The sequence below is a fragment of the Neosynechococcus sphagnicola sy1 genome (assembly GCF_000775285.1).
Classification (GTDB): Bacteria; Cyanobacteriota; Cyanobacteriia; order Neosynechococcales; family Neosynechococcaceae; genus Neosynechococcus; species Neosynechococcus sphagnicola.
The window spans coordinates 1-57671 of sequence record NZ_JJML01000042.1 but is presented as its reverse complement, the minus strand read 5'-3'; the positions used below and the strand labels follow the sequence as shown (position 1 = coordinate 57671).

46 protein-coding genes and 4 pseudogenes are annotated in these 57671 nt (G+C 52.4%); 19 read left to right on the top strand and 31 right to left on the bottom strand.

Translation table 11 applies throughout. The features are described from left to right. Positions 1 to 74 precede the first annotated feature (74 nt). From DO97_RS15780 to DO97_RS15770, 3 genes are all read right to left on the bottom strand, one after another. Complete coding sequence (locus tag DO97_RS15780; RefSeq protein ID WP_156120617.1) at positions 75 to 1025, bottom strand: hypothetical protein; 951 nt, start codon at positions 1023 to 1025, stop codon at positions 75 to 77. A 234-nt stretch (positions 1026 to 1259) separates the two neighbouring features. Continuing rightward, positions 1260 to 1748: a GNAT family N-acetyltransferase gene (locus tag DO97_RS15775; RefSeq protein WP_036535273.1), complete on the bottom strand. Its 489-nt coding sequence runs from the start codon at positions 1746 to 1748 to the stop codon at positions 1260 to 1262. A 124-nt stretch (positions 1749 to 1872) separates the two neighbouring features. Continuing rightward, positions 1873 to 2634, bottom strand: coding sequence for an acetoacetate decarboxylase family protein (locus tag DO97_RS15770; protein ID WP_156120616.1), 762 nt, complete (start codon positions 2632 to 2634; stop codon positions 1873 to 1875). Positions 2635 to 2789: 155 nt separating this feature from the next. Here DO97_RS15770 and DO97_RS15765 point away from each other — a divergent pair, with 155 nt between their 5' ends. Both DO97_RS15765 and feoB read left to right on the top strand, forming a co-directional pair. Beyond that, positions 2790 to 3035, top strand: coding sequence for a FeoA family protein (locus DO97_RS15765; RefSeq protein WP_036535269.1), 246 nt, complete (start codon positions 2790 to 2792; stop codon positions 3033 to 3035). Then, complete coding sequence (gene feoB, locus DO97_RS15760; protein WP_036535218.1) at positions 3032 to 4825, top strand: ferrous iron transport protein B; 1794 nt, start codon at positions 3032 to 3034, stop codon at positions 4823 to 4825. The genes DO97_RS15765 and feoB overlap by 4 nt, the downstream gene beginning before the upstream one ends. Positions 4826 to 4833: 8 nt before the next feature. Here feoB and DO97_RS21350 read toward each other — a convergent pair whose 3' ends face one another. The 4 genes from DO97_RS21350 to DO97_RS15740 form a co-directional block, all read right to left on the bottom strand. Next, entirely contained in the window at positions 4834 to 5778 is a 945-nt protein-coding gene (locus DO97_RS21350; RefSeq protein WP_052128833.1) for a retropepsin-like aspartic protease family protein, read from the bottom strand. A 148-nt stretch (positions 5779 to 5926) separates the two neighbouring features. Continuing rightward, a complete protein-coding gene (locus DO97_RS15750) occupies positions 5927 to 6595 on the bottom strand; it encodes a hypothetical protein (RefSeq protein WP_036535216.1) in 669 nt (222 codons plus the stop codon). 164 nt (positions 6596 to 6759) lie between these two features. Beyond that, on the bottom strand, positions 6760 to 7644 hold the full coding sequence (locus tag DO97_RS15745; RefSeq protein WP_052128832.1) for an alpha/beta fold hydrolase: 885 nt from the start codon (positions 7642 to 7644) through the stop codon (positions 6760 to 6762). 18 nt (positions 7645 to 7662) lie between these two features. Further along, the gene (locus DO97_RS15740; protein WP_036535215.1) at positions 7663 to 8169 is read right to left on the bottom strand and encodes a bifunctional nuclease family protein; all 507 of its coding nucleotides are present in this window, start codon (positions 8167 to 8169) and stop codon (positions 7663 to 7665) included. Positions 8170 to 8437: 268 nt separating this feature from the next. Between DO97_RS15740 and DO97_RS15735 the strand changes: the two genes are divergently transcribed. Beyond that, complete coding sequence (locus DO97_RS15735; protein WP_036535261.1) at positions 8438 to 9115, top strand: riboflavin synthase; 678 nt, start codon at positions 8438 to 8440, stop codon at positions 9113 to 9115. A 68-nt stretch (positions 9116 to 9183) separates the two neighbouring features. Here the strand turns inward: DO97_RS15735 and DO97_RS15730 are convergent, their stop codons facing one another. The 3 genes from DO97_RS15730 to DO97_RS15720 all read right to left on the bottom strand — a co-directional run bounded on the left by DO97_RS15730 (position 9184) and on the right by DO97_RS15720 (position 12402). Continuing rightward, on the bottom strand, positions 9184 to 9921 hold the full coding sequence (locus DO97_RS15730; RefSeq protein WP_036535214.1) for a carbonic anhydrase: 738 nt from the start codon (positions 9919 to 9921) through the stop codon (positions 9184 to 9186). A 413-nt stretch (positions 9922 to 10334) separates the two neighbouring features. Continuing rightward, entirely contained in the window at positions 10335 to 11078 is a 744-nt protein-coding gene (locus DO97_RS15725) for a cytochrome c biogenesis protein CcdA (protein WP_036535259.1), read from the bottom strand. A 112-nt stretch (positions 11079 to 11190) separates the two neighbouring features. Continuing rightward, positions 11191 to 12402 (bottom strand): FtsW/RodA/SpoVE family cell cycle protein, encoded by a 1212-nt coding sequence (locus DO97_RS15720; protein WP_036535213.1) that lies wholly within the window; start codon positions 12400 to 12402, stop codon positions 11191 to 11193. A gap of 277 nt (positions 12403 to 12679) precedes the next feature. Here DO97_RS15720 and DO97_RS21345 point away from each other — a divergent pair, with 277 nt between their 5' ends. After that, on the top strand, positions 12680 to 14866 hold the full coding sequence (locus tag DO97_RS21345; protein ID WP_052128831.1) for a tetratricopeptide repeat protein: 2187 nt from the start codon (positions 12680 to 12682) through the stop codon (positions 14864 to 14866). Between the two features lie 57 nt (positions 14867 to 14923). Here the strand turns inward: DO97_RS21345 and ureC are convergent. The 4 genes and pseudogenes from ureC to DO97_RS15695 form a co-directional block, all read right to left on the bottom strand. After that, positions 14924 to 16634, bottom strand: a pseudogene (gene ureC / locus DO97_RS15710) (urease subunit alpha). A 160-nt stretch (positions 16635 to 16794) separates the two neighbouring features. Continuing rightward, positions 16795 to 17100, bottom strand: a complete 306-nt coding sequence (locus DO97_RS15705; RefSeq protein ID WP_036535212.1) for an urease subunit beta — start codon at positions 17098 to 17100, stop codon at positions 16795 to 16797. A gap of 67 nt (positions 17101 to 17167) precedes the next feature. Next, positions 17168 to 17470 carry an urease subunit gamma gene (ureA, locus tag DO97_RS15700; RefSeq protein WP_036535211.1) on the bottom strand — a complete coding sequence of 101 codons (303 nt, stop codon included), beginning with the start codon at positions 17468 to 17470 and terminating at the stop codon, positions 17168 to 17170. A 160-nt stretch (positions 17471 to 17630) separates the two neighbouring features. After that, on the bottom strand, positions 17631 to 18491 hold the full coding sequence (locus tag DO97_RS15695) for an urease accessory protein UreD (RefSeq protein ID WP_239651791.1): 861 nt from the start codon (positions 18489 to 18491) through the stop codon (positions 17631 to 17633). A 189-nt stretch (positions 18492 to 18680) separates the two neighbouring features. On the opposite strand from DO97_RS15695, the gene DO97_RS15690 reads away from it, so the two are divergent. Together DO97_RS15690 and DO97_RS15685 are read left to right on the top strand one after the other, a co-directional pair. Continuing rightward, positions 18681 to 19520, top strand: coding sequence for a DUF928 domain-containing protein (locus DO97_RS15690; protein WP_052128830.1), 840 nt, complete (start codon positions 18681 to 18683; stop codon positions 19518 to 19520). A 159-nt stretch (positions 19521 to 19679) separates the two neighbouring features. Continuing rightward, a complete protein-coding gene (locus tag DO97_RS15685) occupies positions 19680 to 21923 on the top strand; it encodes a CHASE2 domain-containing protein (protein WP_081980793.1) in 2244 nt (747 codons plus the stop codon). A gap of 113 nt (positions 21924 to 22036) precedes the next feature. Here DO97_RS15685 and DO97_RS15680 read toward each other — a convergent pair whose 3' ends face one another. The 4 genes from DO97_RS15680 to dxr form a co-directional block, all read right to left on the bottom strand. Then, positions 22037 to 22675 carry a hypothetical protein gene (locus DO97_RS15680; RefSeq protein WP_036535209.1) on the bottom strand — a complete coding sequence of 213 codons (639 nt, stop codon included), beginning with the start codon at positions 22673 to 22675 and terminating at the stop codon, positions 22037 to 22039. A gap of 233 nt (positions 22676 to 22908) precedes the next feature. Beyond that, positions 22909 to 23451 carry a Tic20 family protein gene (locus DO97_RS15675; RefSeq protein ID WP_036535207.1) on the bottom strand — a complete coding sequence of 181 codons (543 nt, stop codon included), beginning with the start codon at positions 23449 to 23451 and terminating at the stop codon, positions 22909 to 22911. 21 nt (positions 23452 to 23472) lie between these two features. After that, entirely contained in the window at positions 23473 to 23670 is a 198-nt protein-coding gene (locus DO97_RS15670) for a hypothetical protein (RefSeq protein WP_036535204.1), read from the bottom strand. A gap of 252 nt (positions 23671 to 23922) precedes the next feature. Next, positions 23923 to 25113: a 1-deoxy-D-xylulose-5-phosphate reductoisomerase gene (dxr, locus tag DO97_RS15665; RefSeq protein ID WP_036535202.1), complete on the bottom strand. Its 1191-nt coding sequence runs from the start codon at positions 25111 to 25113 to the stop codon at positions 23923 to 23925. Positions 25114 to 25288: 175 nt separating this feature from the next. Between dxr and DO97_RS25370 the strand changes: the two genes are divergently transcribed. The 5 genes and pseudogenes from DO97_RS25370 (at position 25289) to DO97_RS15650 (ending at position 32217) form a co-directional block, all read left to right on the top strand. Then, complete coding sequence (locus tag DO97_RS25370; protein ID WP_052128829.1) at positions 25289 to 27094, top strand: CBS domain-containing protein; 1806 nt, start codon at positions 25289 to 25291, stop codon at positions 27092 to 27094. Next, positions 26982 to 27755: pseudogene (locus DO97_RS31380) on the top strand (PAS domain-containing protein); the annotation flags it as partial. The gene DO97_RS25370 and the pseudogene DO97_RS31380, both read left to right, overlap by 113 nt. 12 nt (positions 27756 to 27767) lie before the next feature. After that, a pseudogene (locus tag DO97_RS31375) lies at positions 27768 to 29533 on the top strand (ATP-binding protein); the annotation flags it as partial. A 45-nt stretch (positions 29534 to 29578) separates the two neighbouring features. Next, the gene (locus tag DO97_RS31370; RefSeq protein ID WP_476703527.1) at positions 29579 to 29953 is read left to right on the top strand and encodes an Hpt domain-containing protein; all 375 of its coding nucleotides are present in this window, start codon (positions 29579 to 29581) and stop codon (positions 29951 to 29953) included. Then, positions 29950 to 32217: a hybrid sensor histidine kinase/response regulator gene (locus DO97_RS15650; protein WP_052128826.1), complete on the top strand. Its 2268-nt coding sequence runs from the start codon at positions 29950 to 29952 to the stop codon at positions 32215 to 32217. Before DO97_RS31370 ends, DO97_RS15650 begins: the two co-directional genes overlap by 4 nt. A gap of 152 nt (positions 32218 to 32369) precedes the next feature. Here DO97_RS15650 and DO97_RS15645 read toward each other — a convergent pair whose 3' ends face one another. Next, positions 32370 to 32687, bottom strand: a complete 318-nt coding sequence (locus tag DO97_RS15645; protein ID WP_036535200.1) for a sigma-70 family RNA polymerase sigma factor — start codon at positions 32685 to 32687, stop codon at positions 32370 to 32372. A gap of 229 nt (positions 32688 to 32916) precedes the next feature. Between DO97_RS15645 and alaS the strand changes: the two are divergent. Continuing rightward, a pseudogene (alaS, locus tag DO97_RS15640) lies at positions 32917 to 35551 on the top strand (alanine--tRNA ligase). Positions 35552 to 35620: 69 nt separating this feature from the next. Here the strand turns inward: alaS and DO97_RS15635 are convergent. The 5 genes from DO97_RS15635 to DO97_RS15620 form a co-directional block, all read right to left on the bottom strand. Beyond that, positions 35621 to 37945 (bottom strand): O-linked N-acetylglucosamine transferase, SPINDLY family protein, encoded by a 2325-nt coding sequence (locus DO97_RS15635; RefSeq protein ID WP_156120614.1) that lies wholly within the window; start codon positions 37943 to 37945, stop codon positions 35621 to 35623. Positions 37946 to 38048: 103 nt separating this feature from the next. Then, on the bottom strand, positions 38049 to 38420 hold the full coding sequence (locus DO97_RS23305) for a hypothetical protein (RefSeq protein ID WP_052128824.1): 372 nt from the start codon (positions 38418 to 38420) through the stop codon (positions 38049 to 38051). A 54-nt stretch (positions 38421 to 38474) separates the two neighbouring features. Next, the gene (locus tag DO97_RS15630; RefSeq protein WP_081980791.1) at positions 38475 to 41360 is read right to left on the bottom strand and encodes an O-linked N-acetylglucosamine transferase family protein; all 2886 of its coding nucleotides are present in this window, start codon (positions 41358 to 41360) and stop codon (positions 38475 to 38477) included. Beyond that, positions 41326 to 42207, bottom strand: coding sequence for an ABC transporter permease (locus DO97_RS15625; protein WP_036535197.1), 882 nt, complete (start codon positions 42205 to 42207; stop codon positions 41326 to 41328). Before DO97_RS15625 ends, DO97_RS15630 begins: the two co-directional genes overlap by 35 nt. Before the next feature lie 4 nt (positions 42208 to 42211). Then, positions 42212 to 42829 carry an alpha/beta hydrolase gene (locus DO97_RS15620; protein ID WP_036535195.1) on the bottom strand — a complete coding sequence of 206 codons (618 nt, stop codon included), beginning with the start codon at positions 42827 to 42829 and terminating at the stop codon, positions 42212 to 42214. A 144-nt stretch (positions 42830 to 42973) separates the two neighbouring features. Here DO97_RS15620 and DO97_RS15615 point away from each other — a divergent pair, with 144 nt between their 5' ends. After that, a complete protein-coding gene (locus DO97_RS15615) occupies positions 42974 to 44089 on the top strand; it encodes a cytochrome P450 (protein WP_204368671.1) in 1116 nt (371 codons plus the stop codon). Between the two features lie 547 nt (positions 44090 to 44636). Here DO97_RS15615 and DO97_RS15610 read toward each other — a convergent pair. Further along, positions 44637 to 45794, bottom strand: a complete 1158-nt coding sequence (locus DO97_RS15610; RefSeq protein WP_036535192.1) for a right-handed parallel beta-helix repeat-containing protein — start codon at positions 45792 to 45794, stop codon at positions 44637 to 44639. Positions 45795 to 45861: 67 nt separating this feature from the next. Here DO97_RS15610 and DO97_RS24045 point away from each other — a divergent pair, with 67 nt between their 5' ends. Continuing rightward, the gene (locus DO97_RS24045) at positions 45862 to 46023 is read left to right on the top strand and encodes a hypothetical protein (protein WP_204368670.1); all 162 of its coding nucleotides are present in this window, start codon (positions 45862 to 45864) and stop codon (positions 46021 to 46023) included. A 74-nt stretch (positions 46024 to 46097) separates the two neighbouring features. On the opposite strand, the gene DO97_RS15605 is transcribed toward DO97_RS24045, so the two are convergent. The 5 genes from DO97_RS15605 to ndhO form a co-directional block, all read right to left on the bottom strand. After that, positions 46098 to 47321 (bottom strand): glycosyltransferase family 4 protein, encoded by a 1224-nt coding sequence (locus DO97_RS15605; protein ID WP_036535189.1) that lies wholly within the window; start codon positions 47319 to 47321, stop codon positions 46098 to 46100. Positions 47322 to 47327: 6 nt separating this feature from the next. Beyond that, positions 47328 to 49016: a glycosyltransferase family 4 protein gene (locus DO97_RS15600; RefSeq protein WP_036535186.1), complete on the bottom strand. Its 1689-nt coding sequence runs from the start codon at positions 49014 to 49016 to the stop codon at positions 47328 to 47330. Between the two features lie 105 nt (positions 49017 to 49121). Then, complete coding sequence (locus DO97_RS15595; RefSeq protein WP_036535184.1) at positions 49122 to 50438, bottom strand: DNA methyltransferase; 1317 nt, start codon at positions 50436 to 50438, stop codon at positions 49122 to 49124. A gap of 118 nt (positions 50439 to 50556) precedes the next feature. After that, positions 50557 to 51540 carry a malate dehydrogenase gene (gene mdh, locus DO97_RS15590; RefSeq protein WP_036535181.1) on the bottom strand — a complete coding sequence of 328 codons (984 nt, stop codon included), beginning with the start codon at positions 51538 to 51540 and terminating at the stop codon, positions 50557 to 50559. A 12-nt stretch (positions 51541 to 51552) separates the two neighbouring features. Beyond that, a complete protein-coding gene (gene ndhO, locus DO97_RS15585) occupies positions 51553 to 51768 on the bottom strand; it encodes an NAD(P)H-quinone oxidoreductase subunit O (protein ID WP_036535180.1) in 216 nt (71 codons plus the stop codon). A gap of 375 nt (positions 51769 to 52143) precedes the next feature. On the opposite strand from ndhO, the gene DO97_RS15580 reads away from it, so the two are divergent. The 3 genes from DO97_RS15580 to DO97_RS15570 all read left to right on the top strand — a co-directional run bounded on the left by DO97_RS15580 (position 52144) and on the right by DO97_RS15570 (position 54540). Then, entirely contained in the window at positions 52144 to 52908 is a 765-nt protein-coding gene (locus tag DO97_RS15580) for a DUF1350 family protein (protein WP_036535177.1), read from the top strand. 129 nt (positions 52909 to 53037) lie between these two features. Continuing rightward, positions 53038 to 53679 (top strand): beta-carboxysome protein CcmP, encoded by a 642-nt coding sequence (locus DO97_RS15575; protein WP_036535174.1) that lies wholly within the window; start codon positions 53038 to 53040, stop codon positions 53677 to 53679. A 24-nt stretch (positions 53680 to 53703) separates the two neighbouring features. Continuing rightward, the gene (locus DO97_RS15570; RefSeq protein WP_036535171.1) at positions 53704 to 54540 is read left to right on the top strand and encodes a pentapeptide repeat-containing protein; all 837 of its coding nucleotides are present in this window, start codon (positions 53704 to 53706) and stop codon (positions 54538 to 54540) included. Between the two features lie 187 nt (positions 54541 to 54727). Here DO97_RS15570 and DO97_RS15565 read toward each other — a convergent pair whose 3' ends face one another. After that, positions 54728 to 55111 (bottom strand): YqhA family protein, encoded by a 384-nt coding sequence (locus tag DO97_RS15565; RefSeq protein WP_052128823.1) that lies wholly within the window; start codon positions 55109 to 55111, stop codon positions 54728 to 54730. Positions 55112 to 56051: 940 nt separating this feature from the next. Between DO97_RS15565 and DO97_RS15560 the strand changes: the two genes are divergently transcribed. Both DO97_RS15560 and DO97_RS15555 read left to right on the top strand, forming a co-directional pair. Further along, positions 56052 to 57251 (top strand): AEC family transporter, encoded by a 1200-nt coding sequence (locus tag DO97_RS15560; RefSeq protein ID WP_036535168.1) that lies wholly within the window; start codon positions 56052 to 56054, stop codon positions 57249 to 57251. Further along, on the top strand, positions 57251 to 57646 hold the full coding sequence (locus DO97_RS15555) for a hypothetical protein (RefSeq protein ID WP_036535165.1): 396 nt from the start codon (positions 57251 to 57253) through the stop codon (positions 57644 to 57646). Before DO97_RS15560 ends, DO97_RS15555 begins: the two co-directional genes overlap by 1 nt. Positions 57647 to 57671: the final 25 nt, after the last annotated feature.

Genomic DNA, 57671 nt, shown 5'->3' with positions numbered 1-57671 from the left:
ACAACGTGGTTTAAAGCGAGTTATTTTTTGAGGGTTTTTAACCCTCAAAATACTCTTTGCAAACTAATTTCATGTTAGAACAGCGACTCCTGGGGTGACGTTTGGGCTTCGAGATAGTGCAAAAATTCCAGGAGTTCTGCGTCGGTGAGTTGCTGGCGCGATCGCTTTTTGTAAGTCTGGAGCAGATAGCTGCGGCCTTGGGCATCAGTCCACCCTAAACGCTTCATTTCAATGCTAGTTTGAGCAATCACATCTGAAAGATCAATCGGGGCGGTCTGCACGGATGCCGTCTGAGGAACCGCCTGGTAGTTGTTTGCGATTGGCTCAACGGGACGGGTTTTTCGCGTTGGGCTGTTACTTTTACCGGATCGATTGCCAGTACTGTGAGGTGGCTGCGTTTCCGGGTAGTTGATTTCCGGATCAGCGGACATTGTCCATTCTTCAGCTCGACCCATTTCCGGGTGTGTCTGGATGAATTGCCCCGTATCCGGATCGGCCACTGGGCTGGGCTGTAGCTCAATGGGTTGTTCCAAGAGGCTGCCCTGCAGGGCAGGATACTCACGACTGGCGAAACTATTCGATGGTGGTGCCGACCGCTCTGAGCTTTGATGATTGGTCATCAGCCGCACCTGGACTTCACAAGCGGAGGTCAGGGGTGAGGTTTCCGGGGGGGTAACCCGATGGGACGGCAAGATGATCCCCAAGACTTCCAAGGCTCTGGCTCTGGCCTGATCCTCTGCCAGTTCTGGGGTATAGGCTGCCGCCATCCCCGTTGCCAGGGTAGATCCGCCCACCTGAACTAGGGCACGGACAATAAATTTCCCCTCGTGAATTTGCAGTAACTCGGCGATCAGTCCTGCGGTAGGGTAACGAGACTGAAACTGTTGGTAGATGACTTGATGGGGAGAGAGTGACTGTGCTGCCCCATCGGTTCGCTGTAGGGACATGGCCTCTGATGGAGTGCCTATCAGAGTGTGGGTGACTTCATGTCCATAGGGATGACTACTGAGAGTCGAAGCATGCATAGCGATGCCAACAGATTGAAAATGTGGCTCCAGATTAGCTGGCGGTTTGTCTATTCTATAGTCGGGTTTAGGTCGCTGAACCCAATTCTGAGGGGAAATTTGCATTGTCAAAATTGAGGGCGGGACTAGAAAAAGATCGGGGGTGGACAATGGGATGCATGCCGATGCCATGATCGGAGAGTGGCCTAGCTCCAGAGGAACGGCTACACCCATGATCATTGCTCAGAGAGCCTGTTAGCCAGCCCCCATTGTTGCCAGATGACCCAGGGAAGTACCCATGACGCGACATACCCGCCAATCCGGGAGAACATCAGAGCCCAGTCCTTGGTAGAAGGCGATCGCGGGTGCATTCCAGTCCAAGACGGTCCACTCTAAACGTCCACATCCCCGCTCAACGGCAATTTTTGCCACCTGGCTGATCAGGGCTTTGCCAATGCCTCGGCGGCGATAGTCGGGCTGGACAAATAAATCCTCTAAATACAGTCCCGGTCGGGTGAGAAAGGTCGAGTAGGTATGAAAAAAGAGGGCAAACCCAACTGCATCTCCATCCCACCGTGCCAGGATGGCTTCCCCATAGGGACGGGAGCCAAAAAGATGAGCTGCCAAGTCCTCGGTATTCCCAGTCACGGCATGGCTCAATTGTTCGTAGGCGGCAAGGGCTTGAATCAGTTGGAACAATGTTGGGACATCCGCTGGCATCGCGGGTTGAAGAACCAAGGTCATGAGCAGCCGCTGAAACAGAATCTCCAGTATGCCATTCATTGCCCCACTGCGCGGCAGCATTCCCAACCAGCTTTGAGAGGGAAATCATGACCTCTGAAAATCTAACCCTTAGGATGCTACGCCGTTATGGACGGCTTGATTGGCCGACAATCGTGGGTGCATTTGCCGTGAAAGCCAGATCATGCATTTGAATGGTCAACCAGGGATGCCCCAGATGCAGTGCTGTAAACGGACTCTCAGGAGGAATCATGAGGTTACATTGGACCCACCTAAGCTGGGCTTCAAAATTTCCTGTGAACAACAAAATATCCTGATCGAGACCACTAAAGACATCGCCGCTAATTTTGGACTTGCCCCAGAGGGAAAGGGGTAATCCGGCTGGGCCGTAATCAACTTGGCAGAGGGATCGACTCCCTTGCATGACGCTAACGGTGCGATCGCCCCATGAAAACTCCGCCATTTCCTTCGGTAGCCCCCAAATGTTGCGCCCTCCGGCTAAGGAATCGGAATCATCTACATAGATATGAGAAATCCAGGTGCCAATTTGATTGCCATACCTTACCAGTGCCGCTCCCACAATCAACTCATGATATTGCAGGGTTGAATTGGCCTCATAGACTGAGAGGTAAAGCGCCCCGAAGGTTTTACCCGGCAATACTGAGACAATCTCAAAATCCCCAGGCACCAGGGGTCTTGCCTTTTCTACGTCGATGAGGTGGAACGATACCAACGCATTGCCATAGAGATACCAAGGGGCAGGAGGATAGGTCATGAGTACCAAACTAAACGCAATAATTATTTTTCGGGGGCTACCCCAAGGTACACCTGCTGAGGTGGAAACATGACCCCGCAACCAGAGAGAATTTTCCCGGTGCTCAATACTCACACCAACCTTCAATCATTCCGTCAGCAAGTATAGCCTGCTCTTCAGACGCGAATTGCTCCATACACCCAGCAAGATCTTCCATTGGTTGTGTAATTAAAGTGCTATATTAATGAGAATATTTTTCATTTAATTACTTGCATCTGATGACTCTTCCTATGGCTCCTATCCACCTTGCCGATCTCAAGCCCGGTCAGACTGCGACCATCCTGGTACTGCATATTGACGCTAGTCTACAACACCGCTTTTGTGCTCTGGGATTGCGCTGTGGTCAAGAAATACACTTGCTACGGCAAGGGTGGATGAAGGGGCCGTTGCATGTGCGGGTTGGCATGACAGAGGTGATGCTACGTCGCTGTGATGCCCACCGGATATACGTCACTGCCGTTGGAGAAGCAGCATGAAACAGATTGCGGTTCTGGGAATGCCCAATACAGGTAAATCGACTTTTTTTAACCGCCTCACTGGCTCCCATGCCCACATTGGTAACTGGCCAGGGATTACAGTTGATCTAATGATGGCGGAGGTTAAATTAGGCGATGAGTTAGCTGAAGTCGTTGATTTACCAGGAATTTATGACTTGCGCGGCTTTTCTGCAGACGAGGCAGTTGTCAGGTGTTTTCTAGAGAAGACACCCCTAGATTTAGTCCTAATTATTCTCAACACTACCCAGATAGATCGGCAAATCATTCTACCCCTCCAAGTAAGGCAATTGGGCCTGCCCGCTGTGGTTCTGCTCAACATGACAGATGAGGCCAAGCGTTTTGGTGTGAAGGTGCAGTCCGATTTACTCGCGCAGCGATTGGGAATGCCTGTGTTGCCGATCAGTGCCAAGTATGGTGTCGGATATCAGGCGGCGATCGCCACCCTTACGGAATTGCTCCAGCAGCACCACCCCATGGTTCAGGTGGAAGGACTGGAAGAACGCTTGCTCAACGATCAGCAACTCGCGGTTGACCTAGGGGCTATTCTCGAGGGTGCCGTCCAAATGCCCTTAAGACTTTCGGATCAGTGGACTACACGTTTGGATCGGTTTCTGCTGCACCCGGTGCTAGGGCTGCCAATTTTCTTCGGGGCAATGTACCTGATCTTCCAGGTGATCTACGCCCTGGGTTCTCCGATGCAAGCGGTACTCGGTGATGGGCTGGACTGGTTCAAGGGCAATGCTTTGGAACCGTTGCTCTCCCCCTTTCCCTCCTTTCTTAAAGGATTTCTGATCGATGGACTGTATGAGGGTATTGGCACCGTTGCGGCTTTTCTCCCTGTTATCTTCCTCTTTTTTCTGTGTATGGCAATCATCGAAGACAGTGGCTATTTAGCTCGCTCGGCATTTTTGATGGATGCCCTAATGGAACGATTGGGGTTAGACGGGCGCTCATTTGTGATGGCGCTGATGGGATTTGGCTGCAACGTCCCTGCTATTTTAGGGACACGGGTGATGCGATCACCTGGGCTGCGGATGCTTTCGATGCTGGTGATTCCGTTTTCCCTTTGTTCAGCTCGGCTGAATGTGTTTATGTTTATGACTACGGCGATGTTTGCAGCCAATATCGCCCCTAGGGTCATATTTAGTCTGTACTTACTGAGTTTTGCGGCGGCTCTGCTCACGGCAGCTCTATTTAAAGGCAAATTCCCCAACCAAGAACCCTTGGCACTGGAACTACCGCCCTATCGTTTCCCAACAATCAAACAAATGCTGGTACGCGCCTGGTGCGAGGTGAAGCACTTCTGGATCTGGTCGCGGCGTTTCATTATAGTGGGGGTAGTGGCAATTTGGCTTTTGAACAACCTGCCGACCAACGTGCCCACAGCCAGTGCCCAAACCCTCTCAGGCATGATTGGAGAGACGATTCAGCCATTGTTTGCTCCCTTGGGAATCAACCCGCAGCTTACTGTAGCCTTGTTTTTTGGCTTTATTGCCAAGGAGATTGTTTTAGGAGGGCTTGCGGTCATCTACGGTAAATCAGAAGGGGGCGATTTGGCGGGAGCGATCGCCCAGCAAATTGATTGGGTACAAGCCTACAGTTTTATGCTGTTCACGTTGCTGTATGTGCCCTGCCTATCCACCATTGCTGTTCTCAAGAGTGAGTCAAAAAGCCTCAAATTTGCCCTGCTATCTGTAGGGTGGTCCCTTGGACTTGCTTGGTTCGCTAGTTTTGTTTTCTACCAAAGTGCACGGGTACTGGGGTTTTAAGCTCGTCCCTATTTTCGGGGACGGAACTCCACAACCTGCTCTCGAATACTGACATCGAAGTTGTTAAAGAAATCGTGTCCTAACAAGCCCAGGGTTAAATCGGGTAAACCAATCACCACCGAGACGTGACTCACCTTTGCCCCATCCACCTCAATCGAATTGACATACCCCATATCGAAGGTGTTAGAGCCATTGGCAGTTTCGGCCATCACCTGTCCGACAACCTCAACATTCAAAGCAGCAGCCATGGATTGAGTAATCAACGTTCCCCCGGCTCCTGTGTCTACCACCATTGGGAAGGGATGACTTTCATTAAAGGTCACCATGATCACAGGCACTCCTCCCACGCGGCTAATAATTGGTGCTTGATAGGTCACCTCAAGGCCATCGCTCAAAGAGACATTCTTATGAGGCGATGATTGAGTAAACAACGTTTGGACAGAGCGAAGATTAGCACCGATCAGCATCAGGATCAACGCCATCACTGCTGAAAAGAGAACCTGATAGGTTTTCTGGGGCTTGGTTTTGGGTGCAGTGACTTCAGGAGTAGCCACCGCTTCCAACGGCAGTGGCAGGGATACCTCCGGGGAGGATGCAATAGAGATATCTGCCTCAACAGGTTGAATTTGGGATACTTCAGAAACAGGCGGTGCTGGCGGAATCAGGTTGAAGCTTTGACGCCATGCGGGGGCTGCGGCATAGGTCTGTTTCCCCTGGAGTTCAACCGAGTTGATTGAGACCATGTTCAGCTGAGCCAAACGCTCCTGTAAAAATAGCACCAAGGCTTGCTGATCAGGGATCTGGTTGGCCTCTAGTAGCACTCTGAGACACGTCTCTTTGCGCGTCACCCTGGCAACTACTCCTTTGGCCTCCAGGGATTGGTTGATCAGAGCAGAAATCGCCGCTGGATCACCCTGCCGCGCTGATTCAAGGATTGGTTGAAAAGGTGTCATTGCCGTCAGGTGGGGAACATCGTAAGCAGGGCTATCAAATACTTACATCAGGGTAGCAGGGCGTTGGAGGCATCCAGAAGCTAGGAGACCGAAGTAGGGTGAATTTTAGCTTCTGAATTCTGCCTCCTCCATTGTGAATCTCAGATCACTACTGAGTAATGGGAATCAGTTCCACCGATTGAATCACTGCCTCGTAAACTACCTGAAGTTTGTTGTCTTGGAAGGATTGAAAGGGGCCAGTAAAGCCTAAGGTATAAACGGTTTCATTGCCGAATACCAGCAAATGCCAGCGATGAATGTCACCCGGTTCTTTAGGCTCTGGCGACCCTGGTTTATGATTTGCTTCTTTGTAGCGAAATGCCCAGACGGTTTGCTTGCCAAATTTCACCTTCAGGGGCACCACCGCCATGACGTTCCGATCTTCTTGCTTGGATCTGAGATTGGCATCGTAGATGACCTTAGAAGATACCCCTTTCATTGGGGTGGCATTGATGTAGATCAGAGCTGAGCCTCCATCCAGCAGGGGACCTAGCCAGTCCGTCGTTGCCCCTCGCTCGTGAAGGGTAAACTCCACCGGGATATTGAGCTTAAAGCCGTTGTAACTGTCTTTGTATTCGGTATATTTTCCAGAGAAGCCTGTAAAGTCTTGAGCGATCGCCCAAGGGTGGTTGAGCATCGGAAGCCGGATTGGGGGAAGCGCCGCTGTTGCAACCTCTGGCAGCAATTGGAAAGGGCTAGCAGGCACCCTGTCCGCAGTCATCCCGATGATTCCCCAGCTACTGAGTAAGGAGAGTCCCACTAGAATCGTTCGTTTCATAATCCTCCTAATTGATCGTGCATATCAGGCAGCCTAGACCCATTTTCAGACGGTTACACCCTGGTTCTGGGAGGTTGCCTAACATGCCATCGCCAAAAGCCTTGGGGCGATGGCTAGATCCCTCGCGATCGCCACAGCAGGAACTGCTCAATCCTTGCCCCTTATTATCCCTGGTGACTGGAATTGGAGCAATTGGCTGCCAGTTCCAGGGTCAAGTTGGCCAGTTGACCCGCATGGTTTTGTGGCAAGGCATGGTCAGCATTGGGCAGAATCACCAGGTGGGCTCCAGGGATCTCTTGGGCATAGGTTTGGGCGTGCCAACGGGGAATCGTGTCATCCCTCTCTCCGATCACGACCACCGTCGGCACCCTCAACCGATGAATTTCAGCCTCTACTGTATCAACCGCATCTTCAGGGCGCAGCCGATCCATCAGAAAGGAACGCGCCGCTGGTTGAGCCATCAATTCTCGCCGAAACCACCGCAGCTGTTTTAAGGTGGGTCGCTGCCCCAGTAGGGTTGCCAATGGGGTTGCCAGGGATAAGAGGCCATCCACCAGCGGCGATCGCCACAGCAGGGGCCGTAGATGATCGTAGCGACCACAAAAGCTATCATCGCGAATACCCGCAGCCGCTGCGAGGACTAACCCCTTCACCGCTTCGGGATAGGCTAGGGCGTAGGCCGCCGCCACCCACCCCCCGAAGGAGTGACCCAGAATATAACAGGGGGCTAAATCAAGCGCCACCACTACCGCACGCACAAAGGCCACTTCTGTGGCGATGTCATAGCGCATCTGCGGTTTTGCGGACTCACCAAAGCCCAGCAAATCCAGCGCTATACAGTGAAACTGGTGCTCTAGTTGCGCCATCAAAGGCTGCCAGCAGCCACCATCCCCTAAAAAACCATGGAGCAGCAGCAGGGGGACTCCTTGCCCCTGCTCCCGATAGGCGGCAGACCAAGCTTCATGCCCGCCAGCCCGCCGGGGACTGGAGAGCGCTAAGTGCTGTTTAGCCCGACTCGACAGTGCGATCGCGGCGTTCTGCGGCTCCATGGCAGTTAACCACTCCCCTCAAGATTCCCCATTGCCGGGGGGACTGCCCCGTTGGATAAAATCTTCGGGTCTGAGGTTGGAAATAAAATCCCGAAAGGCTCGCTGCTCCGCTTCATCGGCATCTCGATCCACCGGAATCGAGGCATCGGCAATGACTTCCTCCATCACCCAAATGGGGCTATTAGTTCGCAGGGCAATGGCGATCGCGTCACTGGGACGGGCATCTAACTCCTTCTTGGTCTCGCCCTGGCGGACGGTCAGCACTGCGTAGAAGGTGTTGTCTTGCAGGGAGTGAATAATCACCCGTTCCACTGTCATCCCCCAGTCTTTCAGCAGGTTGACCAACAAGTCGTGGGTGAGGGGACGGGGAGGGGTTTGATTCTCCAGGGCATTAATGATGGCTCTTGCCTGATCCTGGCCGATATAAATTGGCAAGGCTCGACGGTCTTGGGCATCCCGGAGCAGAACGATGGGGCTGCGGGTGGCTGCATCAAGGGCAATTCCAGCGACTTTCATTTCAATCATGGCCTTAGCCTCTAGAATTCTGGAGCGGAGCGAGTTTGAGGACTGAAACTTAAAAGATAGAGCAGAGACCGCCTTGGATGAATAACAATAAAATTAGAAGCGCTGAACCATTGCTGTCGAACCCCATGTCCAACCCTCAGGGGGTGAGAAAACGGAAGCAAGTTCCCCAGAAGCGTAGCGCGTCACTTCGCTGACTCTAAGTATGCCCTTTTCTGCTGTTGGAAGCTATCAGCTTCACAGTGAGAATTTCCCCACGAACCTTAACACCGTGTTTACAGGACTCATTCAAGCATTAGGCAGGCTCCAGCCCCTGGGAGCCGATCAACTCCAGATTACCTATGGGGACGGCACTGATGGTCGGATTTTTCAAGATCTGGCCCTCGGGGATAGTGTAGCGGTCGATGGAGTCTGTCTCACCGTTATAGCGATCCAATCCCAAGGGTTTGTGGCGGTTGCCTCCCCCGAGACGCTCCGCCGCTCCACCTTAGGTCAGCAATCCGCTGATCGGTGGGTCAACCTGGAGATCTCCCTCCGGGTGGGCAGTAAGCTGGGTGGACATTTTGTCACCGGTCACGTCGATGGCATGGGTTACTTACAAACCGTGACAGTAGCGGCTCAGGCTTGGGAAATGGGTTTTCACCTCCCCGATGGGGCGATCGCCCGCTACATTGTCTCGAAGGGTAGCATTGCCATCAATGGGGTCAGCCTCACGGTTGCAGACTGCAATCCCGAAGGCACCTGGTTTACTGTGGCGGTAATTCCCCATACCTATACCCACACCAACCTCCAGCAGCTCCAGCCCGGAAGCGCTGTCAATTTAGAAGCAGATATTTTAGGCAAATATGTCGAGAAATTCCTCTATGCCGGTGCTCCCTTGCTGAAACACTCTCCAGCGGCTACCACTGAAATTTCTGCCGAATTTCTAGCGGAGCATGGCTATCTTTAAGAACGGCTCCCCCTCTTCAGCCCGTCTCTAACCCTACAAGAGATCCAGAACGGGAGGAACTGCTTGATTCAGCTGAGTAAGGAAACCTTCCCCGTTTCAAGATCAAAATACGCGGGAACAATTAATAACTGTCCATTTTTCTTCAGGTTAGATAATACCCCGGAGATTCTTAGCCGTTCAACTTGATTGATGGCATTGGCTTTAATCGAGTTCTCTAAAAGATCTCCTGGTTGATCTTTAACCCGGTTAATCGCAGGTCGAATTGCCAGAATCAGACTCGAAATCAATCCAGGAACCTCACCTCCTTTGATGGCTGCTTTCACCGCTCCACAACCGGTATGGCCCATCACCACGATTACCTTAGCCCCCAAAATTAAGGTGGCAAACTCTAAACTGGCAATATCTTCTGTAGAAGAAATATTTCCAGCTGTTCTGACCACAAAAAGATTCCCTAAACCCTGGTCAAACAGGATTTCAGGGGCCACCCTGGAATCGGAACAGGCCAGGATTGCAGCAAAGGGGTTTTGTTCATGGACGACATTCCGCAGCTGTGAGGCTCCTTCAATGTGGATCGTGGCGGTGTCGGTCAGAAATCGTTGATGTCCCTCCATTAATCTTTGGAGGGCTTGTTCTGGAGTTAAATCATTGTTGGCAGGGGATGGATCGTTCGCGATCGCAGGTGGGGCAGCGACAGACTGCTCCTGGCGACTCACCCAGGCAGTTAATGCCCCCGTGCCTAGAATACCGGTGCCGACTTTCAATAGATCCCGTCGGGAAAAATCTCTAGATCGAGGTAAGTTACTCATAGTATTTATAAATCTGTATTCGTAAGTGCTGAATTTTAGTTCTATGCTTCAGGAGTACCAGTGGTTCAGCTGGAGGCTTGACTGATTGTCAGTCAGAAAAAGGAGTTAGGAAAAAACAGAGAGACATCCGTGGCTACGTCACAAGTAACTTGATGAATGTAAATGTATCAAATTTTACGTTCCTGCATAGTTAATCATTTGCCTGCTAGTGTCAATAGATTTCAAGAAACTTAACCGATCATCGCTGACTAACCATGAAACTGCCGTGCCGATCTCGATTCGCACATCGTTCCAAGACCCAATCGGGCAAGCAGACCATCCAACCCATCAGTGAACGCAAGTTTACCAAGACTCTGGGGATGTCTCCGGCACAAGAATGGTCAGGGGATGACAAGAAATCTCACTAAAGTGAACTAAATGCCCCCTGGGGGTAGGAGCCGTAACAAGAGCGAAAAGACGCCAAATCCAACCAAGAGGGCTCCACTTGTAGGGGTAATCCAAGCAGACCAGCGCCGTAATTCCAGCAATCGCTTGATGGCCACGGTAAAAGTGCCCGCCAAAATCAGGGGCGCTGAATAACCCCCTGTATAAGCTAAGAGCAACACCCCTCCCAGGAACGGGTCATGGGTAGTTGCCACCCAGCCTAGGAGAGAGGCTAATACTGGTGTGCTACACGGCGAAGCCACCAGACCAAAGGTGAGACCCATGAAGTAAGACCTTACCCCTCGTGGCAGATTAGGAGAAATAAACCCTAAGCCATCAAAAGCAGGAAACTGCAATGGTAAAGCTTCGAGTAAATTCAGCCCCATCAGAATCGCGATCGCGCTGACGACAATCGGTAAGCCAATTCCCACCTGACCGTAAACCTGGCCAATCAGGACAGCCAGTAGCCCCAATCCGGCTAGGGTGGTAGCTAATCCCAGGGAAAACCAGGTGGACTGAATGGCTGCTTGTACACGACTCTGTGCCTCATATCCGCCGATGTAGCCAATGGTAATCGGCAACATCGAGAGCATGCAGGGGGTAAGACTGGTCAATAATCCCGCCAGAAAAATCACCCCGATGCTGGTGCCGCTAAGATGGGTCAACTGTGTTGACACTAGCCCATTGGCAAACTGCTCCAGCTGATAGAGTTGGGTCTGCAAGTTTTCCAACATAGCGGCCATGATCTCACCACCAAACTTCTAGTGTAGTATCCTCCCCCAACTGCTCAAACCTCCCACCGTATTAACTTTTAGTTGATGGCCAAAAAGTTTTAACAGCAGACCCCTAGGGGCGTTGGATCGAAGGGGTACGGGGGGAGAAGCGCCGCGGGCGACTGGGAGGTCTAGGCTGATTTAGGGGCACGATCTCTGCATGACTGGTCTCCCGAGCTACGCGAATCAAAAGCCCAGCGACCAGTAAGCTGGCAATCATCGAACTACCGCCATAGCTAAGAAAAGGGAAGGGGAGCCCCGTGGTCGGTAAGGCTCCAGTAGCGACACCAATGTTTAAGAGGGACTGCCCCACCAGCAGCAGCATGGCACCGATCGCCACCAGCCGATACACGGGCTGCTCTGCTTTTTGGGCCACCCAGATCGATAGGGTGCCGTAGACAGCCAACAGGCTGAATAACAACAGACAGCCCATAAAGCCAAACTCTTCGGCAAACACCGCAAAAATGAAGTCGGTGTATTGAATCGGCAGGTAAAATAGCTTCTGCTGTGAGAGGCCAAAGCCCGTGCCCCAGGCTCCACCCGAACCAACTGCCAGCAAGCTTTGAATCAATTGATAGCCATCTTGGGCGGGGTCTGCCCAAGGATTTAAGAACGACATCACCCGTCGTCGTTGGTACTCCCGGAAGGTAATACTGAGGGTGCCCAACATTAGCCCTCCCATGCCTGTGGTCGCCAAATAGGAGTAGGGTAACCCCCCAGCTAGGGCAATCAACCAGAGGGTAATACCGCACAGGGCGGTGGTACTGAGGTTGGGTTGGAGCAAAATCCCCAAGAGAATCAGACCAAAAACCCCCAACCAGGCAAAACGGGTTGTCCAAGTCAGGCGATACCACTGACCAAACAGAGAAGCCGCTTGCAAGACCAGAAACGGCTTAATTAATTCCGAGGGTTGCAGGGGAAAGGGACCCAAGGAGATCCAACGGGTAGCCCCGTTGACGGTTTGACCAATTCCTGGCAGATAGGTGGCGAGAATTAGCCCCAACAGGAGCAAGATCGCGGCGGGGGTCAGCCGTAAGATGTAGCGCAGAGGAAAGTTGACCAGCAACTGAAACCCAACCAGACCAATCCCAATCCAGATCAGCTGACGTTTGACATAGTACAGACCGTCTCCATAGCCAACATCCGCGATCGCGTAGGAGGCTGAGAATAAAATCACGACCCCCACCAGCAACCATAGGAAGGTCAACCATCGTAGGAGTCGAGCTTCTAAAGCCCATTCCTGAATTGAAGAGTCAAAAAAGGGAATCAAGTAGCGCAGATTCACAGCAGCAACCGGGACATCGCTGAAACGACCAGATGGGGTTCACAATAAACCGGAATGGCTCCGGATCACTACCCTCAGAGACGTAAAATCCGGAATTAGTTCCGAAAAGTATGCCGATGACCCGCCAGCTAACTGAGGCATGGAGGGGAAGATCACCCAAGGCAGATCCGAAAATCTACCGCGCCTGACTGTAGCAGAGTTGTTCCGGCCAGCATTTACTGTCAGAATACTGACAGGACTTTGCCCCCTGCTTTCCTGGCATGGCATTGGTAGCTTCATGGGTGCAAAGCAAGATGGCATTATCGTTCCGTCAGGCAGTCGGGCGCTGGTTAAGTTGCGCACTGAGTTAGTTCAGCGTGGCTTGGATTTGGCACAGCAACTGGAACAGCTCTGGCTCTTAGACACCCCTGTCCCTGGGGAGGTAACCGATGCCAAGAACTCTGCTTGGCAATGTCTTCAGACCCTCAGCGGGCATCTCAAGCAGGTAAGTGCCGTTGCCATCAGTCCCGACGATCAGATGATTGCCAGTGGCAGCTTTGATCGCACCGTGAAGCTGTGGAACCGAGACAGTGGGGAACTGCTCCGCACCCTCAGTGGCCATTCCGATTATGTCACCTCCGTTGCCTTTAGTGCCGACGGACAGCTCCTGATCAGCGGTAGTTGGGATCGCACTGTGAAGCTGTGGCAGCCCACGACGGGAGATTTACTAGATACCCTGCCGATCTATACCAGTCGGATAATTGCCACCGCTCTCAGCCCTGATGCTAAGCGACTAGCCGTGGGTCTTGTGGGTGAGGAATTGGAACTCTGGAGTCTGGCAAGTTCTGAGCTGCTGTTTCCCCTTTCGGGACATAGTCAGGATGTCCAGGCCGTTGCCTTTAGCCCCGATGGTCAAACCATCGCCAGTGGAAGTGACGACGGCACCATCAAGCTCTGGTCAGCCAAAACAGGGAAGCTTCTGAGCACCCTAACGGGGACAGAGCAGGGGGTGCATAGCGTCATTTTTACCGACGATCCCCATCGTTTCATCAGTGCCGGGGCTGATCGGATGGTGCGGGTGTGGGATCTGCCCGCCAGGGAACCTCTTGCCATCCTGGCTGGGCATACTGATACCGTTGCAGCGGTCAGTTGCTCTCCCCAACGCCAACTCTTGGCCAGTGGCAGTTGGGACACAACGGTGAAAATCTGGGATTTGAGAGAACGGCAGATCTTAGAAACCCTCACAGGGCATACCGATGTCGTCGCTGCCGTAGCCTTGAGTCGAGATGGACAGACCTGCCTATCGGGGAGCTGGGATGCCACAATTCGGGTCTGGAAGTCTGTGGTACCTCTACCGCTGCCTCAACCTGTAATCCCAGTCTTGGAAACGTTGCCCCTGCAGGAGATCGTGCAGCCGATCTACGACCAGGGCATGGAAAAAATTTATCGCCAGGACTATCGGGGGGCGATCGCCGACTTTGATCGGGTATTGCAAATTGCTCCCAGCTATACAGAGGTCTATCGCAACCGAGGCTTTGCCCAGGCTCAGGTGGGGAATTGGCAGGCCGCACTGGAAGACTACACCCAGGCAATTTTTATCGATCCCGGATTTGCCGATGCCTACAGTTTTCGGAGTTTAATTCGCCACCGACTGCGAGACTACAAGGGGGCCGTGGAAGATTCAACCCACGCACTAATGCTTGACCCAACTCAGCCCGAAGCTTACTACAATCGGGGGTTGGCTCGGGCTCAGTTGCGAGACTACCAGGGTGCCCTCGAAGATTACAGCCGTGCCTTGCAGTTGAACCCCAAGTCCGTGATTACCTTCAACACCCGGGGGCTGACACGTCATTTTCTGGCGGATCTTCAAGGAGCGATCTCCGACTACAATCAGGCCCTGCAATTGAATCCCAACTATGCCGAGGCTTACTGCAATCGGGGGGTGTCGCGGTTTCACTTGGGGGATCACCGTGGAGCCTTTAGCGACTATAACCAGGCGCTGCGGCTCAACCCCAACCATGCCACTGTCTATTACCATCGCGGCAATATCCGCCAATCCCTGGGAGACTATCCGGGAGCCGGACAGGACTATAGTCAGGCCCTACGGCTGAATCCAAATTTGGTTCGCGCCTATGTGGGTCGAGGACAGGTACGGGAGCAGCTGCGGGATCGCAATGGGGCGATCGCAGATTTCACCCAAGCAATTCGCCTGCATCCTCAAGATGCAGTTGCTCACTACCATCGCGGGGCAGTGCGTTCCCACCATGGTGATCATCAGGGTGCCGCTGGGGACTACACCCAAGCCCTGCGAGTGAATCCCAACTATGCCGAAGCCTATGGAGCACGGGGAATGCTCCGAGCAGAGTTAGGCGATCGCCCCGGTGGCATTGCGGACTTAAAACGGGCGGCTAATCTCTATGTGCAACAGAAAAATCGAACCCAGTATGAACAGATCATCACCCTGCTGAAAACCCTGCAACCCTAATTCCTTCTCGCATTCCCGACTCTAACCCTGGCAAGTGCAACCCTTCTTGACAGCTCCCTAGAACAGAAAATAGCGTTGCGCCATCGGTAAGACGGTGGCGGGTTCACAGGTGAGCAGTTCGCCATCAGCTCTGACTTCATAGGTCTCAGCATCGACCTCCATCTGGGGTAGCGCCGTGTTCAGCTTCATCTCTCGTTTGCTAATCTGCCGCGTTCCCGAGACCGCTACGGCAAGTTTCTGCAATCCTAACTGCTCAGGAATCCCCCGCGACAGGGCAGCCTGGGAAACAAAGGTCAGGGATGTGGCGGCGATCGCCCCCCCCAAAGCTGCCAAACATCGGGCGCATGTGAACCGGTTGGGGGGTTGGAATACTGGCATTGGCATCCCCCATTTGGGACCAGGCAATCAGCCCTCCCTTGAGCACCACCTCGGGTTTAACGCCAAAGAAAGCCGGACGCCAGAGACAAAGATCGGCCAGTTTTCCCACTTCCACAGAGCCAACGTGTTGGGCAATCCCATGGGTGATTGCTGGATTAATCGTGTACTTGGCAATGTAACGCTTGGCGCGGAAATTATCATTGCGGCTACTATCTGGAGCCAAGGCTCCCCGCTGCACCTTCATTTTGTGACCCGTTTGCCAGGTACGAATAATCACCTCCCCCACCCGTCCCATGGCCTGGGAGTCGGAGGCAATCATACTAAAGGCTCCCAAGTCATGGAGAATATCTTCCGCTGCAATGGTTTCCCGACGAATCCGCGACTCTGCAAAGGCCACATCTTCAGCAATGGATGGATCAAGATGATGACACACCATCAGCATATCCAGGTGCTCGTCGAGGGTATTACGGGTGTAGGGACGGGTGGGATTGGTGGAGGAGGGCAACACATGGGACTGACCACAGACTTTAATGATGTCTGGAGCATGGACCCCCCCCGCCCCTTCCGTGTGATAGGCATGGATGGTGCGGCCCTTAAAGGCAGCAATGGTATCTTCGACAAACCCTGCTTCATTTAAGGTGTCCGTGTGAATCGCGACCTGGACATCATAGGCATCGGCAACCCCTAAGCAGGTGTCAATGGCGGCTGGAGTCGTACCCCAGTCTTCGTGGAGCTTCAGACCTATGGCCCCCGCCTCGATCTGTTCATTGAGACCCTGGGGTTGACCACTGTTGCCCTTGCCCAGAAATCCTAAGTTCACCGGAAAGGCTTCGGCAGCTTGTAGCATCCGGTAAAGGTTCCAAGGCCCTGGCGTACAGGTCGTCGCATTGGTGCCCGTGGCAGGGCCAGTGCCGCCGCCAATCAGGGTGGTAACCCCCGAGGCGATTGCAACCTCAATTTGTTGGGGGCAGATAAAGTGAATATGGCTATCGATGCCCCCTGCGGTGAGGATCATGCCTTCCCCGGCCAGGGCTTCGGTGCCGGGGCCAATGACAATATCAATCTTGTCTTGAATATAGGGATTGCCAGCCTTGCCAATCTTCACGATCCGCCCTGCTTTAATGCCGACATCGGCTTTGACAATGCCCCACCAATCCAGAATCAGGGCATTGGTGATCACCAAATCCACCGCCCCTTCTCCATTGGCAATGGGGGACTGTCCCATGCCATCCCGGATCACCTTGCCACCGCCAAATTTGACTTCATCCCCATAGGTGGTGAAATCCTGTTCCACTTCGATGATTAACTCTGTGTCGGCTAAGCGCAGGCGATCGCCCACCGTCGGGCCAAAGGTCTCTGCATAGGCGCGGCGATCCATTCTGTAACTCATGCTTGCTCCTGCAATATTGATTTTTATTAGTAGATAACTTGAGGACACCACCCATTGCGAAGGAAGAATGCGAAGGAGGAAGCCGCATCATTTGGATCAGGTTTTGGACTGCCACTATCGTCAAGGTACCGTGCGAATTCACCGACGCTATTCTTGCGGGTCATAAAAAACCGTTGATCTTGCCATTGAAGCCATAGACTTGGCGACTACCGACGAGACCCACTAATGTAACGTCTCGCTGATCTCCAGGTTCAAAGCGCACGGCGGTTCCTGCGGGAATGTCAAGTCGCATTCCTCGGGCAGCTTCACGGTCAAAGATCAGGGCGTTGTTGACCTCATAAAAGTGGAAGTGAGACCCCACCTGAATCGGGCGATCGCCCGTATTAGCCACCGAGAGTTGAACCGTTGGCCTACCTGCATTCAGTTCAATTTCTCCCGCTTCAACCATCAGTTCCCCTGGAATCATGGCAGCACCTCACCGCTAAAAAATCAACAATACCTGCGGAGCGAACCTCCTAGCCTTAGACCCACGGTTAACGAATGGGGGCATGAACCGTTACCAACTTCGTACCATCGGGGAAAGTTCCCTCGACTTGTACCTCGTGAATCATTTCTGGAATCCCGACCATGACATCTTCACGGGTTAAGAGCGTGGTGCCATAGGTCATCAGTTCGGCAACCGTTTGCCCTTCTCGGGCACCTTCTAAAATTGCCGCCGTAATATAGGCGATCGCCTCGGGATAGTTGAGCTTTAATCCTTTGGCTTTCCGGCGTTCAGCGAGGAGGGCAGCGGTAAATATCAGTAGCTTGTCTTTTTCCTGGGGTGTAAGTTGCATGCTTACTCCTGTGTAGATTCATCGCTCCTGGCTGCTTCTAGCCCAGACTTTGAGCGCATCGTCCATGAACATACACCACCTTGGCAGTATCAACAACCGTTTACCGACAGCATCCAGGCCGGAAATACCAAGGGAATCCACAGTTCAGAGCGGCCAAACTCTAGGGCGGCAGGCACGTCGTCCCCAAAGAGCGCATCGTAGCAGATCCCACACCGCCACAAACCATGTCTTGGCTTCCAAGGTTGAAGCTCCCCGATATCGACACAGCATCCCCGTTAGCAGACGAGTCACCCCGATTTCCCCTTGGGATGGGTCGTGATGCTGCCAGAGGTCGCGAGCTTGGGCAACCAACGCTGGGGACACCATTTGCCCAACCATCGCCATGCTGCCAACTACAGAACATCCCGCCAATCCATTCTCGACCCTCAACAGCGGTTACCCCCCCTGCAAGGCGCTGGGGGTCGATCCAAAGGGGTCGCCCCTGTTGCCAGACTTCGGTGCAATTCTGCCAGGTTCCCTGGGTAAACTGCTCACCGCTGGCAGTCCGCCCCAAACGGGTAATTTCCCAGCCAATCCAGGTGGCCTGGGGTGCAAGTTCAATGCGAGCCTGTTGACGAAAATCTGCCCCACTGAAGACAATCGTTTCCTGGGGGAGCCACTCCAGGCAAGCCCCTTCTGCAACCTGGATCTGAAGAACTTGCTGGGCAGCTAATCCATTGCTGCGATAAATCTTGTTGGCTGCTACAGTTGTGATCAAGGCATGGGCCTGGGGTTCTAGCTGGAGGGTCATGGACAGGCGATCGCCCCCTACCATCCCCCCCGCTGTATGTAAAAGCACACCATGGCAAACGTCAGTTCCTTCCGGATAAAAGGGACGCTGAATTTTCAGGGGAGCCTGGGTATAGGCATGGATCAGCTGCGTCTCATTGCCTTTACGGCCAAAGCGCAGATCGAGACTCCCCTGCCAACCGGTGCCAAGGTTTTCAGTACTGAGTTGTGGGGTGTCTTGGCGAGGTAGCAACGGCCAAAATTCGATAGATTTAGGCAGGTTAAGACTCGGTAAACTCCCGCGTCCCGTTAGTTATCATTCTCCCGTTTATTGCGTAATTTTAGTTATTTAACTTGTAAGTAATACTCGCCCCTAACACGAATTGTTGAGGCTAGTATGGCTTTGAAAGATTGCTGCTCTCCCGTCAAGAGGATACCAGAGATGAAGTGTCGAAGTTCTCAAGCTCCCTCCTATTTAAAGTCTTTCACCACAATCCTGGCACTGACCTGCTTTACCTCCTTGTCTGTTGTCGAGACCTACCCAGCTGAGGCTAATCCGGGGGCATCTCTTGGTGCAACCCACCTGTCTGTCACCCCGTCCTCAACGAACCTGGCCCTCAGAAGTCGTCGGGTGGTCTTTCGCCTCCCAGACCGAGGTGCTCCCGGAAGCCGAGAAGGTGGGGCGGCTCGTGGTGGCTGTTCTCCAGTTTCAGCTTCGGTTGATCCCTCACCGGGGAAGAAACTGACCGCCCTGATGCCGACCACAAACTTGGGATACACCACAGTGGGCTTCCCAACACTGTTTATTTATGTGCCCACCACCACCGCAACTACCGCTGAATTTATTTTGCAAGATCAGAACTACAAAGAAATTTACAAAACCATGATGCCCTTGAAAGGTACCAATGGCATTGTAAGTTTTACCTTGCCAGATACGGGTGTCCTGTCCCCCTTAGAAGTTGGCAAGCAGTATCACTGGTATTTCACCGTGGTCTGCGATGCTGATGAACCCTCTGCCAATGTCTCCGTGGAAGGCTGGATTCAACGGATTGAACCGAGTCCGGGACTGAATAGCAACTTATTGAAGGCCAAGCCTGATGAACGCCCAGCGGTGTATGCAGAGGCGGGGATCTGGTACGAAGCTTTGACAGCCCTCGCTGATTTACGCCGTACCCGGCCCAATGACCCGATTCTAGCGGCTGACTGGACAGATTTATTGAATTCAGTCAAGCTAGACAAAATTACTGCGGAACCTTTAATCTCCTGTTGCGCCCTTCAATAGTGCCATTCTGGGTAGCTCTCTCGGTTTAACTTGCGTGGTTGCCTTGGGGATGAACTTCGGTGATCCATTTGGGTGGGCAGGGTTCATTGTGGTTTTGGCATCCCCAGTTTCTCTATGGGAATCAACAGTTTCTAGGCAAGTCAGCGGTGGAGGCAGGAGATGACTCGGCGGGAGACCAAGGCCACGATCAAGCAGGATACTGAGACTCAAATCGGTAAGCATGAACCTCAAAAAGCTTGGCTGTTAAAGCTTTTGCCCCTCTTGCGATCGGGAATGCCGATGTTGCTGACCAGTGGGATCATGACGCTACTGGTGGTGGGTCTGCGCTATCTCGGCGTCTTGCAGGGAGTAGAGCTGGTCACCTTTGATGCGTTTGTTCGCCTCCAGCCCGAGGAAGCACCAGACCCCCGTTTGTTGGTGGTTACAATTACGGAAGAAGATATTCAACGGCAAAAGAAGTGGCCGATTTCAGACCAAGCCTTGAACCAAGCCCTGGGAAAGCTTGAACAGGCTCAACCCTTGGCGATTGGCCTGGATTTATACCGAGATTTACCTGTCGAGCCGGGACATCGCGAATTAGCCACCCGGTTTCAGACCAGCGATGTCATTGTGCCCGTCTGCAAGGTGCGGACAAAATCGGTGCAGGGAGTGGCACCGCCTCCCGGAGTTCCCATGGAGGCGGTAGGTTTTAGCGATATTGTGATTGACCCCGATAATGTGGTGCGCCGTAATTTAATCTCGATGACCGAACAACGGGGGAAGTGTACTACCACTAATTCTCTGGGTTTGCAACTGGCACTGAGTTATTTAGTGGCTCAGGGCATCGAACCCCAGCTGACACCACAAAATTATCTACAACTGGGATCCGCTGTTTTTAGACCCCTCCACGAAAATGACGGTGGATATCGGCGTATCGATGCCCAAGGCCATCAGATCTTGTTGCGGTATCGTTCTCCTCAACAGGTTGCCCGGATGATCAGCCTCACTGATGTCTTGCAGGGCCAGTTTCGCCCTGACTGGGTGAAGGATAAATTGGTGCTCTTAGGGGTCTCGGCGTTGAGTGTAAAAGACACTTTTCTTACCCCCTACAGTGCTGGGCAGCAGGAGGATATCTTCATGCCGGGGGTGGTGCTCCATGCCCAAATGACCAGCCAGATTCTCAGTGCGGTTCTGGATGGCCGTTCTCTGTTCTGGTACTGGCCCAAGTGGGGAGAGGGATTGTGGATTTTAGGGTGGGCACTGGTGGGGGGAACCTTGGCTTGGTGGGTGCGCCATCCCCTGCAACTGGGGGCGTTGACGGCAGTGGCTCTGGGGAGTCTGGCAGGGGGCTGCTATGTGATCTTTCTCAAGGCAGGCTGGGTACCAGTAATTCCTCCCGCGATCGCCCTTGTTGGCACCGCAGGCAGCTTGGTCACCTATGCCGCCTATAAAGCCCAGATATCGCAAAAACAAATTGCGGAGCAGTCCCAGGAACAGGATAAGGCGATCGCGCTCTTACAGGCCATGCTCAAGGAAAGTCGAGAGGCGCAGAGTGATGCCGTGCCCGAGACCACCCCGATTGCCGACAGCCTCAACACCCTGTTGAGCGGGCGCTATCGGATAAAAAAAGTTCTAGGGGCAGGGGGGTTTGGACAAACCTATCTGGCAGAAGATACCAAGCGACCAGGCAATCCCCTGTGTGTGGTGAAACACCTGCGTCCAGCGCGGAAAGATCCCAAATTCCTGCAAGTTGCCCGTCGCCTGTTCAACACTGAAGCTGAAATCTTAGAGCAGCTGGGGCAACACAACCGCATTCCCCAACTGTTAGCTTATTTTGAAGAAAATAAAGAATTTTATTTGGTGGAAGAATTTGTCCAAGGGCATTCCCTCTCCAATGAGCTGGTTCCCGGCAAACAGCTGTCGGAAGCACGGGTCATTGAAATGTTGCGGGGCATCTTAGAGGTACTGGCCTTCATTCACCATCATCGGATTATTCACCGGGATATCAAACCAGGAAATATCATTCGTCGCCAATCCGATAACCGCCTTGTCCTGATAGATTTTGGAGCGGTGAAACAAATCCGCCCTCCAGAACGAGAGGAGGAAGAAAGCAATACCGTTGTGATTGGAACGCCGGGTTATGCCCCTGCTGAGCAACTCTCCGGTCAACCTGGTCTGAGCAGTGATGTCTATGCATTAGGGGTCATTGGCATTCAGGGACTCACCGGATTAGTTCCCAAACAGTTCCAGAAAGATCCTCGAACCGGGGAAATTCTCTGGCAACATCTGGCAAAAGTGAGCCCCCAGTTGTCAGGGATTCTAGATAAGATGGTGCGCTATTACTTTAGCGATCGCTACCAGTCAGCCGCTGAAGCCCTGCAAGATCTGGAGCGCCTCACCCGCTCACTGCCGAAGTCATCTTAAGGCCAGTGATTTCCCAAGGCTATCCTGAGAGAGTCTGCAATTTCTAACAATATTTCCCCCCTAGTTTCTGGGGTTTTTTGCACCTTATCCCACCCCTAAAGGTTGACAGAGTACTAGGGAAACGTGTAGGAAACGAGTTGGGAGGTGGCCTGCACCCCATTGGAGTCGGTGACTGACTTCACCAAACCAACATGATTGGCATACCAATAGGTTTTGGTGACGGGACTGCCAGTCTGGTTAACATTGGTAATCACCTTCATGGCTTGGTATTTGCCAGCGGGAACCACAACGTCCTCAAGGGCGATCACTTTACTGGTCTCTGAAATATCCTCCCCCACAATACCTGTCCCCTTCCAGTCCCAGGTTGTACCGGGAACCAGAGGATTCTTTAAGAATGGGCGGACGGGTTGAAAGGAACCTTCCGTAAGGTAGTAGGACATTTTATGCATCATCACCCACCCCGGCGGCTTGGAATACCAAGTTTGAATGGGAGTTTGCTGGGGAGAATTGGAGGAGATCTGCGTCAGGTAGAGGAGGGTGCCATCTGGTTGAGATTCTGTCTTCAAGACCGTTTGCGTAAATTCCGTGTTGGTGCCAGCATCACTGGTGGTCTTGTATTTCCAGACTGCGGCGATGGGCAACGGGAAATAGTCAGGAGGCGGTAGTTGGGGTTTCTGGGCCAGGACACCCGTGGCGATCGCCAGACAGCAGACAGTAACACAGATCAGGACAAAATTGCGGACTCGACTCACGGATAGGCTCCTTTGTTCAACATTCTTGACATTCACTGCAGTCCTAAGTCACTTTCAAATTTTGATTCTTTCTGAGTCAGTAAGCCTTGAGAAAATTATGCAGCTAAATTCCCTGGGTGACACATGAAGCTCACACCACCTGCTGACGCGAGGATGGGGGAGTGCAGGCTAATTTTGTTCAAAGGGCAGACTGTCAGTCAATCAGCCCCAGTTCAGACAAGACTGCTGCCAGGTTAGTAGCGGGTCTGCTCGTAGGCTGCCTCAGAGATGAATGGAATTTCGGCGTAGAGCCCTCGGACACACTGGACAATTGAATAGGCGACTGCCACTAAGGTTCCCAAAAACACAGTATCGAAGAAGATGATCAGCAATATCGGTGCCTGGATACCTTGGAGTGAGGAGGCTGATACAGAGAAGCCCAGTGGCACCAGAGGCTGCATAAATCCTACCAGGGACAGAAGGAGGCTGCAAAGGTAGAGAACAATGGCGATCAAGAGTGCCTGCATGGTGTTAAAGCGCAGGAAATGGTGCATATCCGGATTTCTCACCACCCCCACGAACAGACCGATAAACAGCGCCAAAGGCACAATCTGCATCCCCCCCAGGGAAAAGTTATATATCAGGAGTAGGGGAAACAACGGCAGGAAAATTACCTGGAGCAAAGGAACCTGCATAAAAATGAACAGGCTAAAGTTGAGGGATTCTAGCAGAGGGATCAGATAGGGCAGGCCGGCAAAAAAACGATCTCGAACTGTGGTTGATCCGCGCCAAGTCATGATGCAAGCTCCTAAGGCATATCATTCAATATTGGCAATTCGGAAGCCCATTTGACACTCGTACTGTTGGGGTAGCTGCTCACTCAATCGCCCCAGGGCACGACCACAACCCAGTTGACCGTGATGCCAGCGGGGTTGACCACTTTGATCGGCCAGTGGACAGCCTTGACAGATGGGATGAGGCAAGAGTAGCTGTTTATCCATCAAGATGATTAACATCAGACACCTCCGGCAGACTCCCAAGCATGAAAGTACAGCAGTTCTATCACTATTCTATTTCAGCAATAGAGTGGGTAGGGGTATTTGATACGCAGCTTAATACGGAACGACGGTCAGAACGGTGGCAATTCTATCAGAATCAGGACGTGGACTCGTAGTCTGTCAAGACGATTCTTAGGAGTCGAAGACCCACTCTAAAAAAAATCCAGTCCGGGTTCGTTGAATTTTTGCAATTTTTAAAGTTAGCAATCCCTAGCCCAAGGGCAGCAACTGTTGTGCCTTGGAGGTACTGGCAGCCACCACGGTTTCGCGGGCCCACTGATCTGCCTGTAAAATATCCTCTAGCGTTGGTTGGGAGCAGTTATTGGCTTGGTGGCGATCGCAGACCTGTTCGATCAAACGGGGAATATCGAGGAAGTGAATGCGTTCTTCGAGGAACAGAGCAACTGCCTGTTCATTGGCGGCATTCAGCACCGCTGGCATCGAACCACCCGCCCGTCCCACTGCATAGGCCAGTTGCATACATGGATATTTCTGGTGGTCAGGGGCGCGGAAGGTCAAATCTCCAGCTTTTACCAGATCCAGGCGTTCCCAGTCCGTACTGACTCGCTCTGGCCATGAAAGAGCATAGAGCAGGGGCAGGCGCATATCCGGCCATCCGAGTTGGGCCAGCACCGAGGTATCTTGCAGCTCAATCAGGGAGTGAATAATACTCTGGGGATGGATCACAATGTCAATTTGGTCGTAAGCCATCCCGAACAGATAATGGGCTTCAATCACTTCCAGCCCCTTATTCATCAAAGTTGCAGAGTCAACCGTAATCTTGCGCCCCATCGACCAATTGGGATGTTTCAGGGCATCTGCCACCGTCACCTGCCCTAGCTGCTCCACCGGCCAATCTCGGAAGGCACCACCGGAAGCCGTCAGGATAATCCGCCGCAGCCCCCCCGCTGGCACCCCCTGAAGACACTGGAAAATGGCCGAGTGCTCGGAATCGGCGGGGAGCACCTTGACACCGTATTGCTGAATCAGGGGCATGACGACTGGCCCCCCTGCAATCAAGGTTTCTTTGTTCGCTAGGGCAATATCTTTCCCGGCTTTAATGGCTGCAATGGTGGGCAGCAGCCCAGCACAGCCAACAATTCCGGTGACCACAGTTTGGGCATCGCCATAGCCAGCAACTTCCACCACCCCTGCGCTGCCCCCCAAGAGCGTCGGTTGGGGCTGCACATCGGCGATCGCTGCCTGTAAATCGGGGAGTTTCTCGGCATCCCCCAGGGCGACAATCTGGGGATGAAACTGCCGAATCTGTTGCGCCAATCGCTCAATGTTGCGCCCTGCTGACATGCCGACGATCCGAAACTGGTCAGGATATTGGGCGACGATATCCAGGGTTTGCGTACCAATCGACCCGGTAGAGCCGAGGAGGGTAATGGCTTTCACAATTATTTAAGGATTATCCACACCCTTCACTATAGAGGGTTAGGGGACACTCTGGGATCGGAAACCTCACAGATCCAAAAGAGTTTGTGGTTCTCTTGAATCCCTACTATGTCTATCAATAGAGAGATAAATCAGTAACACTGTTAGTTAGAGCCTATGGAGATCTAGCGAGGCAATGACCAATCAAGACAGTTCAGTTTCTAGTGTCCATCGGGCTTTAGGAAAAGCCCTGATTTTACATCCCCTGACCGTGGGGCTGGACACAGGACTGACGGAGGTGATTGGACTGATGCAGCAGCACCAGGTCTCCTATGTGTTGGTGCTGGAACACCAGCGGGTGCGGGGTATTTTTACGGAGCGGGATCTGGTTCGACGCATGGCTGCCGAACTTCCCATGCCAGGGATGGCTATGGTCAAAGATCCACCTCCGACCATGGCGGCGGTGATGACCCAGCCAGTGATCACCCAGAAGGTCTCCCAGGTCAAAGATCCCCTGAGTGTGCTGCAATGGATGCGCCAACATCAGGTGCGTCACTTGCCAATCGTGGATGAGGCAGATTGTCTGTTAGGCATGGTCACGGCCAATAGTCTGCGACAAGCCCTCCAGCCCTCTGATTTACTCAAGTTACGACGGGTGCATGAGGTGATGACGAGTAGCGTGATCCAAGCTCCCCTCACCGCCTCTGTGTATGAATTAGCTCAGTGGATGACCCAGGCACGGGTCAGTTGCGTGGTGATTACAGACTGTCCCACCCCAGATTGCGCCTATCCCCTTGGCATTGTCACCGAACGAGATCTGGTAAGGTTGCAACTCCAAGAGATGGACTTCCATCACACCCAAGCACAAGCGGTGATGAGTCATCCCCTAGTGCCGGTGCTGCCACAGCAATCCCTTTGGGAAGCCTGTGAGAAAATGGAACAATGCCAGATTCGCCGCCTGGTGGTCTGTAACGAACAGGGAGAACTGCGGGGGCTGGTGACTCAGAGCAGCATCCTCCAATCACTGGATTTGTCAGAAACCTACACGGTGCTCCAGCAAATCCAACTGCAATTGCAAGAATCCCAACGGCAATTGCAGCAAGTTCAGGCAGAAACGAGGGGCTACAAGCAGGCAGCGGAGCGCTTCTGGAGCTACTTGGATCAAACCACTGATATATTCGCTGAATTTGATCCTCAGCTCTGTTGCACCGCGATCAACCCAGCGGCGGCACAACTGCTGGGAGTCCCCCCAGAAACCGTCTTAGGCAAACCCATCGGCGAGATGCTGGGGATAGCGACCAGGGAAATGGCTGCCTCGTTGCAGTTAGCGCTGACCACTGGCGAGAAAATCTTTGTGGAGCATGAGATTCACCTCGCAGCAGTCAGGCGTACCTATGATACGGTCTATACCCCGATTGTGGATGCCACCGGGAGGGTGAACCGGGTGGTGGCAATTTACCGAGACATCACCGAGAAAAAACAGCAGCAACAACAATTTTTACAGCAGCAAGAAATAGAACGACAGCAAGCAGAGGCTTCCCTGCAAGAACGAGATGCCATTCTGGAGAGTTTATTCAATACTTCCTCCCTGTTAATGGGGGTGGTGGAGTTAATGGATGATGACATCTTACATATCTCAGATAACCAGGCGACCGCGCGCTTCTTTGGCACCACTCCAGAAGCGATGCGTTGCCGTAAAGCCAGTGAGCTTGGTGTTCCTAGCAATTACATTCGTCGGTGGCGGGAATACTATCTGTTGAGTGTGCAAACGGGGCAGCCAGTGCAGTTTGAGTACTGCCATGCCCTGCCTTCCCGAGATTGCTGGCTCTCGGCGACGGTCTGTTATGTCGGTCAGGCAACCAATGGCCGCCCCCGGGTTTTCCTATGTGATGGAGGACAACAGCGATCGCCAGCTTGCAGAGGTGGCGCTTTTCCAGGCCGAAGCCCGCTATCGCAGTCTGTTTCAGCATGCCGTCGAAGGAATTTTTCAGACCACCCCTGAGGGCACCTACCTGAGTGTCAATCCCGCCCTTGCCAAAATGCACGGCTATGGGTCACCGGCGGAGATGATGGCGGCCATGAAGGATCTAAATCATCAGCTCTACGTTATTCCAGGGCGACGCGCCGAATTTATCCGGTTAATGGATCTCCATCAGGAAGTCAAGGAGTTTGAATCCCAGGTGTATTGCAAGGATGGCAGCCATATCTGGGTGTCAGAGACGGTCAGAGCGGAGCGGGATGAGGCGGGCAACCTGCTGTACTACGAAGGGACTAGCCTCGATATTACGGCGCGGAAACAAACGGAAGAGACCATCCGCCAAACCCAGTCCTTCCTCAATTCAATTGTGGAAAATATCCCCAACATGATTTTTGTCAAAGATGCCCAAGATTTGCGCTTTGTCCGCATCAACAAAGCCGGGGAGGAGCTGCTGGGTTATGCCAGAACCGATTTGTTGGGAAAAAGTGATGATGACTTCTTTCCACCGGAGGAAGCCAATTTCTTTGTGACCAAGGATCGGGAGGTTCTCGACAGTGGGATCTTACTGGACATCCCCGAAGAGCCGATTCAGACTCGTCATCAAGGGGTGAGAACTCTGCACACAAAAAAGATTCCAATTTTGAATGAAGCGGGTCAGCCCCAATACTTGCTAGGGATTTCGGAAGATATCACCGATCGCAAGCAGGCTCAGGAGCTGCTTCAGAAACAACTCCAGCGAGCGTTACTGCTGAAGCAAATTACCCAAGAAATCCGCCGCAGCCTTGATAGCAGTAGGGTGTTTCATACCACAGCAACTCAGATCGGACAGTCTTTCCAGGTGAGCCGTTGTGTGATTCATACCTATCTTGAACACCCCATTCCCCAGGTGCCGCTGGTGGCGGAATATCTACAGCCAGGGTGTGTTTCGGTACGCACCCTGGAAATCCCTGTCGCGGGGAATTCCCTGATGGAAATGGTGCTGAGTGCGGATCAGGCCATCGCCTTTGACAATATTGCCACCGATCCCAGATTGGCACCAATGACACCCCAGTTGCTGCAATTAGGGGTGCAGTCGATCCTGGTGGTTCGCACTTCCTACCAGGGAGAACCCAATGGCATCCTGCGCCTGCATCAATGCGATCGCCTGCGCCACTGGAGTCAGGATGAAATTCAACTCTTAGAAGATGTGGCAGAACAGGTGGGAATTGCGATCGCCCAAGCCCGGTTGTTAGAGCAAGAAACTAAGCAACGGCAACTCTTGGCTGAACGGAATCAGATTCTCGATCAGGCAAAGCAGGCTGCAGAAGCTGCGAACCAAGCTAAAAGTGAATTCCTGGCTATGATCAGCCATGAAATCCGCACCCCGATGAACGCAGTGCTGGGGATGACGGGGTTGCTGCTGGACACCGAACTGAATCCGGAGCAGGAAGACTTTGTGGCCACGATTCGCCAGGGTGGGGAATCCTTACTGACGATTATTAACGACATCCTGGATTTTTCCAAAATTGAAGCTGGGAAACTCCAACTCGAAGCCCAACCCTTTAATCTCCATGATTGCATTACGGATGCCCTCAACCTCCTGGCACCAGAAGCCACCAAAAAATCCCTGGAACTGTCTTTAGAAATTGCTGGCTCCGTGCCCCAGTTGCTGTTGAGTGATGCCACCCGCCTGCGGCAAATCCTGGTGAACTTGCTGGGTAATGCGGTCAAATTCACCCCCAGCGGTAGCGTCCGGATCGAGGTCACAGCCAAGTCCCAACCTTTGGCAGCAGCGGCGGATGAGACCAAGACGGTCTACGAAATTCTCTTTAGCGTTCAAGATACGGGCATTGGGATTCCCCCCGATCGTATGGATCGGCTGTTCAAGTCCTTTAGTCAGGTGGATGCATCGACAACTCGGCAATATGGAGGTACAGGGTTAGGGCTGGTGATCAGCCAAAATTTAAGTGAGATGATGGGAGGACAAATTTGGGTCGAGAGCCAAGGAGCCATCGCGGGTACCCCCCGGCGGACTGGCAACCATCGGTTCCCCTGCAAAGGGGCTCTCGTTTCTACTTCACGATTGTAGCCACGGCGGCATCGTCTTACCCAATGGCTGCCCCAGCCCCTGAGCTGTTAGTTGCCGGTGCCGTGCTTCCCCCCCTGCGGATTTTGCTCGCGGAGGATAATTTGATCAACCAGAAGGTGGCGTTACAAATTTTGCAGCGTCTGGGCTATCGCGCCGATGTCGCCGCCAATGGACTGGAGGTTCTGGCAGCGTTGCGCCGTCAATCCTATGATGTGGTGTTCATGGATGTGCAAATGCCAGAAATGGATGGACTGACAACGACCCGTCACCTATGCCAGGAATGGGATGGGGCGGTGCGTCCTCGGATCATTGCCATGACAGCCAATGCCATGCCGGAGACCCGGCAGGCTTGCCTGGAGGCTGGCATGGACGGCTACATTAGTAAACCAGTGCGGCAGGAAGAGCTACTCCAAGCCCTGCGTCTTTGTCAACCGCCGATCATGACGGGGACAGACCCACTGCCGTCGCCGCTGATGCTGGATGTGAATGCCTTAGGCGAATTACAGACGCTGATTGGGGATGACTTGGCAACCTTGATTGATATCTATCTGGAGAATGCCGCCCGATTGCTCCAAGAGATCGCCACTGCGGTGGCGGAGTCTGATCCCACCAGCTTCCAATTTGCCGTCCATAACCTCAAGTCCACGAGTGCCACAGTCGGTGCTCAGCGCCTCGCCCAGGATTGTCAAACCCTGGAAACTCACTGCCAAACCAAACCCTTGTCTGAGGTGCTTCCCGATCTGCAACCGTTGCAAGCAGAATTCCTCAGAGTCAAAGCCGTCCTACAGCAATTCATGTCACCGAGGGAAACATGAGCACCCTACCAGTTCCCCCAGACTCAGCCCTGATCCTAGTGGTGGATGATGATGCCTTCACCCGCAGGCTGCTGCGCATGGAGTTGGAACGGGCTGGGCATCAGGTGATTGAAGCTGAAAACGGTGAGGCGGGGTTACGGCTGTTTTGCCAATGCAAACCTGAGATTGTCCTCCTGGATGCCCTGATGCCCGTGATGGATGGCTTTACCTGCTGTAGTCACATTCAAGCCTTGCCGGGGGGCGATCGCACCCCGGTGTTAATGATTACGGGTTTGGAAGATCAAAGGTCTGTGGATCAGGCATTTGCCGCCGGAGCGACGGATTATGTCACCAAACCCATCCATCTTCCCGTCTTGAGACAACGGGTGCGCCGCCTGTTGCAAACCCGGTACCTCACCGAAGAACTACGGCAACAGAGCCAACGAGAATACCTATTGCGAGTGGTTGCCCAGCAGATTCACCAATCTCTGAATCTTGATGAGATTCTCAATACCACCGTCGATCAGGTGCGACAGCTGCTGCAAACCGACCGAGTGGTGATTTACCACTGCGATGCCGCAGGCAACGGGATGGTGGCGGCGGAGTCCGTGGCGGCAGGGTGGGTTTCAATTCTGGGAACCACGATTCGAGAAACCTGGTTTCAAGAACGCATTGCCTTTTTCCGCCAGGGTCATCGGGAAGTTAGCGATAACTTGCAACAGTCAGAAGTTCTGGATTCCCGTCGCAGGTACAGCGATCGCCAGCAAATCCGCGCCCAACTCGTGGTTCCGATCCAACAGGGGGAGCACTTCTGGGGGATTTTATCGGTGCATCATTGCGCCCAACCCCATCATTGGCAAGGGTTTGAAATCAATTTACTGGAGCAATTGGTCACCCAGGTGGAGATCGCGGTGCAACAGTCCGAACTCTATCAGCAGGTACAGCGACTCAACACCGATCTGGAGCAACAGGTGGAGGAACGCACCACGCAGCTGAAACAAGCCTTTGATTTTGAAGCCCTGATCAAACGCATTACCGATAAAGTGCGTGATTCCCTGGATGAAGATCAGATCTTGCAAACTGCGGTGCAGGAGTTGGGTCGAGGGCTGGACATTTACTGCTGTAATGCCGCCCTTTACGACCTCGAAGGGCAGACCGCCACGATTAGTTATGAGTACACGTCCCAGCTACCCTCGGCCCAGGGTGAGACCCTGAAGATGGCGGATCTCCCCGAGATCTATGGACAACTCCTCCAGAATCAATGCTTTCAGTTCTCGCCCATCGCCGCCACCCTTCCCTGCGCTTTGCAACCGCAATTTACGGCCCTCGTCTGTCCGATCTTCGATGATCAGGGGGTTTTGGGGGATCTATGGCTACTGAAGCCCCCCGAGGCCGCCTTTAGTGAACTAGAAATCCGCGTGGCTCAACAGGTTGCCAATCAGGGGGCGATCGCCCTGCGGCAGGCGCGTCTATACCAGGCTGCTCAGGTGCAGGTGCAAGAACTGGAACGCTTAAACCGCCTCAAGGATGATTTTTTGAGTACGGTGTCCCACGAACTCCGATCTCCCATGACGAATATCAAAATGGCAAGTCAGCTCTTAGCCACCCTGATTAAGCAGGAGCAGTCCTTGACGCCGTCGCTCCCCCTAGGGAGCCCGATCAGCAAGATTGATCGCTATCTCCAAATCCTCAATACCGAGTGCGATCGCGAAATGGCGCTGATCAACGATCTGCTGGATCTACAACAACTGGAGGCCGGAGTGGATGACCTCGATCTGAGTGACATCGATCTCCATGGCTGGCTGCCCCAGATTGGTGACTCTTTTCGTGAACGAGCCATCACCCGGCAACAAACTCTGCGCTTGGAGATAGCGACGAATCTACCGCTGCTGCGATCGTCAGCCGTGAATCTCGGACGAGTGGTGAGTGAATTGCTGCACAATGCCTGTAAGTACACACCGGCGGGTGAAACGATTCTGCTCACCGCCCACCTCCAGGGGGATACCCTGCAAATCGGGGTGAGTAATGCCGGGGTGGAAATTCCGGCTCATGAGCTACCGCGAATTTTTGATAAGTTCTACCGGGTTCCCAGTGCAGATCCCTGGAAGCAGGGCGGAACTGGCCTGGGTTTAGCCCTCGTGCAAAAAATGGTCAGCCATTTAGGGGGCAGGGTTGAGGTTGAGAGCCATTCCCTCCTGACCAGCTTTACCGTTGTGTTACCTCTCAAGGGGCCTGGAAAGCCGCTGCCCCGCGGATCTCCCATCGAGTCTCCGATAAAAAAATAAAGAAACTGGAGAGACTGGCAGTTTCCCCAGTCCCTCCAGGGAATTCAAGAGTGGGTCAGCCCTAGCCCCCTAAGCCCCGTAGTTTTTGCATTTGATCCGGGGTCAAGATTTTTTGGTAACCCTGCACCGAGGTCATCCGAATAGCGCGGATTTTAGTTGTCTGGTCGTTCGTCAGCTTCAGCGTTGGCAGGACATCCTCCATTTTTTTTGCCCGATTGGATGGCCTGACTGAGTTGGCTACTTTGAGTGGAGGTAAGGACTGCGGCAATTTGCTTTTGTTCATTGTCGTGAATTTTGCGCAGTTCTAGCATCTGCTGGGAGGTCAAGTTCAGATCCTGTAACGCGGAGCGATTAATGCTTTGGGCGATGGCACCCGATTGCAAGGGTTGCGCCCATGCCCCTGCCGACAAGGATGTCAAGGCGATCGCGCCCAGAAGCAGAGAAGCCATTTTGACAGACTGGAAAGACATAGGTAAGAAATTAGTTCATAAACCGCTGTCTCTATTGAAAAGCAATTTGGAGCCTTTGTTCCCATTTTTCTGGAGCCCCCAGTTCCCCCTTCCTCCAGCAGCCCGTCAGGGGGGGTGCGGCATTAGATGGTGCGCTGGGTATAGCCAATTCCTGAAAGTGGTGTCGGCTCTTGAGGCATCATAGAAGAGGAGGTTTTACCTAAAATATTCTGGAACAGCCATTAATCCCATGTCTATCCCTCTCAGCGGCGCACAAATTCGGCAGACATTTCTAGAATTCTATGCAACCAGAGGCCACCAAGTGCTTCCCAGTGCCTCCCTGGTGCCGGATGATCCTACTGTGCTGCTGACGATCGCCGGGATGTTACCCTTTAAGCCCATCTTTTTAGGCCAGCATCCGGCTGAGTTTTCCAGAGTCACCACCGCTCAGAAATGTATCCGCACCAACGACATTGAGAATGTAGGTCGGACGGCTCGCCACCATACCGTTTTTTGAGATGTTGGGCAACTTTAGCTTTGGGGATTATTTCAAACCCCAGGCGATCGCGTGGGCGTGGGAATTGGTGACCCAAGTCTTGCAACTGCCGCCAGAACAGTTAGTGGTGAGCGTGTTCCAAGCCGATGAGGAAGCCTTTGCGATCTGGCGGGATGGGATTGGCGTCCCCCCCGAACGAATTCAGCGCCTGGGTGAAAAGGATAATTTCTGGGTTTCTGGGCCGACGGGTCCCTGTGGCCCCTGTTCTGAAATTTACTTCGATTTCCATCCCGAGCGGGGGGATGCCATTGATCTCGAAGACGACACCCGGTTTATCGAGTTTTATAACCTGGTGTTTATGCAATATAACCGGGATACGGAGGGCAACCTCACCCCCCTCCAGAATCAGAATATTGACACTGGCATGGGGCTAGAGCGCATGGCTCAGATTTTACAGCGGGTGCCAAACAACTACGAAACGGATCTGATTTTCCCGATCATCCAAACCGCTGCTGCCATTGGCGCTATCGACTATGCCACGGCGGATCAGTCGACCCAAGTCTCCCTGAAGGTGATTGGCGATCATATTCGGGCGGTGGTTCACATGATTGCCGATGGCATTACCGCCTCTAATATCGGGCGGGGGTATGTGTTACGGCGGCTGCTGCGGCGGGTGGTGCGCCATGGTCGGCTGCTGGGGATTCAAACCCAGTTCACGGCAGAGGTGGCAGCAACGGCCATTGCCTTAGCTGAAGTGGCCTATCCCCAAGTCCGAGCCAAGGCAGCGGTGATCGCAGCGGAACTGCACCGCGAAGAATCCCGGTTCTTAGAGACCCTGGAGCGAGGAGAGAAACTCCTAGCGGAGATGCTGCAATCCGAGACCCAACAAATTACTGGGCGGGATGCCTTCATTCTCTACGATACCTACGGGTTCCCCTTGGAACTCACCCAAGAAATTGCAGCAGAAAAGGGCTTAAGCGTTGACCTGGAAGGGTTTGAAGTGGAGATGCAACAGCAACGCCAGCGCTCCCAGGATGCCCATGAAACCATCGATCTGACGGTTCAGGGAACCCTGGATCAACTCGCTGCTGAACTCCATGACACGGAATTCCTTGGCTATACCCAAGTCTCTGCTACCACCCAAGTGAAAGCCCTGTTGGTGGCAGGCAAGTTAGTGAAAGCTGCCGCCCCAGGGACCGCGGTGCAATTGATCCTAGATCGCACTCCCTTCTATGCAGAGTCGGGGGGACAAATTGGTGATCGCGGCTATTTAGCGGGGGAAGCGGTGCTGATTCGGGTTGAGGATGTCAAGAAAGAGTCGGGGATTTTTGTCCACTTTGGCCGCGTCGAGCGGGGAACCTTGCAGGGGGGTGATCAGTTAACGGCTCAAATTGATCTGGCCTGCCGTCGCCGGGTACAAGCCAACCACACCGCTACCCATCTCCTGCAAGCAGCCCTCAAACTCATTGTTGATCCGACGATTTCCCAGGCGGGTTCCCTGGTGGCCTTTGATCGGCTGCGATTTGACTTCAACTGCTCCCGAGGCTTAACGTCCCAGGAACTCCACCAGATCGAGGAACAGATTAACACCTGGATCGCTGAAGCCCACACCACGGAAGTGGCGGTGATGCCCATTGCCGCCGCCAAAGCCAAGGGGGCGATCGCCATGTTTGGGGAAAAATATGGGGACGAAGTGCGGGTGATCGATGTCCCAGGGGTATCGATGGAGTTATGTGGCGGTACCCATGTCCACAATACCGCTGAGATTGGTCTGTTTAAGATTGTCGCTGAAACGGGAGTTGCCGCTGGCATTCGCCGTATTGAAGCCGTGGCAGGCCCGGCGGTTTTGGAATACTTGAACCTCCGGGATCACGTGGTTCGGGATCTCAGCGATCGCTTCAAGATTAAACCGGAAGAAATTCCCGATCGGATTACCAGCTTGCAGCAGGAATTGAAAACCGCCCAGAAGCAGATCGAGTCTTTGAAATCAGAGCTGGCTGTGGCCAAAGCCGATCGCCTATTCACCCATGCTGAGCCAATTGGAGACTTAAAGATCTTGGTAGCCCAACTGGGGGAGGTGGATGCCGATTCCCTAAAAATAGCAGCCGAGCAACTCCTAGAAAAACTTGGGGAAGGGGCCGTTGTCTTGGCCTCCGTACCCGAACCTGACAAGGTAAGTCTGGTGGCGGCCTTCAGTCCCACTCTGGTTCAAAAAGGTCTGCAAGCTGGCAAATTTATTGGGGCGATCGCGAAACGCTGCGGGGGCGGGGGCGGTGGTCGTCCCCATCTTGCCCAAGCAGGGGGCCGGGATGCTAGTCAGTTACCCGAAGCATTGGCTGAAGCTCGCAGACAGTTGCACTATCAGTTACAGACTCCCTTCCAACCTTAGATCTGCGTCGGTACCCTCCTGGAATTAACTTTTAAGCATCCGCCCTGACGCTATTGATATCGCCGACGGTTATCCTGCTTCTAAAGATAGGATACTGCCACTGGTAAGTCCCTGGGATATAACCCGCTGATAGAAAGTTTCTAGAGCCTGGACACAGGTTCGATCCTCATAGAGCCATCCGAGGCCGGCTTGCATCTGGCTGACAATTGTTTGTCTCCACGCTGGATCGAGTCCTAATCTCACGGCGATTTTAATATATTCGGTCTCATTGGCAGCGATCGTCTCTGTCACCTCTAGCAGCTTTAAAATACCAGCCGCATGACGACTTCGCATGAGTTCTCCAGGACAGGTAACAATGGGTAACTGACCCGCGATCGCCTCTAAGGTGGTGTTACCGCCTGACCAACCTAAGGTATCCAGAAAAATATCAGAAACCAAGTTGAGAGAAAGATAGTCGTCTATCGTTAATTGGGGGAGGAAAAAACAATATTCACCATAATCCAATTCATAGGCTTGGAAAGCTTGATCGAGTCTTGTTTTCAAAAGTTGAGTTAGGTGGGGATACCTAGCAGCAATAAAGACAAATTTTGCCTGAGGAACTTGAGAGGCAATTGCGGCAAACAACCAATCATACTGGGGGAGATACTTATGAATGGATTGACAAGATAAATACAGGGTTGCTGATCCGGGTAACGCAAAATAATCACGAGATTTACGCTGCTCAGGTAGACGAGGCTGGCGATAGGCAATACTAATATTGGGTAAATAAACCAGTGACTCAGTATAGTGTTCAGATGCCGTTTCAGACTCCATGTTCTGACTGGTCAAGAAGTAATCAACGGTGGTCAAGCCTGATGTTACTGGATGTCCCCAGGCCATACATTGAATCGGAGCCAGCCGCAGCGCTGCCATTTGAGTGGTTTGAGCTTCCATACCAATTTCTAGAAACACCAGAATATGGAGTTGATCGGCGATAATTTGCCGACAAGCTGCTTCTAAATCCTCTGGGATCTGGTGAAAGAGATCGCTATATGCTTGAAATTCCTGAGTAGTTGCATCGACATCTCGGCGAATATAATAGCTATAAATTTCATAACTTTTGACATCATGATATTGCAGCCATCCCAGAAATAATTTGCCAACGGTATGCTGCCGCATGAATGCTGAAACATAGCCAATTCGGATTTTCTCTCCCGGCTTCAACGGTGCTAGAGACAGGGGCTGTATCCAGTCTGGATAATTGGCCGCCATGATTTCCTGCACAAATTGACCATAAAGACGCTGCAGATCTCGATCATTTTGGGCTTGAGCCGCTAAATAGAAACTTAGATAGGGATCAGAGGCAATTCCGGCAAGAGCCACCTGGGGATGATCCAGATTTTGAGTATAGCGAATCAGATCTTCTAAGCCACTTTGATAGTGTTGTCGATACCATTGGATATCGGCTTCAGTTTTATATAAGATGGGCAGCATTAATCGCTGAATCATCCGCAAATATAAATTTTCCGGTTGTAACTCCAAGCCAACTGCCGCGGTTGCGATCGCGGCATCAACACAGCCTAAATAGGTCAATGTGTAGGCTAGGTGATTAATAATATCTGGATCAGAAACTGATGCCAAAACAGATGCTAAGAGATCGGCAGCTGCCTGCTCCCGATTTTGTTCATATAGATAGGTAAGCAGATTCACATAGGGCTGCGATCGCGCGGGATTGCAGATGATATCCTGACGATAAATGGCTTCTGCCTCCGTTGTCTGTCCCTGGCGACGGAGCAACTTCCCTAAAACCGAAAAAACATGGGGATGGTGCGGATCGAGGGTGATCGTTTGCTGATAGGCATGGATTGCTTGTTCTCCATCGCCAACTGCTTCCATGACCAAGCCGAGGCTGTAATGATAGTTCGCTACAGCTGGTAATAATGCGATCGCTCGCAAGAGACTTTGGAGTGCCACGGGATATCGGTGAGTTGCATAGAGCACCATCCCTAAGTTATGCCAAGCATCCGCATGTTTGGGAGCTAAATCTAAGACCATTCGATAATTGCGTTCAGCTGTTGTCCATGCTTCAGCAGTGTGAGCCGCAACAGCCGCTGCAAATAGCTGTTCAATAATCCGTTGATTCTCCTGGGACTGAATCCCTTGCATTTGATCGATAAAGTCTTGATGCTGCTGTGCTTCTAAGTCATCCCAGTTAACCTCATGGGATTGAGTCGTATCCCAACTTAATACTTGTAGGCCCTGCCAAAATTCAGAATCTGCTGCGGTGGTCAAGTCCAGGAGCAACTGACAATGGGGATGGGTCGCCCGAAAATCTAAATTGGCTTGTGCGACCCCAGACCAATGGCTACGGGTAGTAATTAACAGTGCCCGATCGGCAAGAAAAGGCTGAACCAATAGTAACCAGAGAAAGTTAGAACGATAATCTTGATCGCTATCATAAAAACAGATCCCAATCTTGTGCGCTAGCTCTAGTTCGGATAAATCTTGGAAAAAGCTTTCAAAATCTTGATGACAGAAAAAAACCCTGTTCAGTGAGGCGATAACTCTCAAGGTTTGAAATTAATTGTTCAAGACGATCTTCCTTACCCACTGCATCTAAACAGGTTTCCACAGCATAGGCTAGGGCTTCTGGATGGCCGGATAAAGCGCCAATCAAATTTGAACCCAACTGACAACCAAGCTGACAATAAACTTCATTATCTTCTAAGTTGGATACCGCCCAGTTGAGCAGTTGTAGCACCTTAGGATCTGAACCATCCTGAATTTGGGCTGAAATTTCAGAGAAAATCGGAGATCGAGGCGTTGTCTGCAATTCTCCCCAATCTTCATAGAGATCTGCTAAACCATTGAGGAAGCCTTGGAAATCCATAGATCAGAATCCGTCAGGTGAATATCTTGAAACCCTTGCTTAAACCCTTAATTCTTAGGTCATAAGATGCTGATAGAAATCTTCTAAAGATCGAACACATTCCCGATCTTCAAATAACATATATTGAGAATGATTAATTTTGTCAGAAATGCTTTGCCGCCAGTCTCGATCCATCCCCAATCTAATGGCGATTTCAAGATATTCTTGTGGAGTCTGGGCAATGGTATCAGTAACGCCAATCCTTTGTAAGATACCAGTTGCAAGACGACTGCGCATCAGCTTGCCAGCCAGGGTCACAATCGGCAAATTGCAGGCGATCGCATCAATGCCAGTATTTCCTCCTGAGAAACTCAGTGCATCCAAGTAAACATCCGCAGTCCTCAGGAGTCGCCCATAATTTTCCCGATCTTGCTTGGGTAAAAACCTGATAAATCTCTCTGCTGCCAAATCTAAATCTTGAAATGCCTGTCCGATGCGATCGCTAAATTGCTGAGTTACCTCCGAGCTGGAATTGCCAATAAAAATAAAGACCGATTGGGGGACTTGTTGAGCCAGTCTTGCAAAAATGAAATCATGCTCTGGTAAGTACTTAAATAGTGATTGACAACAAAGATAGACAATCGCTGTCTCTGAAATCCCAAACTGGGGACGCAGGGATAAATGGGTGCTGTGACCTTCGATCACTAATGTATCCGGTTGGGGATAGGCTACCCCAATGTTTGGCAGTAATACCAATGCCTCTGAATAGTGTTCATTAGCATTCTCTGGCTCCATTAATGCTCCCGAGAGATAATAGTCAATGGTTGGCAAGCCCGAGGTCACGGGATGTCCCCAGGCGGTACACTGAACCGGAGCTAATCTGAGTCCAGCAATTTGGGTTGTTTTCCCATCCATGCCAATATCGGTAAACACCAAGATATGCAATTGATCTTCCAGGATTTGCTCACAGAGCCGCTCCAATTGATCAGGGATGTGATGGAAATAATCGCTATATTGGCAAAATTGATCCGTCACAGGATCAACTTCGGGGCCCATGTGATAGCAGTAGGTTTCAAAGCGTAGGCGATCCTGATACTTCAGCCACCCGATTGCCCACTTGGCACCACTGTGCCCCCTGAGATAGGCGGAAAGATAGCCGACGCGAATTTTCTCCCCTGGACTTAAGGTCGGCATCGGTCGGGGCTGAACCCACTGGGGATAGTTGGCAGCCATGATCCGGTGCACCAGTTGCCCATACTGCTCTTGCAAATCCCGATCATTCATCCCCTGGTAGGCTAGATAGAAATTGGTGATCTTGCCAATTCCCATCAAGGTATCTCGACAAGCTGCGGGGGAGTGGAGCTGACATTCTTGAGTGAGTCGGGCTAAACCCTGGGTAAATCGCTGGCGATAGTGCCGCACCTGATCAGAGGAGCGATAGACAACTGGCAACAGTAGTGCTTGTAGGAGCTTGAAACAAAAATTGTCGGGATGATCCTGGGATGCTTGGGTAGCTGTGTCCAGGGCTAACTCAATTTGATTCGATGCCTGCAACCCCATAATTAGGTAAAAGTACAGCTCTATTGACTGGGGATGGACTGCAATACCCTGTCGGTAGGCCGCGATCGCCTGGGGAAATTGATCTAAGCGTTGATAACAATCCCCGAGAAAAATATAGAAGGCTTCCCCCGGAGTTTCCGTTGCCAAGAATTGCTCGTAGTACCGCACCGCTGCTGCATAGTCACTGCGACTGTGACAGGCATTGCCATAGTAGAGTGCCGCCACCCCCGGTTGACCTTGGGCAACAAACACATCTCCCATCTGAGTCAAAATCTCAGGTTGTTTAGGTGCTAAAGCTAGGGCTTGCTGATAGGTAGCGATCGCCTGATCGAACTTCTGTTGCTGCAACCAGATCCGTCCTAATCGGGCATAGGTTTCTATCATTTGGGGATTGAAAATCAGGGCTTGCTGGTAGGCCTGAATTGCTTCATCTACCCGGCCTGTTATTGTCAACACCCCACCCCAGCCCTGCCATGCCCTAGCACAGTTTCGCTGCCACCGTAAAGCCGCCAGATAGTTGCATTTCGCGCCCTTAACATCCCCTTGTTGCCATTGCTGATCAGCTTGATCCACCAGAACTGCTGCTAGTTCAGCCCGATCAGGGGCTTGTAACCCCTGAATCGCATCAATCATGGCTTGGTTTCGCAGCGATGCTAGGGGAACAGCGTGTCTTGTTTCCAGCTGAGAATGGATGTCCCAGGCAATTACCTGTAGACCCTGCCCCTTCCCCATTGCTGCCTGATCCCTACCGCTGAGGAGCAATCGACTCTGGGGATGGGCAGCCAAAAAGTCCAAATTTGCCTGATTTACCCCTCCCAGTGGATCGGACGTGATCACCAAGAGTGCCCGCTCCGCCAGAAACGGTCTCACGAGGAGTAGCGCCATTAGTTGAGAGCGGTAATCGTGGGCAGCATCATAGAAATAGACTCCGATTTTTGTCGTTGGGGCTGCTGTTTTCAAGTCATAGAAAAAAGCTGCAAAGTCCTGGCAGCAAAAGAGCACTTGCTCTAAGACTTGAAACTGCAAGAGGTTGGCCACCAGTTGTTCCAGACCCACCTCCACAGACTCAAACGCTGCCAGGGTGTCCACCCCATAGGCCATCACCTCTGGATGATCGGACAAAGCAGCAATCAGACTTGCTCCCGGAAAACAGCCAATTTCACAATAGATTTCCTCGGGTTCTAAATAACCCACCGCACTGTGTAATAACTGCAACAGAGGAGCCAGTCCCTGGTCGCCAGAACCCTCTCCCCGCCTCGTAGTACTGGCAACTTGCTGGAGGATGGCCTCAAACGGCTCTAAATCAGATCCATGACCATCCGGGGATGATAACTGGGCTAAAAATTTCCGGTAGTCCATTCCCCACTCAGCGAACCCGTGAACGGCGATCGAGGAATTCATTCAACCCCTCTCCCAGCAGAGATAGCCCCACCACCAAGGTGGTCATCGCCAAACCTGGGAAAAAGCTCGTCCACCAAATCCCCGTTGGCAAGGCATCCAGAGCTTGGCGCATGTCATGTCCCCATTCTGGCACCTCATCGGGCAGTCCCAGCCCCAAAAAGCCCAACCCTCCCAGGGTGAGAATGGCATCCGCCGCGTTCAGGGTAAACAACACGGGCACACTCTGAATCACATTCATCAACAAATAACGCGACAGAATTGCCCAGGTTGAGGCACCGAGTGCCTGGGCTGCTTCAATGAATAGCTCGTTTTTCACACTCACCGTATGGTTGCGCACCACCCGATAGTACTGGGGAATATAGGCAATACTGAGGGCGATCGCTGCATTGAAAATCCCCCGCCCCACCACAAAAGCTAGGGTGACCGACAGCAACAGACCCGGCAGGGTGTAAATGCTATCCATGACAAATAGCAACACCCGATCCAGCCACCCTCCCAAATAGCCGCTGACCAATCCCAGGGGCACACCGACTACTAAACTCAGTCCCGTAGCCAGTACCACCACCTGCAAAGCCACTTGACTCCCAAATAAGGTGCGGGAAAAAACATCGTAGCCCTGGCGGGTTGTCCCAAACCAGTAGGGCAGCGAGGGGGGCTCGTGTATCGGGTTGAGTAAGGATTCCGTTGGACTTTGAAGCCATCCCCAAGCCTGTAAACTCGGAGCTAAAACTGCAATCAGCACAAACAGCAAGGTAACGATCAATCCCACCTGGGTCATTCGCTGGGAGACACTCAGACGACCCACCACCTGGAACAGCCAGGGAACCTGAACTCGGGTCATTGTCATGCCATTAATCCTGCTGTGCCATCGCATTGACCACAAACCGTTCCATCAAGGGCAGGACTTCCGGGCGAATTTCATGCCCCATGTCCAATTCCTGATACTGCACCGCTGCCCCTAACCCTTGCAAACTATCCCGTGCCTTCTGTGCTGCTGCCACAGGCACCACCGCATCCTGGCGACCATGGACAATCAGCACCGGGGGCAGGGTCGCAGGCATTGTTTGCGTCATTGGGTGCAAATAGCCACTCAGGGAAATCAGTCCCGCCAAAGGGAGGCTTAAACCCACCTCCAGGGTCATCGCCCCGCCCTGGGAGAAACCACTCAAAATGGTTCGTGAGAGCGGAATCCCCGTGCTACTTTCGAGGGACAATAACCACTCCAAGAGTAATTTTCGGCTCTCTGCCAGTCCCTGGTTTCCCTGAAAGTCATACCACATCTTGCCACCCGGTACCTGAGGATGGGTAAAAGGAGCGTCGGGGAAAATGAATTCATAACTGGGGAGATCTAGCATTGGCACCAGGGAGGCCAGATCCAAGGCATTCGCACCCCAACCATGGAGCGCTACCATGAGACCCGTGGGCGGTTGGTCGCCATCGACGGGAACGGTAATGACATTAAGTGACAGAGGGTTTCTCCTGAAAGCTGACAGACGAACTCAGTTGGCACCCTCCATGATAATTCCAGGAAAGCCTGGAACGATGGATTCAATAGATCCAATTTTGCTCAGCAGTCGTAATCCTGAATAGATTTAGTTCCAGGAACATCCACGATGCCGACAGCCCAGCCACCCACCTACAATCTGTTTACCCCTGAAGCCCAGATTAATTCCTATCCCCTCTACAAAAAGTTGCGTGAGGAAAACCCAGTTCATTACTCAGATGCCTTGGGTTACTGGTTGCTCACCCGTTATCAAGACGTTGAAGCCGCTCTGCGAGATGAGCGTCTCAGTGCAGATCGCAGCTCATTATTTGTTCAACAGTTGGGCAATTTGGATGAGTCGTTGATTCAAAATTTCCTGCGCCTGACCAACAATATGTTGATCGAGAAAGATCCACCAGATCACAGCCGCTTGCGTAAACTGGCGAACCAGGGATTTACCACTAGGGCACTGGAGAGTTGGCGCTCCATCATCCTGGCGAGAACCAATGCTTTGTTGGATCGGGTGCAAGATCGCGGCGTGATGGATATTGTGGCCGATTTATCCGTCCCCCTGCCTGCCCTGATCATTGCCGAAATTTTTGGGGTGCCAGAGGCCAATCAAGGGGATCTGATCCGCTGGGCGCTGGATATTGGCACCTTTTGGGGCGCACCCGGTGGACAAAACATTGAATCCCTTGCCAGAAAAGCTGATGAGGGAGCTGTTCAATTTACAGCCCTGATCCGCCAACTGATTCAAGCACGGCGTCAGCACCCCGGAACAGACATGATCAGCCTGCTGACCCTAGCCTATGAGGAGCAGGGACTTGACCTAGAGCAGCTGCCATCCCTTTGCATTCTAATTTTGAATGCTGGTCATCTCACCACAACCGATCTGATCCCCAACGGCGTCCATGCATTGCTCCAACATCCTGATCAGCTGCAAAAACTACAAGATCATCCAGAGCTGATGCCGTTGGCAGTGGAAGAAATGATCCGCTTCGATACCCCTGCACCCTTTGTATTTCGTATCGCCAAGACCGATCTAACCATCGGCGGGCAAGGGATTCCAGCAGGCAGTGTAATTGCCCTAGGGCTGGGAGCCGCCAATCATGACCCTGAGAGGTTTATCGATCCGGATCAGTTCCAGATCACGCGATCGCCCAATGAGCACTTGGGGTTTGGGCCAGGGGTTTCATTTTTGTTTAGGTGCGGTTCTGGCTCGCATGGAGTTAACCATTTGCTTTAACACCTTACTCAAACGGATGCCTAATCTTAGTTTTGACCGCGATCTCACTGCTATCCCTCGACAAACGAGCCTAGTCTTTAAGGGATTTGATGCCTTGCCAGTCAGATTCTAGGTATTCTGCGATCTCTGCCTTGATGAAATCGATCTTTGTCTCGTTCAAATGTCACCCCCATTCATCTCTAGGGTTGATCGACCACTGAGTAGCGGGGGTTTCTGGATCGGGTTGCCAGCCTATTTATTTAGACCCTCAACTCAATGAATGAAACTCTGTTGCTGGCTAGGTTACACCTGTTTAGAAATCAGATTGGGGATGACTCAGTGGTACAGTAAATAATCATTGCGCTGCCAATTTGGAGTTGATGGTTCAAGAGGTTTAAAGATAGAAAGGGGAGCTTAGAGGATGTTTTAAAAGTCTTCCTGGGTGTATCCAACCACTCAGACCACCTAGAGACCGCTACGACAGAATCAGGGTTTATGGATTTTAGATTGCACCACTGAGTCGTATTTGAGGCTCAAGACGACCCTTTTAAAACATCCTCTTAGTTCCCTAAGTCGCCAAGCCCACAACCTGACAATCTGGTGCCACCGTCCAAGCTCCCTCACGGTTACCGGCGATGTGACAGCCATCGATCGTGCCTTTGCCTTGGTTGCGAACCACCAGTCCGTAGGCATGACCATCGCGAATTTGACAGTGGCGGATTAGCGGATCCCCGCCAGATTCAATCACAACGACTGGAGCGGTTGCTGAACTGCCAAAGAGATCGCATTCGTCGAGGGTTCCCTGACCAGCTTCCACAACCTCCAAGCAGGACTGCTGCCCCTCGTGGATTCGACATTGCCAGAAAATGGGGCTGCCTGCGGTGGTAATCAAGACCTCTGACTGGGCATGGCCAAAGATATCGCACTGCTCGATCGTGCCTCGACCTTCGTCAGCCGCCAAAATCCCATTCCCTTGGTTATGATGAATCCGACATTGACGGATCAGGGGGTTGCCTCCCGTGAGAATGGCGATGGCAGCACCGCCATTGTGGGCGATTTCACAGGACTCGATGGTAGCGCCTGCATTCTGGGAAATGACAACGCCATGGTGATGTCCATGGAGAATCTGACAGCCTCGTATCACCGGATCTCCCCCGGTTTTAATCTCCACTAAAATCTGGCTATTGGGACTCCCGGAGATCAGGCAGTTCTCGATGGTGCCACCCCCGTTATCTGCCACCACAACTCCTGCGGAGTCCTCACCGACATAAATGCCACACTCAGCGATCGCAATTCGGGCGCAGGCACCCTGAACCCCCAGGTTACCCAAGGCTTTGAGGGTAATAATGTTACAGCGTTCGAGTCGGAGTTCTCCCTGGTGAACCTCGACTGCATAGTGGGCGGCAGACTGACCGAGGAGGAGGAGATTGCGCACTGTTGCCTGATCAGTCTGTATCCGCAGACAGGGGCCGTTTTCAGCTTGAATCACCACTTGCTCGGCAGCACCAATTCCTTCAATCAGTAAGGGTTTATCTACAACCAGGCTCTCGCGATAGGTGCCCGGTTGAACCTGGATCGTAGATCCCGGCACGGCAGCGCTGATGGCTGCTCCCAAGGTGGGGTAGGGGCTGTCCGGTGCGACCACCAGGGTTGTGGGTTGGGGAGGGGGGGGCGGCGGGAGTTCCGGTGTAATTGGCTGAACGGTTGGGGTAGCAGGGGAACTCAACGACTCCCTCTCCGACACCCCTGAGAAGGGTTTTTCCGATCGCCGTGACCGGGGACGAGGTGTGAACTTGCCCAAATTGAAAAAAGCTGATCAGGCCCAGGACACTCCCGGCGAGGAAGGCACCGATGGCATTGCTGGTCACCATCAGACCACTGACAAAGACCATGGCAAAGACAATCAAACCTGCGACCAGTCGATATTTATTCATCCGGTGCCCCTTGGAAGATGATTGGAATTTTGCTGATCTTGCCGCAGCTATTTCAAAATTGTAGTTGCAGCCCCATGTTCCCAAAAATATAAATTTCAGCCAGGAACGAGGGATCTCTGCGCCACATTTTGAATCAATTGCAAATGCTGGGGCAGCAATTTTGCTAAGGCATAGTTTTCCAGGGCGGTGGTGCGAGCATTCACCCGCAGGGAGGCCAACCGGGTAGGATGATTCATCACCTCATCAATGCGATCGGCCAACTGGGTGGGGGAGAAGAAATCAAACAGCAGCCCATTTTTACCGTCCTGAATCACTTCCTTCACCGGAGCGGTGGCGGAACCAACCACCAGACACCCGGCCGACATGGCCTCAATCATCGACCAGGAGAGTACAAAGGGTTTAGTAAGGTAAATGTGGGCTGAGGAGGCTTGAAGAACCTTCAGGTATAGTCCGTAGGGGAGCGTCCCCACAAAATGCACTCGCGACAGATCCAGCGGTACTTTCTTAAGCATGTAGTCTTTGTAGCTGATGCCGTTGGGCAGCGACTTCCCGTAACACACCCGTTCCGAGGCCACAATTACCGCATGGCAGTGGGGACGACGCTGTTGGATATGGGCCAGGGCTTCGATGAACTGAGGAAATCCCCGGTAGGGTTCCATCCCCCGGGAAACATAGGTGATCAGCTCATCCACCTGGGAGAGATCCAGGTTGGGCAGCACCAGTTTGCTGCCGGGGTTGGGGCGGAAGTAGTTGGTATCCACCCCATCATGGAGCACGGAAATCTTGGAGTGAAATTCGGGGGGGAATTGGGACTGCTGCCAGTGGGTGGGAGAAAGTCCGCGATCGCAGCTGTAGAGATCAAGCAAAATCGGGGCGTTTTTTGTCCGGATGCGGGGTAAGTCATCCATGGCTAGGGGGGCGGCCGGATCAAAGTCCGCATCGGACCCTCGGGCATGGTAAAACCACTCAAAGTAGCAGAGGAGCGGGGTCTTGGGGAAGACATCCTTCATGTAGAGGGTTGGCCCCCATCCAGAATGGCCACAGATCACATCGGGGACAAAACCCGCAGCCTGGAGTTGGTTGGCTAGCCGGAAGACCGCTTGGCCGTTTAAAACCGCAGATTCCAGGGGGCGAATGTAGTGATGGGTGCTGGGATGGGCCTCACGGGAGGGTTGAAAAATTGCTTTGCGTATTCCCCCCAGTTCCACTTCTTGGTTTTGAGTCCCAAAAACCACCTGATTTTTAGGATCCTGACTCAGAGCCAGAGCCACATGCCGGTACTGAGCCGGAAAGTTGGTATGGAGAAACAGAACTCGCATAGAGGTTCAGAAAAGTTGCCAGGACGGGTCGTCGGAACGGAGGACTTGAAACTTCAAAAGATACACCAGCGATCTCGCCAACTTTGAGGCATCCTGGTCAGAGTACTGAGCCAGAATTTCGGCCACCGATAGCGATCCAGTGACCGTGAGGGTTGCTAACAGGGCATCCAGCACCGTGTGGGGTAGCCGCTCAGTGGCTCCAAATCCACTCATCCAGGATTGGCGCACGAGGGCTAAGGATTCGGGAGATGCCATCTGCCCCAAGCTCAATCGCAGGTCAGGGGTTAACGCCAGGGTTGGGTAGTGACGAAACAACCGAAAGGGATCGGGACAAAGGGGATGGGGTGGCTGACCGGGGGACAGGGGGGCTGCCATCGTCGCCGATTGGCGAATCTCAGCCAATTGTTGCCACAGCTGCTCATAGGCAGCCACCACCACTCGCCAGTCATAGGTAGCCCTCGCCCGTTGCCGCCCGTTTTCCCCGAGGCGTTGTCGCAGGGTCGGTTGGGTCATTAAGTTGATCAAAACCTGGGTACAGGCTTCCACATTCACCGCCGTTGCCAGACAGGCATGCCCCACAAAGGTACTGTAATTGAGGGCATCGCTGAAGTAACCAGCGGCTAGATCCAGTCCGGCATCGGCAGGGGGGGTCAGGGTCGGAATCTTGAAGCCATCGATGCCTTGGCGGACGGACTCCTGATAGCCATTCCAGTCCGTAATCACTACGGGTAGCCCCGATGCCATGGCTTCAATGGGGGTGAGGCCAAAGGTTTCTTGAATATTGTCGGAGAGGGAAACAAAAATATCGGCGGCTGACCAGATACCCGTCCGAATCTCGGGTTGACGTCCATCTAAAAACAAATGCTTCACCGAGGGGGCAAACTGTTGGGCGGCCTCTTTAAAGGCTGCTTCCTCCCTGGGATTTTCAAACCAGCCGGCTTGAATCAGATGAATCTTGGCCTGGGTGGTCTGAGCCGCCTGCTCCACCGCCTGATACATGGGCACCGGGTGGGCTTTGGCGTAGAAGATCAGGCGTCCGACAAACAGAATCACCATATCCTCAGCCCCAATGCCCAAGCGCTGGCGGAGTTGGTGCCGTAGATCGGCGGCGCGGACGGGGGGGGCGAAACTGTCACAGTCAACGCCCAAGGGAATTACAGGGAGTTGCAGCAGCGGTTCTGGGCGACTCCCGAGGCGCTGAGCCAAATAGTCAGCCCAGTCTTGCAAGAGATGGTCAACGGCGGTCTTGACCGCCTGAGAGGTGCAAATCAAGGCATCCCAGGGCTGCACTGGCGCAATCAACAGATCCCCAATGGCCTGCATCACCCCGCGACTAGCGATGGTATGGGTAACTCCACACAGGCTGTAAGCTTGGGGATCGAGAAATCGTCGCTGCCATGCCAGATCCGCCAAGATGCCATCGGGACGGTAGAGCGTCCCAGCCTGGGATAGCGATCGCGGATCCGCTTCGGGCAGCCACTGTACTTTGCGGGGGTGTTGCATCCAACGATGAATTTGTTTGCAAAATTCGGCAAACTCATCCCGAGTGGCAGCACAGCAAAACAGGGAATCCGCCGTGCCATATTGGACTAAGCTTTTCAGGAAGCCCTCCCCAGCGGCCTGACGACCCATCAGGCGTTTACCACTGGTATCGTAGCCATCCTTTTTATAGAGAATTGCTGCTGTCGTACTCATGGGGGTGCCCGATAGAATCGCGGATTACCAGTGGCGAGGGGAAAATTCCCAACCACCAGTATTACAGGTGTGCCTGACAAAAAGTCTAGGGGCTAGGGTTCTGCCTCAATTCTGGAGGGAGCGATGCTCGGAGAGTGGTCTTTGACCATCGCCCACCCAGCGCAGCACCACCACTTCTTCACGCAGTTCGGCGCGGGTGGCCGTGGCGCGGCGGGTGCGAAACAGATCAATGCTCACCAGTTCATAACCCAGGGATTGGGCAATTGCGGCCAGGAGTTCACCGGTATGGATGAGAATCCGGAAGAAGGAGGCCTGATCGCCGACCACGTAGGCCAAATGGGCACCAGGGCGTAAAATCGGGCGTAGATCCGCCAGATGTTGCGCCATGCCTCCAAAATAAAGCTTGGTGACTCGAGCATAGAGGCGTTCAAAGCCACTGGTTTTCCCTAGTTCAATGCGCTTGGCTTCGATCGCGGCGGCGAGGCGTTGAATTTCAGGATGGCTGGCAATCCACTGATCATCTTGATCTAGCTTGTAGACATTGCGGGTATTCGACCGCACTAACCCCTGTTTGAGGGCTTTTAAGGCGGCGCGATCGCGAATCAAACCCAACAGCACTGACTCTAAGCGGGTGGTGCGGGTGTAGTCTTTTTCGTTGGGGTAGGGAGGGGAGGTGATCACGGCATCAATCGTCCCAGGGGTTAGTACCTGGCGCATCTGGCGGGCATCGCCCTGGTGAACAATCGCCGGAGGGAAGCTAGCTTGGGATTGAAAATCTTGGAGATCCTGGGCGATCGCCCCCACTTCGGTCAACCAGGCTTCCACCACCGGGGCATCGGCCTTGATGGTGCCGATGCCCACCTCGGGGCCAAAGTGGAGATTGCCAATTTTACTCACGAGGGCTTTGGCCAAGGCCAGTTGTCCATGGGGAAGGGGGCGGTGATCGGAGTGCTGTTGAAGTTGTTCCAATAAGGTGAGGGTTTTGTGCAGGGGGCGGGGACTGATGGAGTTCTTCAGGAGCAGTTGCTGGCGATCGGGTTCCAGACGCCGCAACTCCCCACGATCTGATGCGAGGAGTGTCTGGGTGCGCTCCGCTACCTCATGGGCTTGTCGCCGCAATTGATCGGGATTCAGAGTCCAGTCGAGTTTCACCTGGCTGGCAAAGTGGGCCATGGCATTGGCTTCCACTCCCACACTGGGAATGCCCAGTTTTTTGCACTCTACCAGGGTAGTACCCGTGCCACAGAAGGGATCCAGGACTTGCTGGTCTGAGGTAATGCCAAAGCGTTTCAGGTAGTCCCGGACGAGGTGGGGGGGGAAAGACAGGACAAAACGATACCAATTATGGCCGGCCCGATCCTGGGCTTGCAGTTGGTTGATCGCGCTGGGGCGGCAAGCTGCCGAAGGGTCAGGGGTGTCCATGCAGTTCTCAGCGTTGGCAATGCTTCAGGCGTATCATCAGGAAGATGGCCTAAGAGGCTATTTATAAAGCAAATCCTTAGGAAGTTAAGCGAGGCAGCAGCAGCATCCGTTTGGTTGGCTAACGTCGCGTCGAGGCCAGTGCTGCCAGCATTGCCTGCACCCGGTCGAGCTGCTCGCGAACTGCTTGTGCTGCACCTTGGAGGGCAGCTAGTTCCCCAGCTTGCAAATCGAGTTCCAGAATTTGTGCGACCCCATGACATCCTAAGCGGCAGGGCACTCCCAGAAACACATCCTGGAGTCCGTATTCACCCTCAAGGTATGCAGCAATGGGGAGTAACCGGGGGCGATTCAACAAAATTGCTTCAATCATCTGGCAGACAGAAGCTGCAGGCGCATAGTAAGCGCCCCCCGTTTGCATCAAATTGACAATTTCAGCGCCACCGTTGCGGGTGCGCTCGACTAACCGTTCAATCACAGCGGGTTCCAGTAAGTCTGAAATCGGAATCCCCCGCACCGTAGTATAGCGTGGTAACGGCACCATCAGATCCCCATGACTCCCCAGCACCATCGCATGGATATCAGTGATCGACAGCCCCAACTCTAGGGCAATAAAGGTCTGAAATCGAGCAGAATCTAAGACACCTGCCATTCCCATCACCCGGTGAGCTGGGAGGCCGCTGACTTGCCAGGCCAGATAGGTCATCACATCCAGCGGATTAGTGACCACAATCAAGATGGCATTGGGAGAATAGGCGATCGCCCGTTGGGTTGCCTCCATCACAATTTGGGCGTTGGTTTGAGCCAGATCATCCCGACTGATCCCAGGTCTGCGGGGCAACCCAGCAGTGATCACAACAATATTGGCATGAGCCGTATCGGCGTAGTCTAAAGTCCCGACAATCTGGCGATCGTGGTGCTCAATTCCCCGCGCTTCTAGTAAATCCAGGGCAATTCCCTGGGGGCGACCCGCAACGACATCTAGCAATACCACATCGGCCAGATTCTTCTCAATAATCCGTTGAGCCAGCGTACTCCCTACATTCCCAGCACCGATGATGGCAACACGGGGGGAGGAGCATGTAATGGCAGCGTCAATCGTCATGGGCAATCTTAATTAACTAAAAATTTCTAACTGATCCAACCGCAACCAGATATTGGGAGTGGGAACCTGCCCAAATTTGACAAAGGCATAGTCCCCCCGAACATCCACTACTTCACCCTTGGTTTCGAAGAGATAGGACGAAAACCGGGGGTCACTCGCTTGAGCTTCGAGGCTATTGTCTAATTTCTCCCGGATGGCACGGACGAGATCACCCTTTTTCACTGTCATTTCTAATCCTTTCTCACAGCAACTTCAATCCGCATTCTAATCTGCTGCGAGGGGCTTGTGCGGCAGTGGTCTACCCAAACGCACAAATTATGGCATGACGACGAAGGTGGAGGTGTAGCAATTGTGGTTCCGCGCACGTTGACTCCCTCTCAGATTTATCACCCATCGCCTTCAAGAGGTGAATCCGGGTCAGGGGCCGCTGGATCAGGTTTTGAGAATGGGCTGACAACAGGATTCCCTAGAGTTTCCTCGTTACAATAAAGGCTGGATTTCCCCGAGAGACAGCAGACATGGCAGCTTGACGCTTTCTGAAAGCCGCTGTTTCAAGGCAGGGCTGGGGCAATTTTAATGAGGCGTTCTGGACAAAAATTGATCATGGAGTGGCAGGAAATCTCGAACAATTGGGTCTGGGTTCCCCCTCGCCCCATCGGTGTGGTGCATTTTTTGGGGGGGGCATTTGTCGCCGCCGCCCCTCAAGTCACCTATTGTCGGTTGCTGGAGTCTCTCGGGCGACAGGGCTATGTGATTGTAGCCACGCCCTTTGTCAATACCTTTGATCATCAGGCGATCGCCGACGATGTGCTGAATCGATTTGAATCCACCCTGGAACGCCTCCAGGCTACGGTGCTGCGGCGCAAGTTTTTCCCCATCTATGGGGTAGGTCACAGCATGGGGTGCAAATTGCACTTATTGCTGGGCAGTTTATTCGCCATCGAACGGGCGGGAAATATTCTGATTTCCTTTAACAATTACTCTGCCCGCAATTCAATCCCGTTGGCGGAAACCCTTGTGACTGCCCTGGATATGGAGTTCACCCCCTCGCCAGCGGCGACCAATCGCTTGGTTGCCCAGCGCTACCAGGTGCGGCGGAATCTGTTGATTCAATTCACCAAGGATGAGCTTGATCAAACCAAGGGGTTGCAAACCCTGTTAAATGACCGCTTCCCCGGCATGGTCGTCACACAAACCCTGCCCGGAAATCACCTGACTCCCTTGGGGCCAGATGTGAATTGGCAAGCGGGTTCTGCCTTTTCTCCCCTGGATGCGATCGCCCAGTGGATGCGGAAGGAGGTCTACCGAGAACTACACGAGTTAGAAAAGGCGATGCTACTCTGGCTCAATCCCTGTGTTCCCCGCTAACCTTCCAAGCCAGATACAGTGGATAGCTTCTCATCCCCATCAGGGAATCCCTGACTGCGTTGGCCGACAGCATCCGAGAGGTTCCGTTTATTTGTATACTTATGTAGCTTTCCATCAGAGCCGATCTCCGTGGGTGTTGAACTCCGCAGTTATGTGTTTTTAGATAGCTTACAACGGCAACACGCGGCCTTTTTGGGAACAGTGGCACAGGGGTTTTTGCCCTTGCCGGGAGACGCATCTCTCTGGATTGAGATTTCTCCTGGGATTGAAATCAACCGGATTACCGATATCGCCCTCAAATCTGCGGTGGTGCGTCCCGGACTGCTGATTGTAGAACGGCTCTATGGTCTGTTGGAAGTTCATTCCACCAACCAGGGGGAAACACGGGCAGCAGGTCAAGCCATTTTACAAGCTCTGGGGGTAAGTGAACGGGAGCGGCTGAAGCCCCGCATTATTTCCAGTCAGATCATCCGCAATATTGATGCCCATCAAACTCAATTGATCAACCGCTTCTGCAAGGGACAGATGCTGCTAGCCGGACAAACGCTGTACGTCTTGGAAGTAGAGCCAGCAGGCTATGCGGCTCTGGCTGCGAACGAAGCGGAAAAGGCTTCAGCCATTAATATTCTCGAGGTTTTGGCCTTCGGTAGTTTTGGCCGGGTGTACCTAGGGGGCGAGGAACGCGACATTCTCGTTGGCTCCCAGGCTGCCATTGCTGCCATTGAGAATCTGTCTGGGCGGCAGTCCCTACCGGGGGGTCGTAAAGAATAGGCACAGGGTTGCAGGGAACACCAGATGGCAAATATGGAGCATCTTGCCCAACTGAAACAGGGGAGCGATCGCTGGCAGGCATGGCGACAACAATTTCCCCATCTGGAACCTGATTTACGCGGTGCTGATCTACGGGGGGTAAATCTGCGGGGGGTAAATTTCCGTAAGGTCGATCTGACCCATGCCTGTTTAGTGGCTGCCAACTTGTCACAAGCAAACCTCAGTTATGCCAACCTTCAGGGGGCTGATCTCACCGAGGTAGACCTGCAAGAGACTGAAATGGTCAATGGGGTACTGTTAGCTGCCTGCTTGATCGATGCCAACCTGCGGCAGTCAAATTTAATCGGTTCTGATCTGCGGGGGGCAAATTTGCGGGGCGCTGACTTCAGTGCCGCCAATTTAATTGGGGTATCCCTGACCAACGCAAATTTACGGGAAGCTGACTTGACCCATGCTGATTGCCGACGCGCCAGTTTGAGTGGCGCGAATTTAAATGCTGCCAACCTCAGTCATGCAAATCTCAGTTCGGCAAACCTCTGTAACGCAGAATTATTTGCAGCGGATCTATCCAGGGCTGACCTGCAACGGGCAAAATTGATCCAAGCCCACCTAAATGGGGCGAATTTATTCCGAGCGGATCTGGGCCAAGCCGATCTGAGCGGAGCCGACTTGCGGTGGTCAAATTTAGCAAAAGTGAATCTTCGAGGGGCCAACCTGAGTACTGCCAATCTTAGGAGGGCAATTTTGAAACGGTCGGATCTTCGAGGGGCCAACCTGCTGGGTGCTGATCTAGAAGCGGTGGATTGCTCTGATGCCAAATTATCTGGGACGGTGCTTCCGGACGGTCGAATTCATCCTTAAACTTCGACTGTGTCGAAGTTTAAGGATGAACAATTATGATACCGAACTTGCATGAAGGTGAGCATCGTCGGGCGTTTGAAAGCTTTACCCCGCAGGGCTTTTGTTAAAACAGGCGGAGCCTATTCTTCACCTTCAATTGGTATTAGTTTTATTGAAGGTTACAGCCGGAGAGCCAGGTGCGTTAAATTTAATGATGGTCGGAAGAAGAGTAATGCATTAAGTAACCACTGGTGGCAATCAGGAGGATGGAAATTCCTGAATAGAGTAGATCCTGAGTAGATTCAACTTTGATGGAGAGAATTTGCTTAAAAAAGGTAACAACCAGCACCATAATAATGGCTTTTAGCAGTTTGTCTTTTAAATTTTCTAGAGATTTAATCTCAAGAACTCCAGTATCGCTGTCCTCCCGTTCATCTGGATCGATTTTTGAGATAAATAACTCATAAATCCCCAATCCAAAGATTAACAGAACAATTCCAATTAAATACAAGTCAATACCTGTAATAATATGACTGATGACTTCGATAAAGTTTTGTTTTATCATAGCCTTGAAAACCCACAAAAATTCCATTTAATATCTCTTTGCTACCAGTGATAAACAATACTAAAACACTGAGCAAGCTAAAGACAACAGGCACAATGACTACTAATCTCGCGCTCCACAGTAACGGTTCTATCCACGATTCAAGATTAGTTCGCTTTTTCATGGTTTCAAGACATTAGTTCAAAGGTTTAAGTCAATTGCTTGGACAACGTTCAAGCGGGTCATTGATTCCACTTCTAAATATAGAAGCGATCGCCCCGATTTAAGCAGCGGTTTTACAGGTAGTTACTTAACCTTACAGGAGAGCTGATTGGCAAACAATAGATTTTGAGGCTAACTGCCTGATCCTGGAGCAATTCAAGAGATCCTTCCTCATGGCTTTATCGATCTTGGGGGTTCAACACTTGATGCATTCACCCTCTAGGATCAATCACTGGTGATGTAGCATCCTCAGTTCTTCTCAATAATCTTGGGCTATGGGCAAAGTTTAAAGGCAAAGATAGTTAGCCCTTGAAAGGCTGGTGACCTCCACCCTTAACAATGCCGTAGTAGCACTGTCGTGACTGAGGTTCCCCTGGGTAATGGCATCTCAAGCGACCTCCCCCCCAGAATCGGTGATTGCCAGTCTGATCAGGTTAGAAGCTGCCAGACGCACCCTAAATTTTGGACAAGAGACGCATCTCCTAAAAGAAGACTAGACTTTATTTAGCGTAGAATCAAGCCTTCGGCAAGACAATGCCTATACTTTTGATACAATCAGCTACGGTAGCAAGGTCAGCAAGGCAACCCTGGGTATTGTCTGGAAACCCCAAGCAGAGGGCTATAGCTGAGGCGGTTTAATGGGGACGATTGGCTGTGGGCAGACTGGCTTCAAGATGCTGTCTCCTCTCCCAACTCTACTCTCAAGGGAGAAAATGTATCTTTTGAGACATCTGCTCAGTCAACTTGACAATGACCTATCAAATTCATGACTCACGCTGTCGTCCCTAAAGCGATCGCCCTCATCCTGCTCATTGGTGTTGGCTACCTGTTGCAGAAAAAGTTTCAAGACCCCACTGCGATTGGGGCAATTCGTAACTTTATTTTGAATGCTGCCCTGCCAGCAACCATTTTTCTTTCCACGATTGAAATTGACACGACCTTAGATTTGGTTCTCCTCCCGTCCTTTGCCCTTGCTGTCAATCTGTTCTTATTTGTGATTGGTAGTCTAGTTTCTGCCCTGTTAATCAAGCAGTCGGAATCTGATCGGAGTCGGGCACTGATTTTATTGTTTCCTTCCTTGGCACCCGGTCTAACGGTCTATCCCTTTATTGCCCAGTTTTCTGGTCAGCAAGGACTTGCCTGGGCGGCTTTAGCAGACATGGGGAATAAATTCTTTGTCCTCGTTGGATTATATGCCTTTGCTATTTTTTGGTATCAGCAGAGTCAAGCCCAGACCCAGCAAACCAAAATTGATGCCCAATGGCTGAGTATTGTGCGATTTTTAATTAGCGAACCTGTTAATATTGCGATCGTTTTAGCAGTCATTCTTGCGATCTTTAATATCAACTCTCAACGGTTACCATTGGCATTATCTGATGCGATCCAAAAACTCGCAGTTTGCGCGACGCCGATGATTTTATTTTATGTGGGAATTTCTCTTAATCTTAAATCCTTTCAGTTTGGTAAATTATTGATGATTTTATTGGCGCGCTCAGGTGCCGGATTTATGTTAAGTGCCGTTGCGATCGCCCTCTTGAATCCCACTACCCCAGACATCCGGACGCTCTTCGTTGCCCTGCCCCAGGCATCCTGTAGCCTTTGGCCTCTTCTTCATGCCACCAACATTAACCAGCTTCCATTAGATCTCTCTGCAGATGGTGATCGAGAGCCTCCAGTTAATTTTTTCAATATAGAGTTTGCTACGGCTCTATTGGCCATGTCATTTCCCTTTTCCATCTTCATTTTGTTGATTGTATTTTCCAGTGGGAACTATTTCACTACCCCCGATCACCTGAGCCAGATGGGAATGATTTTGCTCCTGGCATTTGGGAGTCTCCTATTGATGACATCCCTACTCCGATCTCATAATCTTCTACAGATAAGCCCTTGGGTGAAAAAAATATCTGGCGGAGATCAAAGACCTCTAGGGCATTGCCCCATAGCATTCCAGCATCCCTTAATTTAATGCCGTCACCCCCAGACCCTAGGACGGTTAAAATCATTGAGCTATCGGCTATTGAGCATAATATCCAGTTGCCTTCCCACCATTTAGAATCGATCCATCAACTCCTCCAACACTCCTTATACTCCAAGGTCAATGATCCGGCGATCGCACTGCAATTCCGTTATTTTCTCCAGGATCAGAGCCTGATAATTCTGACCCAGCATCAACAGCAGCCCTTCTTTGATTTAGATATCATCCTAAGTCATCTAGAGCAGGAAATTCGCCGAATACCCCTCAAATCTATCATTTCTATTCATGTAAAATTTCAGATTTTTGATCAGAATCAACCCTATTTTTCCTACTCAATTCTGTTGCAACCAACAACCCATTCCCCCGATCTTGATGTCCTGAGATAACCCCATTCATTCAGTTAATTGAGAT

Bases quoted from the DNA above. Each gene is read 5' to 3' on its own strand.
- DO97_RS15555 (WP_036535165.1), top strand. From the start codon at position 57,251: ATGCCGTCACCCCCAGACCCTAGGACGGTTAAAATCATTGAGCTATCG.
- DO97_RS15565 (WP_052128823.1), bottom strand. From the start codon at position 55,111: ATGGAATTTTTGTGGGTTTTCAAGGCTATGATAAAACAAAACTTTATC.
- DO97_RS15690 (WP_052128830.1), top strand. From the start codon at position 18,681: ATGAAGTGTCGAAGTTCTCAAGCTCCCTCCTATTTAAAGTCTTTCACC.
- DO97_RS15740 (WP_036535215.1), bottom strand. From the start codon at position 8,169: ATGATTGAAATGAAAGTCGCTGGAATTGCCCTTGATGCAGCCACCCGC.
- DO97_RS15615 (WP_204368671.1), top strand. From the start codon at position 42,974: ATGCCGACAGCCCAGCCACCCACCTACAATCTGTTTACCCCTGAAGCC.
- DO97_RS31370 (WP_476703527.1), top strand. From the start codon at position 29,579: ATGACGGGGACAGACCCACTGCCGTCGCCGCTGATGCTGGATGTGAAT.
- DO97_RS21345 (WP_052128831.1), top strand. From the start codon at position 12,680: ATGGGTGCAAAGCAAGATGGCATTATCGTTCCGTCAGGCAGTCGGGCG.
- DO97_RS15595 (WP_036535184.1), bottom strand. From the start codon at position 50,438: ATGGACACCCCTGACCCTTCGGCAGCTTGCCGCCCCAGCGCGATCAAC.
- DO97_RS15560 (WP_036535168.1), top strand. From the start codon at position 56,052: ATGACTCACGCTGTCGTCCCTAAAGCGATCGCCCTCATCCTGCTCATT.
- ndhO (WP_036535180.1), bottom strand. From the start codon at position 51,768: ATGACAGTGAAAAAGGGTGATCTCGTCCGTGCCATCCGGGAGAAATTA.
- mdh (WP_036535181.1), bottom strand. From the start codon at position 51,540: ATGACGATTGACGCTGCCATTACATGCTCCTCCCCCCGTGTTGCCATC.
- DO97_RS21350 (WP_052128833.1), bottom strand. From the start codon at position 5,778: ATGACACCTTTTCAACCAATCCTTGAATCAGCGCGGCAGGGTGATCCA.
- DO97_RS25370 (WP_052128829.1), top strand. From the start codon at position 25,289: ATGACCAATCAAGACAGTTCAGTTTCTAGTGTCCATCGGGCTTTAGGA.
- DO97_RS15775 (WP_036535273.1), bottom strand. From the start codon at position 1,748: ATGACCTTGGTTCTTCAACCCGCGATGCCAGCGGATGTCCCAACATTG.
- DO97_RS15780 (WP_156120617.1), bottom strand. From the start codon at position 1,025: ATGCATGCTTCGACTCTCAGTAGTCATCCCTATGGACATGAAGTCACC.
- DO97_RS15670 (WP_036535204.1), bottom strand. From the start codon at position 23,670: ATGTTAATCATCTTGATGGATAAACAGCTACTCTTGCCTCATCCCATC.
- DO97_RS15675 (WP_036535207.1), bottom strand. From the start codon at position 23,451: ATGACTTGGCGCGGATCAACCACAGTTCGAGATCGTTTTTTTGCCGGC.
- DO97_RS15750 (WP_036535216.1), bottom strand. From the start codon at position 6,595: ATGAAACGAACGATTCTAGTGGGACTCTCCTTACTCAGTAGCTGGGGA.
- DO97_RS15705 (WP_036535212.1), bottom strand. From the start codon at position 17,100: ATGATTCCAGGGGAACTGATGGTTGAAGCGGGAGAAATTGAACTGAAT.
- DO97_RS15605 (WP_036535189.1), bottom strand. From the start codon at position 47,321: ATGCGAGTTCTGTTTCTCCATACCAACTTTCCGGCTCAGTACCGGCAT.
- feoB (WP_036535218.1), top strand. From the start codon at position 3,032: ATGAAACAGATTGCGGTTCTGGGAATGCCCAATACAGGTAAATCGACT.
- DO97_RS15725 (WP_036535259.1), bottom strand. From the start codon at position 11,078: ATGTTGGAAAACTTGCAGACCCAACTCTATCAGCTGGAGCAGTTTGCC.
- DO97_RS15600 (WP_036535186.1), bottom strand. From the start codon at position 49,016: ATGAGTACGACAGCAGCAATTCTCTATAAAAAGGATGGCTACGATACC.
- DO97_RS15745 (WP_052128832.1), bottom strand. From the start codon at position 7,644: ATGGAGCCGCAGAACGCCGCGATCGCACTGTCGAGTCGGGCTAAACAG.
- DO97_RS15580 (WP_036535177.1), top strand. From the start codon at position 52,144: ATGGAGTGGCAGGAAATCTCGAACAATTGGGTCTGGGTTCCCCCTCGC.
- DO97_RS15650 (WP_052128826.1), top strand. From the start codon at position 29,950: ATGAGCACCCTACCAGTTCCCCCAGACTCAGCCCTGATCCTAGTGGTG.
- DO97_RS15730 (WP_036535214.1), bottom strand. From the start codon at position 9,921: ATGAGTAACTTACCTCGATCTAGAGATTTTTCCCGACGGGATCTATTG.
- DO97_RS15630 (WP_081980791.1), bottom strand. From the start codon at position 41,360: ATGAATTCCTCGATCGCCGTTCACGGGTTCGCTGAGTGGGGAATGGAC.
- DO97_RS15625 (WP_036535197.1), bottom strand. From the start codon at position 42,207: ATGACAATGACCCGAGTTCAGGTTCCCTGGCTGTTCCAGGTGGTGGGT.
- DO97_RS15570 (WP_036535171.1), top strand. From the start codon at position 53,704: ATGGCAAATATGGAGCATCTTGCCCAACTGAAACAGGGGAGCGATCGC.
- DO97_RS15765 (WP_036535269.1), top strand. From the start codon at position 2,790: ATGGCTCCTATCCACCTTGCCGATCTCAAGCCCGGTCAGACTGCGACC.
- DO97_RS15645 (WP_036535200.1), bottom strand. From the start codon at position 32,687: ATGTCTTTCCAGTCTGTCAAAATGGCTTCTCTGCTTCTGGGCGCGATC.
- ureA (WP_036535211.1), bottom strand. From the start codon at position 17,470: ATGCAACTTACACCCCAGGAAAAAGACAAGCTACTGATATTTACCGCT.
- DO97_RS23305 (WP_052128824.1), bottom strand. From the start codon at position 38,420: ATGGATTTCCAAGGCTTCCTCAATGGTTTAGCAGATCTCTATGAAGAT.
- DO97_RS15685 (WP_081980793.1), top strand. From the start codon at position 19,680: ATGACTCGGCGGGAGACCAAGGCCACGATCAAGCAGGATACTGAGACT.